We start from the raw sequence: 55,230 nt of genomic DNA, 5'->3' as shown, positions 1-55,230 counted from the left end.
CAAGCCGCCGATCTTCTGGCTGCAATCGCCCGGTTCGCGATCAGTCGCGACCGCTAGGGACGATCCCAGCCTCCACGGCGATCCGGATAGCGTCGGCGGAGGTCCTCACGCCGAGCGCTTCTATCATCCGTGCCCTATGCATTTTGACGGTCTTCTCTTCGATGCCCAGGAAGCCGCCGATCTGCTTGTTGCGATAGCCCATCGCCATCAGTTCCAGAGTTTGCCGCAGTCGCGGCGTCAACTTTCCGACTAGCATGCGCGCCTGTGTCTCGCGCAGTCCGGCCCCCGCTCCGTCGCCAGATTGAACTTCCATCTGTGAGCCGATGAACATGGCAACCGAGCCATCCTCGCCAAATACCGGTGCGAGCATGACGGCGTTGCGGAAAGGAGTGCCGTCCTTCCGATAATTGGTGATCTCGACAATCGTCGGTGCGCCATTCGCGACCGCCGCCCGAAGTGCGGCCTGAGCTTCCGGCTCCGATCCCCGACCGGCGAGAAAACGGCAGTTGAGCCCTACAACTTCCTCTCGTTCATAGCCGGTGAGCCTCAGGAACGCATCGTTGACCTCTACGATCGGATTGTCCGTTGCGCGATTGTCGGTGACGATGGTTGCGATTGGCGTGCGGTGGATAGAGGCGCGAAGTTCTCTCAGCTCTACGTGACCCGCCGAACCCTGCATTACGCCCGGTTACGTGGCGGTCTGCTTCGAATCAAGTTCACTGCGAATGTCCGCTTTAGGCCCAAAGCGGACATTAACGTGCCGCCTGCTTCAGACTTGGACCTGCCTCAGGTGTCAGCCAGTCGTGAGTCAGTAATTTGAGCTGCCCCAGCATTGATACGAGGAAAGCGGTTGACCAACCAATCATGAGGATTCCGGTCGCACCCTCGATGGCGCCGAATATCCGCCATTCGTGGCCTAACAGCACGTCGCCGTAGCCAACGGACGAATAGGTAACGGTTGAAAAATAGAGCGCCACCTCGAAAGTGCCGAGGGCGCCGAGCAGCAAATAGAGAAACGCGTAGAGCCATATCTCCGCGGTGTGAATTGCGAAGATAGTGGCTGTTGAGACCAGCAGGACTGCGACAGGGGCACTCTTCAACGGCCTGACCAATCTATGGTGAGACCGGAGTATTCGCACGAGGAAAGCGAGACCGGTCAGGTGAATTACCACCGTGACGAGCGACATGATTGTCGCCAGGAACAGCTGAATCAGCATCGAGCGCTCCAATCCATAGAGGAAGTCAAAGCGACGGGAGGGCCCGCGCCGCCACTCTTACTATTCCCGACATCTGCGGGCCACTCGAACGAGCCAAAACGAACCACGTTAGTCTGGAGCGTGACGTCCGCCATCGACCAAAGCTGACGTTAGCCGAGTGTCCGCTTTCGACCCATTGCGAACACTAGGAGGGTCTGTCGCTGGTCAGGAGTCGACGCCTGCCGGTTCCTTTGCAAGCGCCTCCAGCAGGGCTTCGGCGGCGGGCTCGCTCGACGGCGGGTTCTGACCTGTGATGAGCAGACCTTCGCGTACCACATGAGGCTTGAAGGGTTCGGCCTTGCTGAACTTGGCACCAAGCTGCTTGAGCACATCTTCGAGCAAGAACGGAACAACTTTGGTCAGGCCGACGGCCTCCTCCTCTTCATTCGTGAACCCAGTAACGGACTTGCCGGCAACAAGCGGCACGCCATCTTGCGCTGTAACATTCTTCAGCACTGCAGGGGCATGGCAAACGAGCGCGACCGGCTTCCCGTCGGCGAGCGTCTGCTCGATTAGCGCTTTCGACTTTGGATCTTCCGCAAGGTCCCAAAGCGGCCCGTGACCGCCAGGATAGAAGAGTGCATCGAAGTCTGACGGTCGCACAGACTCCAGTGGTTTGGTGGAAGCGAGCTGCGCCTGAGCATCTGCATCGCCTTTGAAACGGCGGGTGGCATCCGTCTGCGATGCCGCTTCATCGCTCTTGGGATCGAGAGGTGGTTGGCCGCCCCTGGGACTAGCAAGAGTAATCTGGTGTCCTGCGTCCTTCAGCACGTAATAAGGGGCAGCAAACTCCTCGAGCCAGAACCCGGTCTTCTTTCCCGTATCACCCAACTGATCGTGGCTTGTGAGAACCATCAGGATGTTCATCGGCGCGTCTCCGTCGTTGGCCCGCCCCCGCAATCAGATAGGAAGAAGGCGGCCGCTTTCAAAGTTGCCAGTCACCAGCCGCGCGTCCGCTTTCGACCCATTGCGGACATTGCCCGAGAGATCACAAGAGGATCTTTGTTCCTCCCCAAAGGATGAGCGCCGCTCCCGACACCTGCTGAAGCAAGCGACCATTTGGAAGCAGCTTTTCGCCGGCCACAAGAACCGTCAGACCCGTTATCCACAAGAGGTTCATCACCCCACCGACGAACAGCAGCGCCATCAATAGCCAACAGCAGCCCACGCAATAGGCGCCGTGGATCACCCCAAGCCTCAATGCGCCGGTCAACCCAGAACGCCAGTGATGGCTGATGAATTGCCCGGGGGAGCGACACTGGCTGACGCAGGCCGACTTCATCGGGGAGAGCTGATAAGCGCCCGTAGCGAGGAGCATTAGGCCCTTTGCTAAGCTTCCTTGGAGCGCCATCGAGGGGCCCGTCAGCGAGCGCTGCGCGAAGGCCGCTGCAATGGAGAACACCAGCCACATGGTAAGATAGCCGGCAAGGAAAACCCATGGCTGGGCGATTGCCGCATCGCTGCCGCGTACGTGGCGCACCCGCGCATAAAGCAGGATTGCGGGTGTTGCCGACGGCAGCATCATCGCGACCATCATCACCCACCACATCAACATGAGAGCCGTCAGCGGTGGCCGCATCGGCTCCATTCCCGCGTTGCCGATCAGGAACCTCCAGCTCAGAGCGGCGAGCAGCAAGATGCTACCAGCGAGTAGCCCTCGCTCGTGGCGCAGCAATCGGCTGGTCAGGTCAGTCGCGGACGACCCCATGGCTCGATAGATGAAGGTGGGCGAACTGACCGTATTTGCTCTCGATCTCAAGTTGCATCGGTCCGCCGGTCGTGCGGCTTGATGCGCTGCCGATATCCGCAACTGCATACTCGAAGCCTGCGGGAAGCACGATCTGGGCACGCGATTCCTGACCACTTACCTTGTTGCGGATCGGCTCGCCGGTCATCTCAACATAACCAGGGACGGACAGTCTCCCGACGCGCCCATCAACGTCCACTTCGAAGTCGATGGCGGCGAACACAGGCTCGTGCATTTTAGTTATGGTCGATGCGTAGACCGCGAACATGGTGGCGAACGGGTCGGTGTCCTGACCGGTCATGATTCTGAGCAGCGCGTCCCGTTGCGTTTCGTCGGCGCGCTCATCGACTATGGCTAATGCTTCGCCATTGCCTTCGTGGACCGCGCCCGGCCATTTGAAAATGGCGCCGATCTTCAGGCCATCGAGGCGCGTGTCGCCGTGCTTACCCTGATCAATCTGGATGGCGGCGACCGCATAGCAATGGCCTTTGTCTGGAAGTGCATTGAACTGGCATGGGCAGCCATATTCGCACGTGCAATTGACCAGCTCGCGGCCGGTGAACTCCCAATAGACCATGCTGACTCTCCATCACCGCTGGAACCTCAATAGCACACCGCCCCAAGCCCCGTGAATTGGGGGCTTCTGCGATTTCGGCAGGCTGAAGAATGTCGACTTTCGACCCATTCCGGACATTCGGCTGGCGTCGCCACTCGGAAGAAGATGACTTTGACAACTTGCATCGGGGTTGACTCAGACACTCAAGGCGGCGAATGCGTTTTAGCGTTTTAACACGATGGAACAAGCTCTCGATGACTCTTTCATCTCCGCCAGAGCCGACGCGCGATCTCGAGGTTCTGCAGAACGACCTTTGCGATGCGCTTCTGACGCCGAAAAGTCGCGCCGAGATGCGGTGCCTACTCCAGGATCTGTGCACGCCCGCCGAGATCCGCACGCTCTCGGAACGGTGGCATGTGGCGCGTCTGCTGGACGGCACTGACCTGCCGTATCGCGACATCCACGAAGCGACGGGAGTCAGCACGACGACTGTGGTCCGCGTCGGACGGTTTCTGCGCCACGAGCCGCACCAAGGCTATCGGCGGGCAATCGACGCAATGAGGCCGAACGGTGTTAGCTGATCGTTCTCGTCTGCACATCGCGCTTCAGAAATCCGGGCGTCTCGCCGACGCGAGCCGCGAACTGCTTCGCGACGCCGGCTTTCGCATCCAATCGGGCAAGAACAGCCTGACAGCCCGCGTCGAGAACTTTCCAGCGGAGCTGATGTTCGTCCGCGACGACGACATCCCGACTTTCGTCAGCGACGGAGTCTGCGAATTCGGGATCGTTGGTCAGAACGTGTTGGAGGAATTCGCCTTGGGCGAGCCCGATCAGCGCTATGAAGTGCTTGCCGAACTGGGCTTTGGCCGTTGCAGCCTCCGTCTCGCTGCTCCCGAGAACCTACGTTTCGACGGGCCGCAATCACTAGCCGGCACGCGGATCGCCACGTCCTATCCGCGGCTGCTCACCCGGTATCTGAAAGAGCAGGGTATCGAAGCGACGGTCGTGAAAATGAACGGCGCGGTCGAATTGGCGCCGCGGCTGCAGATCGCCAGTTTCATTTGCGACCTGGTTTCGACCGGTGCGACCCTGGAAGCAAATGGGCTGAAGCCGGTCGGGACAGTGCTGGAAAGCCAGTCGCTCCTGATCCGTACGAAGAGGCCGCTCGACGAGGCGCGCGAAGCGATCTCTGCAGGCTTGCTGAGCCGGATTGATGGCGTGCTGGCGACCAAGGAATCCAAGTACATAATGCTCAACGCGACCGAGGACGCGCTGAAGCAGATCACCCAGCTCCTGCCGGGCGCAGAAGCGCCGACCATCGTGCCGCTGCATGGTCGACCAGGGCACTTCGCGGTCCACGCGGTCTGCCAGGAATCGGTGTTCTGGGAAACGTTGCAGAAGCTCAAGGGCGCGGGCGCTTCGGCAATCCTCGTCGTCCCGATTGAAAAGATGATGATGTGAGAACGCTCAGGTGGAACACATTGAGCGAGGCGGAGCGAGCCGCGGCCCTGGCTCGCCCGCAGCAGCGCATGGACGCGACGCTGCGCTCCAGCGTGGCCGGCATCGTCGAGGAGGTGCGCGTCGGCGGCTGGGATGCGCTGCGCGCCGCCGCTCGTCGCATCGATGGCGCCGAGCCATTGCTTTTCAAAGTCGCTCCGGCAGCGGCCAAGGCCAGGCAGTGGGCGTCCCCGGATCAAGTCGCCGCGATCGAACTTGCCGCCCGCAACATCCGCACGTTTCACGAGGCGAGCCTGCCTCGCGACGTTGCTGTCGAGACCGCACCCGGCCTGACCGTACGCAAGGTCTGGCGACCAATCGACCGTGTCGGACTCTACGTGCCCGGCGGCAACACGCCACTTTTCTCGACCCTTCTGATGCTCGGCATCCCCGCGCAGGTCGCAGGGGTCGGCGAGATCGTTGCCGTCACACCGCCATGCTCCGGCGGCAGCCTCGACTCGTTCATCGCGCTCGCCGCCGAATTATGCGGCATCGAGAGTATCTGGACCGTCGGTGGCGCGCAGGGGATCGCAGCGCTGGCGTTCGGCGCTGGCGGCATCCCGAAGGTCGACAAGATCTGCGGACCGGGCAGCGCGTGGGTTGCGGAAGCGAAGCGGCTGGTCGCCAGCCTGCCGGGCGGACCGGCCATCGACATGCCTGCGGGGCCGAGCGAACTGCTGGTCATTGCCGACGAAAGTGCAGATCCGCGCATCGTGGCCGCCGACCTGCTTAGCCAGGCCGAGCATGACGCCGGCGCTCAAGTCATCTTGGTTACACCGTCCGAACAGCTCGCCGAGACCGTTGCGCAAGCCGTTGAAGTGCAGCTCGTCGACTTGCCACGGTCCGACATTGCCCGTGCGTCGCTGGCATCGGCGCGGCTGATCCTCGTCGCGGACCTCGAGGAAAGCGTCGCGATCGCCAACCTCTATGCTCCCGAGCATCTGTCGCTTGCCGTCGAAAATGCCGACTCCCTCGTTCCAGCCGTTCGAAATGCCGGCGCCGTTTTCGCAGGCCTACTCGCGGCAGAGACGTTCGGCGACTATATCGCGGGCTCCAGCCATGTCCTGCCGACTGACGGCGCAGCGCGCGCTTGGGGCGGCGTCTCAGCCTACACCTTCCTCAAGGCGATGAGCGTGCAGACAGTTAGTCCGGAGGCCGCCCGCCGCATCGCCGCCCCCGCTGCGGCACTGGCTCGGCTCGAGCAGCTCGAAGCCCACGCTCGCGCCGCCGACGCGCGGCTGGAGCTGGTGCGATGAGCATCCTCGCCCAACGCCTCGCCCGGCCTGAGATCGTGGCGCTCGAACCCTTCGACATCGCCGCGCAGGCAAACGGCTCGTTCACCCCGGACGCTATCAAGTTGGACGCCAACGAGAATCCTTTTCCGCCCTTGTCCGAGGGTCCGCTCGCGGCGGGCCTCAACCGCTATCCGGAGCCGCAGCCTGAGCGGCTGACGCGCGCCATGTCAGCACTCTACGGCGTCGAGCCGGCGAATGTCGTCGTCACTCGCGGCGCGGACGATGCGATCGACATGCTGGTGCGCGCCTTTTGCCGGCCGGGCCAGGACGCCGTGGCCATCCCCAAGCCGACTTTCTCGGCTTATTCGCACTTTGCCCGTGTGCAGGGTGCCCGTATCGTCCACGTGCCGCTTAGCGAAAACTTCGGCTTCGACGCCGATGCTTACCTGGAGGTGCTGAAGGGCGAGCCGAACCTGAAGCTGGCCTTCATCTGCTCGCCGAACAACCCGACCGGGAACGAGGTCGACCCGGCACTGGTGCTTCGCGTCGCCGACGCGCTGCCGAACACGATCATCGTGCTCGACGAGGCGTATCTCGAATTCTCCGAGACAGCGAGCCTCGCCGCCAACGCGAGCTCGCGAGACAATCTCGTCGTGCTGCGGACTCTATCAAAGGCGTTCGGCCTCGCCGGTGCGCGCATCGGCTGCGCGATCGGGAACCCCGACTTGATCGGTCTCGCCGCTCGGGCCTTGCCGCCATACCCACTGCCGAGCTTGTCGATCGAAGCGGCAATGGCAGCCCTCGCGCCATCGCGCCGGCCCATCCACGAGCAGCGAATTGCGCGCATCAAGGCCGACCGCGAACGGCTCGTGCCGCTGCTGGAGCAATCGGCCATCGTTAAGTCGGTGCGCAGCGGCGGGGGCAATTTTCTCTTCCTCGAAGTCCACGATCCGGCAGCGCTCGCAGCTAAACTGCGCGGTCTCGGTATCCGTGTTCGCTTTCGGCCATATGCAGCGCCTGGCGGGGTGCGCCTCACCATCGGAACCGAACAGGAAAATGCTGCGGCCTTGGCGGCCTTCGGCGTGCCCGGCAGTGACGAGAAGGTGCGCCGCGCCGAGATCGTCCGGGAGACCAGGGAAACAAAGATCGCGGTCGCCCTCGACCTGGAGCGGGCGGAGCCGCGGATCATCGCGACCGGAATTCCGTTCTACGACCACATGCTGGACCAGGTCGCCGCGCATGCCGGTTTCAGCCTCGTGCTCAGTTGCGATGGCGATCTCGACATCGACGGCCATCACAGCATCGAGGACTGCGCCATCGCCGTGGGCACGGCGCTCGGGCGCGCGCTCGGCGATAAGCGCGGCATTGGCCGCTTCGGCTTCGCTTTACCGATGGACGAGACTGAAGCACAGGTCCTGATCGACCTGTCCGGCCGTCCGTTCAGCCGTTTCGAAGGCGAGTTCGAGACCAGCCACATCGGCGAATATCCGACCGAGATGACGCCTCACGTCTTCCGCTCCCTTGCCGACGGCCTCGGTGCCGCGGTCCACGTCCGCGTCCAGGGCGAGAATGACCACCACAAGACAGAGGCCTGTTTCAAGGCATTCGGCCGCGCGCTCCGCCAAGCCGTCCGTCGAGAGGGTGATGCGCTGCCAAGCACCAAGGGCATGCTGTGAAGCTGGCCATCGTCGATCTCGGTTGCGGCAATATCGGATCCGTGCGGCTGGCGTTTAGACGCTTTGGACTTAGTCCATTTGTCACTGCCGATCCGGAGCAACTCGCTGCCGCTGACAAGGTCGTCCTGCCCGGTGTAGGGGCCGCCGGCTTCGCGATGGAACGGATTCAAGCGCTCGGCCTGCGCGAGCCGCTGCGATCGCTGAAGCAACCGGCGCTCGGCATCTGCCTTGGCATGCAACTGCTGTTCGACCGCAGTGAGGAAGAAGATGTCGACTGCCTCGGCATCATCCCCGGTGCCGTCCGCGCGCTGGAGCCAGAACCGGAGCGCCCGGTGCCGCACATGGGCTGGAGCCGTGTTCATGTTGGGAACCAGGACCTCGGCCTGCGCTCCGGCGACTATGTCTATTTCGCGCACAGCTATGCGTGTGACGACGGGCCGGCGACCGTGGCGCGCGCCGACTATGGTCGGCCAATCCCTGCAGTGGTTCGAACGGGCAACTGGTTGGGTGCGCAATTTCACCCCGAGCGGTCCGGCGAGGCGGGCGCGCGGTTTCTTCAAAGCTTCCTGCAGTGACTGCACCACCGCAATGATCATCTACCCGGCAATGGACCTAATGGGCGAACGCATCGTGCGTTTGCAGCAGGGCAAATTCGACGATGCCACCACCTATTCGGACGAGCCCCTCGAGGCGCTGCAGCGCTTCGCGGAGGCTGGCGCCGAATGGACGCACATTGTTGACCTCGACGGAGCCCGGATGCGCGAGCCGGTCCAGCATGAGCTGATCGCTGCACTTGCACGGATGTCATCGTTGCGACTGCAGGTCGGCGGTGGCTTCCGCACCCGCGATCAGGTTGCGCGCATGCTGGACGCCGGCATTGCTCGCGTAGTCATTGGCAGCCTTGCCGTCCGCGAGCCAGACACCGTCCGAAGGTGGATCGGCGAGTTTGGCGCCGACCGGATCACCTTGTCGCTGGACGTCAACGTGGTGGATGGTGTGCCGGTCGTCGCCATCTCCGGCTGGACCGAGGACACGGGCACCAGCCTGTGGAAAGTGGTGGCCGAATATCCTGAGGCGCGGCACCTTTTGCTCACCGACATCGGCCAGGACGGCATGCTAGCCGGTCCGAACTTCGAGCTGCTCGAAGACGCCGTCGAGCGTCTGGCGCCCCTGAATATCCAGGCTTCGGGCGGCGTCTCCTCGCTTGCTGATCTGGAACGTCTAACGACCGACGGCGCGATCGTCGGTAAGGCTCTTTGGGAGGGCCGCATCCGGCTCGAGGAGGCTCTCCGCCTTGTCCGCACGTAGGATCATCCCTTGCCTCGACGTAAAGTATGGGCGCGTGGTTAAAGGTGTCCAGTTCCGGGACCATCGCGACGCCGGCGACATTGTCGAGCAGGCGATGCGGTATCGCGACGAGGGCGCGGACGAGCTCGTATTCTACGACATCACGGCCAGCGCCGAGGGTCGTAGTGTCGACCTCGCATGGGTGCGCAAGGTCGCAGAGACCATCGACATCCCTTTCGCAGTCGCGGGCGGTCTGTGCAGCCGCGACAAAGCGGCTGCTTGCCTCGACTGCGGCGCCGACAAGGTGTCGATCAACTCGCCCGCGTTGGAACGGCCCGGTCTTATCGGGGAGCTGGCGCGCGAATTCGGCAGCCAGTGCGTTGTGCTCGGCGTCGACAGCTTTGAAGCGAACGGCGACTACTGGGTGAAGCAATATACCGGCAGCCCCGACGCGACCCGCGACACCGGACGGCGGACGCTCGATTGGGTGCGCGAAGCGTGCGACCGAGGCGCGGGCGAAGTCGTCTTGAACTGCATGCGACGCGACGGCGTCCGCACCGGTTACGACATCCCGCACACCGCCGCCGTCGTCAAAGCCATCACAGTCCCGGTGATCGCCTCTGGCGGGGCAGGAGCGCCAGAGCACTTCCGCCATGCCTTCGAGATCGGCGCTAGCGGAGCTCTCGCGGCCACCGTCTTTCACGAGCGGATCATCGGCATTCCCAAGCTGAAGGAGTTCCTCGTATCATGCGGGATCGAAATGCGCCTCTGACCGCGGCGGACATCGGCGGTCTCGCGTGGGACAAGATGGATGGACTGCTGCCCGCCGCCATCCAGCATCGCGCCTCAGGCCGCATGCTGATGCTCGGTTACATGGACGTTGACGCGCTCGGCGCCACACTCGAAAGCGGTTTCGTCACCTTCTTCAGCCGGTCGAAACAGAGGCTCTGGATGAAGGGCGAAACGGGCGGCAATCGGTTGCGCCTGGGATCAGTGTTCGCGGACTGCGACGATGATGCGTTGCTGGTCATTGCCGAGCCAGAAGGTCCAACTTGCCACCTCGGCACGCGCAGCTGCTTCGGGGAGCAAATCCTGACAGGACCCGGTTGGCTGGCGGACTTGTCGTCCATAGTCGCAGACCGCGCTGCTTCGGGCGGACAATCAAGCTATTCGCGGCAGTTGCTCGACAGCGGCGTTGAGCGGATTGCTCAAAAAGTGGGCGAGGAAGGCGTGGAGCTGGCGCTGGCGGCAGTCACGCGAGACTCATCCGGATGCGCTGAAGAAGGCGCCGACCTGCTCTACCATCTCGCCGTGCTTTTGCAGGCCCGGGATATGAGTTGGGAAGACCTAATCACCGTCCTTCGGCGGCGGCACGGATGAAGCTGCAGCGCGCATGATTTCGACTGCAGCTTCGTATAGCTCACGGGTCGCTGCCGCGATGACCTGGCCGGCACTGAAGTCAGTGCCTCCCGACCAATCTCCAAATACACCTGTAGCGCCGCGCACCACGGGAATCAGAGCGTGATAGTCGTGAGGCTTGAGCCCACACTCGACGACCAGGTCGATCGTGCCTGATGCCAGGCGCGCATAAGCATAAGCGTCATGACCGAAGCGCGTTATAGGTACGGAGCCGTAGAGGGTCTTGAAAGCCGCGGCCGCATCTCCATCAAACAGGAACGGGTCCGTCGTCGCGAGGCGCGCCTCGCCTAATTCCCTGACATTGCTCACGCGAAGCGACGTTCGCGCTCCGGCTACTTCTTTCCAACTCGAGTCAAGGCAACCTACATAAAGCTCATCGAGGTATGGGGCATCGATAACCCCCATAATTGGATGACCGTTCTCCATGAGGGCGATCAAGGTTGTCCAAGTTGGAAGACCGCTAATGAAGGAACGCGTCCCGTCGATGGGATCAAGGCTCCACTGATAGACGCTTGTTCCCGCCCGATCATCAAATTCCTCGCCCAAAATACCGTGGTCCGGAAAGGCTTCGACAATGAGCTCGCGCATTGCACGCTCGGCTCCCCGATCCGCATTCGAAACTGGATCGAAAGGCCCGCCGGGGTTCTTGTTCTCCAATCCGAGAGTGGTGGACAGGTCTCGCAGTGTCTCGCGCCTGGCGGCTACAGAAAGCTCACACGCGAAGGCGAAAAAATCCGGCATCCGCCCAACCTAGCGCTCTCATGTCCGCTTTTCACCAAAAGCTTGCCTTAACCTTAGTGTCCGCTTTCGACCCACTCCGGACACTAAAGGCCGGCCTCGACCGCGAGCCGGATTGCCTCCGCCGATGTGGCCACGCCTAGCCTCTTGAGCAGATGCGCACGGTGCATTTGAACTGTCTTCTCGCTGATTTTCAGATCCCAAGCGATCTGCTTGCTCAATAACCCCCGAGCCATTTTTGCAAGAATTTGTCGCTGACGGACTGACAGCGTTGAAACTCGACGAGCGGCATCGCTTTCCCGAGCGGTGAGCCCGCTCCTTTCCTTTGCGCCGAGATCGACCTGCGAACCCAGAAACCATCTCAGTTTTCCGTTCGCGTCGAACAGGGGCGTGATCATCACACCGTTGCGGAACGGAGTCCTGTCCCTTCGGTAGTTGATTACCTCTACAAGCGCCGGTCGCTCTTGCTCGATAGCCGACCTGATCTCGGCAGAGGCTGCCGGGTCTGTCGCGCGCCCAGTCAGAAAGCGACAGTTTCGGCCAAGGATTTCAGACTTCCGATAGCCCGTGAGTGCGCAGAATGCCGCATTAGCAAGCTGGATGGGATTATCGGGATGAGTGGGATCTGTGATCAGCATCGCGACCGGGCTAAGTTCGATCATTTCGAAGAACCGTCTTCGCTCAATGGGCTCTTCAGCGAGATCCATCATAGCGGTGTAGACAGCACCGGCTTCCTCGTGGCGCTGGTTCTCTCCGATCATCATCTCCCGCCCCCTGATCTCAGTCGCGCAATCCAGCTTCTGTTCGGAGGCCCCGGACCCCTTCTGTAAGTAAGAGACCCTAGGGTAACTCCCGTATTCCGGCTCGTCCAACACGGCGGCAGAATTCAAGCGAGAGCGTGCCCTCGGTCTAGCCATAAACGGCGAGTGCATCTCTCATCCCCAGGCTCGGCTCTCATCCCCCTCCAAACGAAGAGAGCCGAGCCAAGACGGTCGGGTGGAATTGCCCACTCAGTTGGGTTCGGAGTCGACGGATGGATGTCCCCGGTTTGCGCTACCGATTGTTGGCAACCCGATGCCGCAAGTCGGCCGAGCTTGCGTTAAAGCCAGAAGACCGGTCAGCACTGCTCCGAATGGCTGAAGGCTACGAGCAGCGAGCTTTGGCGACCGAACGCGAATGGGAGCGTCGAACGCTTTCTGAGAACCAGGTTGAGTCCCTAGCTGACGGCTAACGGCGCAAGTCGCCCCCTTTCGATAGCACTTTGCCAAAGTCCGCTTTCCACCCTTTCTGGACATTAGTAACGGCGCTCAAGTTCAAGCTCTAGCCTTTCACTCGGGGCACCCTAGACATATTATGTATACGTGAGCTCTGGCCGAACCCTCTACGACAAGATTTGGGATGGACATGCGGTCGCTCCGTTGAGCGGGGATGACTGGCTGCTCTACATCGACCGGCACCTCATTCACGAAGTAACCAGTCCACAGGCGTTTGCTGGCCTCAAGCAAGCAAGTCGGCAGGTGCGCCGGCCGGAACTCACCCTTGCCGTCGCAGATCATAATGTGCCGACGATAAGACGGAAGCTTGGGGTCGCCGGCATTGCCGATCGGGAAAGCCGTGCCCAGGTCGAGGCGCTGGAACGGAACGTCATCGAGTTCGGCATACCCTACGTCCCGCTGATCCACCGGCAGCAGGGGATTGTGCATGTGATCGGGCCTGAGCTCGGATTTACTTTGCCAGGCATGACCGTTGTGTGCGGCGATAGCCACACGTCAACTCATGGTGCGTTCGGAGCGCTGGCGTTCGGCATCGGTACCAGCGAAGTCGAGCACGTATTTGCGACCCAGACGCTGGTGCAGTCGCACGCGAAGAACATGCGCATTCAGGTGAACGGCGCGCTCGGCACCGGAGTGACAGCGAAGGATCTCATTCTCGCGATTATCGGCCAAATCGGCACGGCGGGAGCGACTGGCCACGTCGTTGAATATTGCGGCGAAGCAATTGCGCGACTGGACATGGCGGGGCGCATGACGGTCTGTAACATGTCGATAGAAGCGGGCGCGCGGGCAGGCCTGATAGCGCCAGACGAGAAGACCTTTGAATGGCTGAAGGGACGGCCGCTGGTGCCCCAAGGCGAGGCATTTGTAGAGGCTTGCAGTCGTTGGCGGCGGCTTCGAAGCGATCCCGATGCCCGGTTCGATCGCGAGGTCGTGATCGAGGGCCCGGAAATTGCTCCAATGGTCAGCTGGGGAACCAGCCCGGAGGCCGTCACGGCTATCGACGGCCGTGTACCAGACCCGAAGGAGGCATCCGATGCTGGGCGTCGCGCGCAAATTGCTCGAATGCTTGATTATATGGACCTTCGGCCCGGCCAGCCGCTGGCTGGAATTCCGATCGATCAGGTCTTTATCGGAAGCTGCACCAACGCCCGTATCGAGGACCTGCGCGCGGCGGCGGCGATTGCGCGTGAAGGGCACGTCTCGCCGGGAGTGCGAGCGCTCGTGGTGCCCGGTTCGGGAATGGTGAAGCAGGCTGCCGAGGCTGAAGGACTCGACCAGATATTCCTCGATGCGGGATTCGACTGGCGCGACGCCGGGTGCTCGATGTGTCTGGGGATGAACGAGGACCGGCTGAACCCGGGCCAGCGCTGCGCGTCGACTTCGAACCGCAATTTCGAGGGGCGGCAAGGTCCGGGTGGCCGCACACATCTGATGTCGCCGGCCATGGCCGCCGCGGCTGCGATCGCGGGCAAGATCGTCGACGTTAGGACATTCGGCGTATGACCCCGTTCACACTTGTGACCGGCGTCGCGGCACCGCTTCCGATCGCGAATGTCGACACGGACCAGATTGTGCCGGGGCGTTTCCTCAAGGGAACGACCCGAGACGGCCTCGGCAAGGTGCTGTTGGCGCCATTGCGATACGACCCTGACGGCCGCGAGCAACAGGACTTCATTCTCAACCGGGAGCCATGGAGGCAGGCGAAAATCCTGGTGACGCTCGACAATTTCGGATGCGGCTCGAGTCGCGAGCATGCAGCTTGGGCCTTGGCCGACTTTGGCATCCGAACTGTACTCGCTCCGAGCTTTGCCGATATCTTCTACAATAATGCGTTCAAGAACGGGCTGCTTCCAGCGAAGCTTGAGGCCGGTGCGGTTGAGAGGTTGCTGGCGCTCGCGGGCAACCCCGCCACCTGCCTGCTCAAGGTCGATCTCGAGGCTGGAGAGGTCACCGCCGCAACTGGTGAAACATTCCCGTTCGACGTCCCCGCCGAGAAGCGCGAGGCATTGCTCTCGGGCCTGGACGAGATCGGACGGTCGCTGAAGCTCGAGCCGGCGATCGCCGAGTTCGAGACACGTCATCTCCCTGGAGTTCCGCCCATCCCCGAATGGGAAGTTCTGAGCGCGCGCCTTCGTTAGAAGCTTGCGCCGACCTCCACGCCGAATTGACGGCGGCCGCCCGGTGAAATGAACGAGCCGCCGAACTCGATCGCTGGGATGACTTCGTTGAGATATTTCTTGTCCGTCACGTTGTCGACGAACGCGATCACTCTCCAGTTCTTGCCCTCGAGCCCGCCGCGGAGGTTGAGAACGCCGAACCGGTCGCGCCGGTTCACGTCGTAGCGGGCGTTTCCGACGAACCCGGGCAGTCCCAACGCGCTGATCGGAAGGAGTGCTGAGAAGAGGGTAGGGCGCTCGTCACCCTGAACCGTGTGGAACCAGGTTGGTCCGGTCAACCTGTAGTCCGCTCGTGCGACCAGGCTCGCAAAGCCGATGGGCTGCGTGACCTGGGTCCCGAGGTTCAGCGTGTAATCTGCCGTATAGGGAGACTTGTTGCCGACCGTGTACGGGCGCGAGCTGTTCTTCTTGATCTTGCTATCGGTCACGTTGAACGAGCCGAACAATGTCCAGCCGCGAAGCGGCCGCACGTTGACGTTAAGTTCAGCGCCCTTGATGTCGACCCGGTCGATGTTGCTGACCACTCGCAGCAGACCGAAACTGCCGACGAAGAATTCGAAAAACTGCATGTCGGTGACGCGCGTGTAATATCCCGCGAGATCGTAAGTAACCGCGCCGTCCAGGAACCCGCCCTTGATGCCGGCTTCGAAGGCGCTTGATCGTTCCTTGCGATAACGGTCTTCGATGGTGACGTCCGCGTCGATGGTTCCGGGCGTCACGCCGTCATTGAAGCTGGCATCGATGGTCGCTTTGGACCCGCTGTTGTTGAAGCCGCCGGCTTTGAAGCCGATGCCCCAGTTTGCATAGATGTTGGTCGACGGCACCGGCCGGTAGCTGACGCTGATCTTGGGCTGGAACTGTCGGAACGTCTTCTTTTGATCCTCAATCGGGCCGAATGCCTGGCCCGGATTCAGCGGACCGCCAGTGATTGGATCGGTCACGAATGGTACCCGGTTCGAGACCTTGCGCGCCTCCACGTCGTATCGCGCCGCCACTCCAATCTTCAATTTCTCGGTAGCTGCCCAGTCGACCGAGCCGAAGCCGGCGTAGACGTTGGTGTTGAATTTGTCGGCATAAAGCTGCGACGTCGGGTTGGTCGAGCTTGGATCGTTGTAGAGATTCTGAATCACGCCACTGCCTAGATCTGCGGCGAGGCTGACGCCGACTAGCCGACTGATCCGGAGATAGTAGGCGCCGACCTGCCAGTTCAGCGGGCCGCCCGTGTCCGACGCAAGACGGACCTCGGCGCTCCAGTCCTTTTGATTGCGAACTTGGTACTGCGTCCCGTCGCACGTGGTCGGCGAATACGCGCCGAACGTAGAGCCGTTGGCCGGCGCGAAAATGAAGGGAACCGGAATAGCGCCAATGAACGCCGGCTGGTTTAGCGGAAAGCCGGTGAGAGCCGCGGTGGACGCAAAACAGGCATTCTGAACCGCGGTGTTTGTGGGGTTTGCCGGAGCGCCTAGCGCCGGAGCAATGTAGCGGGCGAAGTCGGCCGACGTACCATCGGCGACGAGGTCCTGCTTGATGTCGGAATAGAGCGTCCAGGCAATGAGCTTGGCGGCACCAAAATCATGCTCGACCTTGACCGAGGCCTCGATCGTGCGCTGGTCATTGGACGGACGAATATTCCCGTAAAAACCGAAAGGATGGTCGTTCACGTCCTCATAGAAGGCGGGATTCACCCCAGCAAAATTGGGAAGGTGGAACGACGAATTGAAAGCAATCGAAGCGCCTTTGAGCTTGGCGTATCTAGCCTTGACGTCGATCTCCGTGTTTGGACCGAGCGCAGCGACAACGCGGCCATCCACCCCATAGTTCTTCTGATTGTCGACGCAGTCACAATCGAGGAAGAAGTTATGATAGAAACCGTCGGTCTTGCGGTAGTTGGCGGAGAGCACGACGCCAACGGACTCGCTCAATGGTCCAGCAACGTAACCGCGTGCTTCGTAGGTGCTGTTCTCGGCGACGATGCCCGTGACGGCTCCTCCAAACTCCTTTCCCGGTCGGACGGTCGTCAGGACGATCGCACCGGCAGCGGCGTTGCGGCCATAGAGCGCTCCCTGAGGCCCTTTCAGGATTTCCACCTGACGGAGAGTGCCCTGCAACTCGTTAAGCTGTGCGGTGTTCGTCTTGAGAATCCCGTCAACGACCAGCGCGACCGAACTCTCGGCGTCACGCGCTCCGTTAATCCCGCGGATATTGATCTGCGTATCGCCTGCCTCGGCGGTGCCGGTAACGATGGTGACACCGGGGGTGAGTTGGACGAAGCTCTCCGCTTTCGTAATTCCGGTGCGCGCCAAAGTTTCGGCGGACAGTACAGAAATGGATGCCGGCACGTCGATCAATCGCTCGTTCTGGCGGCGGGCGGTTACGATGATTTCTTCCGGCTGCGGTTCTGCGGCAGCTGACTGTTGCGAAGGCTCCGTAGGCTGGGGCACATCCTGGGCTTGAGCTGGAATTGCCAGTGCCGATGCCGCGCAACCGACAGCCAGGTGCGTCTTCCACCATTTCTTCATCGCCGCCCCTCCTCCGTTTGTGGCGCGCCTCGCGGCCGCCGCTGATGTGCACAGGGAATCGGTACTGCTTCGACTCGCCGGCCATGGACGGAGAGCCCCCTTCCGCATGAGAGATGTAATGTATACAAAATGGAAGCGTCAAGCGAGTTGCTCGTCAGACCGCAGGAGCTACAAGGCAGGCAATGTCGCGCGCATCCGACCATGCATATGCCGAGATTCGAAGCCTTATCCTTTCAGGTGACGCGCCGCCCGGCTCGCCGCTAAGGGAAGAACAGTTGGCGGATCTCTGCGGCGTGTCGCGTACACCCGTCCGTGACGCACTGCGCCGTCTGGAGGCGGAGCTCTATGTCGTTCGCAGCGAGAGCCAGCGAACATTCGTCGCGGACTGGAGCCGAGAAGACGTAGAGGAAATGTTCGCGCTTCGGGCGATGCTGGAAGCGCATGCGGCCAGGCGAGCGGCCGAACGGATGACTGATGACCGGCTCGCCGAACTGCAATCGTGCAATCGGGCGATCGAAACGGCGGTTTCAAAGGCCAAGCCTGACGTGGTCGCGTTTCTCAATCGAAACCGGGAGTTTCACGGATCGATCATTGAGGGCGCTTCGTCGCCGAGGCTCCTGGCGACCTTGGCAACCTTGGTCGAGCAGCCAATCGTTCGGCGCACTGCAATGCACTACGGCCGCGAAGAGCTCGAGCAATCCGCAAGCGAGCATCGAGAGCTACTTAAGGCCTTCGCGGCCCGCGACGGAGAATGGGCTCACGCGGTGATGACCGGGCATATCCGCCGGGCCTTTCATGCCTTCACTGCCCGCAGCGATCAGGAGAGCGAAGCGAGATAGTCGCGAGCCTGCGCGGCAGTGATCACGTCGGCATATTTTGCCTGAAGGTCGAATAAGTTTGCTTCGTGAACCTTCGGATCCCTATCGCCGCAAGCGTCGGATACCACCAGAGGCGCGAATCCGTGGCAGAGGGCATCCAAGGCCGTAGCTCGCACGCAACCACTTGTGGTGAGCCCGGCAACAAGGACCGTGTCGACACCGCGGCCGTGCAATTGCTGCGCCAGGTCGGTGCCGAAGAAAGCACTCGGGAACTGCTTCGTCACGATGAGGTCCCCGTCCTTCGGAGCCAGCTCTGGCGTGAAATCCCCCAATGGATTTCCGACTTCCCAGCACGTGAGGCCAGCAATCTTGCGGCGAAACAACCGGGCTGGTTCCGCATTCCTGTCGAGCGGGTACTCGACGCGCGTGAAGACAAGAGGCACATCACGTCGGCGAGCCTCGGCGGCGAGGTCGGCGGCAACCTCCCTGCAGCGCTCGACAGGCGCCCGCAACGGAGAGCCGTCCTCGAAATAGCCGCGCGCCCAGTCAACTAGCAGGAGCGCGGGCCGGCGTCCCCTGGGAAGGCTGCCGCCAAACCCAGACGCCGCATAATCCTTCTCGAGATCGCGCCCGTGAACGCTCATCGCACCTGCATCACCGGTTTGAGACCGCTATACAAGCGCGACACTGGTTTGTATACAAAATCGGATGGAACGAGACGTCGAAGTCGTCGAGGTATCCCCGCGCGACGGCCTGCAGAACGAGCGGGTCGGCCTGTCGCTTGCGGAAAAGCTGGAGCTCATCGAACGCGCCATCGGCATCGGCGCGCGGCGCATCGAAGTCACGAGTTTCGTCAGTCCTCGTCGCGTGCCGCAAATGGCCGATGCTGAGGCGGTCGTCGCGGGCCTACCGGTCCTCAGCGACGCACGTTTCATCGGCTTGTGCTTGAACGAGCGCGGCGTCGAACGTGCGCTGGCAGCCTCCGCCGCGGCTACGCGCGGTCTCGACGAGATAGGGTGCGTTCTCGTCGCAACCGACAGCTTCGGCATCGCGAACCAAGGGCAGACTGTCGATCAGGGAATTGCAGCGAATCGCGCAATGATCGCTGCGGCCAATGCGGGCGGCCTCTCGGCACAGGTCACGATCGCGGGCAGCTTCGGCTGTCCCTACGAGGGTGAAGTCGGCGAGGATCACGTACTAGGTCTGGCCGAGACCATGGCCGAAGCGGGTGCAACCGAGATCGCATTCGCGGACACGATCGGAGTTGCGGTTCCGGCGAACGTCGGGAGGATGGTTGCAAGCGCGCGCAAGAGGCTGGGCGACCTGCCCATTCGGGTCCATCTCCACGACACGCGCGGCATGGCGCCGGCGAATTCCTGGGCGGCCTGGCAAGAAGGTTGCCGCAAGTTCGACAGCGCTCTGGGTGGACTTGGCGGCTGTCCCTTCGCCCCCAAGTCGGCCGGGAATCTCGCAACTGAAGAACTGATCTACCTGTTCGAGCGCGCCGGAATTTCAACCGGCCTCGATCTCACGAAGGCGATCGCAGCCAATCGTTGGTTATCGGAAAGGATGGGCAGATCGCTTTCCAGCCGGGTCGGCCGGGCCGGAGATTTTTCGCCTCACCCCCAAAAGCAGCAGGAGTGTGCATGAGCTATCGGCTGGGCGTGGATGTCGGTGGCACTTTCACTGACCTGCTTGTCATCGACGATACGAACGGTCGGACCTGGCGCGACAAGGTTCCTTCAACCCCGCACGACCCTTCCGAGGCAGTCGTCGCCGGGATGAAGGCCGTCTGCAGCAAAGCTGACGTCAGTCCGGAAGCAGTGAGCCTATTCCTGCACGGCACGACCGTGGCGACGAACGCGGTGCTGGAAAAAAAGATTGCCCGCGTCGGGCTAATCGTCACCGAGGGCTATCGTCACATCCTTCAAATCGCGCGAAGCCTCGTGCCGGGTGGACTTGCGGCGTGGATTGTCTGGCCGAAGCCCGAACCAATGGCGCCGCTCGAAGCGACGATCGAGGCGAAAGAGCGGATCGGCGCCAACGGAGAGATTGTTCGGCCGCTCGACGAGGCCGCCCTTCGGGCCAGCTTGGCGCGCCTGGCCGAAGAGCGAGTGGAGGCAGTGACCGTTTGCTTGATCAACAGTTACGTGAACGATGCGCACGAGCGGCGCATCGCCGAGATCGTTGCCGAAGAGCTTCCCGGTGTTCCGGTCAACGTATCTGCCGACATCCTGCCGGAAATGCAGGAATATGAGCGAGCGCTGACGACCGTGGCAAACTCCGCCGTCCGGCCAACGGTTTCCCGCTATATTGGGAACCTCCAGCGCGAGCTTCACGAATTGGGAAGCGAAGCGAAACTGAGCCTGTTGCGCTCCGACGGCGGTCTGATGAGCGCCGACAAAAGCTGCACTGCACCCGTGAACCTGTTGATGAGCGGACCAGCGGGCGGCGTGGCGGGGGCGGTTTGGGTCGCGAAGAACAGCGGCCATCGAAACGTGCTGACGTTGGACATGGGCGGAACCTCGACCGACGTGGCGCTCATTGAAGACTACCAGCCGCGGCTCAGGCGCGAGACCAGCGTCGGGCACCTTACCGTTCGGGCATCATCGCTCGATGTAAAGACCGTGGGCGCCGGCGGAGGATCGATCGCAAGCGTGCCCGAGCTCACCAAAGCGTTGCGCGTCGGTCCGCAATCAGCTGGCGCCGTGCCGGGTCCTGCAGCCTATGGCCGCGGAGGCGAGGAGCCGACCGTTACAGATGCCAATGTGGTCCTAGGCAACCTCCCCGAGAACTTGCTTGGCGGAACTTTCCGCCTCGACCGCGAGGCAAGCAAGCGTGCTGTCCAGAAAATTGCTGACGCGCTCAATCTCTCGTTGATGGAGGCGGCCGCCGGTATCATTTCGATCGTCAACGAGACGATGTTTGGTGCCCTTCGCCTCGTCTCGGTGCAGCAGGGCTACGACCCGCGAGACTTCGCGCTGATGGCCTTTGGCGGCGCGGGGCCGCTGCATGGCAATGCCATGGCGATGCTGATGGGTAGCTGGCCGGTAATTATTCCCCCCTCGCCGGGCGTGCTGTGCGCCTATGGCGATGCGACCACACGACTGCGCGTCGACGCGCAGCGCAGCTTCAACAGGCTGGTCACGCAGACCAACGATTCAGAAGTGAAGGCGGTGGTCGAAGAGATCATCGCGCAAGTCACTTCGGAGCTGGAGGCGGAAGGTGTTACCGCCGCCGACCAGGAACACCGGGTTGAAATCGATCTCCGCTATTCTGGCCAGGCGTTCGAAGTTCCGCTTTCGGCGCCCGTGGGCAGTACGATTGCCGAACTGGTCGACCGTTTCGACGCAGAGCACCTTCGATTGTTCACCTTCAATCTTCCCGTGCCGCAAGAGATTGTGAACATCCGTGTCGTGGCGCTCGGGAAGGCGGCAAACGTCAGCGCGGAGCGGATTGAGAAGGGGTCCGGCAATCCGGCTTCCGCGAAGCTCTATGACCACAAGCTCTGGATGGACGGCCGCGAGCAGGACGCAATCATCTACGATCGTGCGCGTCTTCGCGCAGGCGATCGGATTGCCGGGCCAGCGATCATCACGGAGATGGACTCGACGACGCTCGTTCACTCGGGCCACCTCGCCACGGTGGACGATTTCGGGAACCTGCTGATCAATCCGGAGGGACGCTGATGCCCGCACGTATCCTGCAGAGCGACAGCGCGCCATTCGTTGCGCAAGACATCGATCCAGTCACACTCGACATCATCGAGAACGCGCTCCGCAATGCGCGGATAGAAATGGATGCGACGCTCGTCCGAACTGCCATGTCCCCTGGCATCCGTGAGCAGGGTGATGCCTTTCCTCTCATTGCCGATCCCGCGGGCAAGATGATCGTCGGTCAGTTCGGGAGCTTCATCGACGGCTTCCTTCAGGCCTTCGATGGGACGATCGAAGACGGAGACATGATATTCCTCTCTGACCCGTACAGCTGCGAGGGTGCAATCAGTCATTCGAACGACTGGCTGGTGCTTCTGCCGGTTTTCAGAAATGGGCGGTTGGTCGCCTGGACTGCAATGTTTGGGCACCAGTCCGATATCGGCGGCAAGGTCGCGGGGTCGATGCCGATCGATGCACGCGCCATCTTCGAGGAAGGTGTGCGCATCCCGCCGGTCAAAATCTATGCGAAGGGCGTCTACAACGAAGACTTGATCAAGCTCATAATGCACCAGACCCGAAAGCCGGACTGGTGCGCAGCCGATCTGAACGCGCTTATTGCCTCCTGCCGGGTGGCCGCCCGCCGCGTTGAGGAGATTTGCGCTCGGTTCGGCGACGACACGTACATTAGCGCAACTAAAGCGCTGCTCGACCGCAACTACCGAGCCATGAAGGCATTGATTGAAAGCAGCGTCGGCACCGACCCGGTGAGCTTCGAAGACTACGTGTGCGACGACGGCGTCGGATACGGTCCGTACAAGATAGCCTGCACCATGCACCGCGAGGGATCGAAGGTGATCCTAGACTTCGACGGCACCGATCCGCAGTCGGCCGCGTCGATCAACTTCTATCTCAACGAGAACATGTTCAAGATGTTCTTCGGTATCTACATGATCATGGTCTTCGACCCACAGATCATGTTTAACGACGGGTTCTACGACCTCATCGAAGTGCGGATACCGGAGGGATCGCTGCTGAAACCGAGGTTTCCAGCCGCGCTATCCGGGCGAACGCACGCATTGGGCCGGATCTTCGACATTCTGGGCGGCCTCCTCGGCCAACGAACGCCGGAATTCCTTTGCGCGGCGGGCTTCAGTTCCTCGCCGCACCTCATGTATTCGGGACGCGACAAAAAGGGTGACTGGTTCCAGCTTTTTCAGATTGGCTTCGGAGGCATTCCCGGCAAGCCATTCGGGGACGGTCCGGACGGCCACTCGCTGTGGCCCGGCTTCACGAACGTCCCCAACGAGTTTCTCGAGCGCTACTTCCCGCTCAGGATTGAGCGTTACGAGGCGCTGGCCGATAGCGGCGGGCCGGGAAAGTTCCGGGGGGGGAACGGCATTCTTATGAGCTATCGCTTCTTGGCGAGCGGTACGGTGTCGATCCACGACGATCGATGGTTCACATACCCGTGGGGCGTGAACGGTGGAAAACCGGGTCAACGCGCGCGCAAGATCCTTGAAAAAGCCGACGGCACCAGGGTTCCGGTCCCGAACAAGAAGGATAGCCTGACAGTCGAAGATGGCGATGTCCTTCACTTTATCACTTGGGGAGGCGGCGGTTGGGGTAACCCGCTGGAGCGCGATCCAGCGCTGGTCGCGAAGGAAGTGAGGCAAGGCCTCGTCAGTCCAGCGGGGGCGCGCCAGTATGGCGTCGTTTGCGATGCCGAAGGCTTTCTGGACGAAACTGCAACTCGAGCTCTGCGCAGCTCGATGCAAGGACAGGGCGCGAACGAGTTGTTCGACCGGGGCGGCACGATCGAAGAGCTTCGGGCACGATGCGAGAAGGAGACGGGGCTGCCGGCGCCGCTGCCACCACGCTGGGATGTAATTCCCATGGCGGCAGCATGACTCTGAGCGGCGAGAACAGGGGCCCACTCAAGGACATCCGCGTCGTTGAGATGGGGCAACTGATTGCCGGGCCTTTCTGCGGCCAACTGCTCGGCGACATGGGCGCGGATGTCATCAAGATCGAGCCGCCCTCCACGAGCAAGAGCAAGGGTGGCGACCCGATGCGCGACTGGGGTCGCGGCGACTATCCGCTTTGGTGGGAAGTCGTAGGACGAAACAAGAAGAGCGTCACAGCAAACCTTCGCGAGCCGGAGGGGCAGGATCTCGCGCGGAGGCTCATCGGCAAGGCGGACATCCTGATCGAGAACTTCCGCCCAGGCACACTCGAAAGGTGGGGCCTCGCGCCTGAGAAGCTCCATGCTGAGAATCCGCGCCTGATCATTGTCCGTGTCTCCGGCTACGGTCAGACTGGCCCCTATTCGAATCGTGCCGGCTTCGGGGGAATTGGCGAGGCAATGGGTGGCTGGCGCAACATCGTTGGGGACCCTGACCGGCCGCCAAGCCGAATGGGCGTTTCGATCGGCGATAGCCTTGCCGCGACCTACGGATGCATGGGCGCGCTAGCCGCACTCCATCACCGGGACCGAACAGGCGAAGGGCAGGTCGTCGACAGCGCATTGTACGAGGCGGTGCTGCAGGTGATGGAAAGCCTGGTCCCGGAATACGCGGCAAGCGGCTACATCCGGCGTCGCTCCGGAAGCAAACTTCCGGGCATCGCGCCATCGAACGTTTACCGCTGCAAGGACGGCGAGCTTCTGATTGGAGCAAACCAGGACAGCGTTTTCGCACGGCTGTGCAAGGCGATGGGCAAGCCCGAACTTGCGTCCGACCCGCGGTACGTCGATCATATCGCTCGCGGTCGCAACCAGGACGAACTTGATGCGCTGATCGAGGCCTGGACCTCAACGAAGTCATTGGCAGAGGTGGAAGATCTGATGATCCGGCACGCGATCCCTGCCGGGCGTGTCTATACCCCCAAGGACATGCTTGAAGATCCGCACTTTGCCGCGCGCGAAGCAATTATTGAAGTGCCGCATCCTCGCTGGGGCAAGCTCAAGATGCAGAATGCATTTCCTCGGCTGTCCCGAACGCCGACGGGCGTCCGGCGCGTCGCCCCGCAGAAGATCGGACAAGACAATGCCGAAGTCTATTCCGAACTGCTGGGAATTGAGGCCGAAGAGTTGGCTGGGCTAAGGCACCGCGGCATCGTCTAAGGCCCGCACCCGGTAATTCTCTCCCGCAAGATCAAAGCGCGTTCACGGACTTTCAGGCGCCGAAGCTCAAATTGATAGTGTTCAGCGCTGGCACGGACGTGTCCGCTTTCGATCCATTCCGGACATTAGCGCTCTTCTTGATAGATCAACCATCGTGCGCTGCACCAAGTTCGAGCGTTTGATAAAGGCTAATCGTCCACATGAATGTGCAGCTATATCCAAAGGCTTGAAACGAGCGCATAATCGCAGTTGTCTGGTTGATCAGGGGGTGGTGTTTTCCGGTGTCGCACTGGAGGCACGACATGCGAAAGATCCACATGCTGGTACCGGGGGCGGGAGCGACGGTCGCCCTAATTGCTTCCGGGTTCGCGATTTCGCCCGCGACGGCTACCCCAGGTTCGGGAATTGCGGTGTCACCGGTCGTGAATGGTCAATTCGGCACGATCGATCAGAGCGCCGGACCGGTGGGCAATTGGAATTTTCACGTCAAATCGACCGATGCCACGGACGTCGGTTCCGACAGGCTGACCTTGCAGCCGGGTGGTTACACGGGCTGGCACAACCATCCAGCGCCGGTTTTCGTAACCGTCACCAAGGGTACCATCCAATGGTTCGATGGAGGCGATCCGATCTGTGCTTGGAAATCTTACACCGCTGGACAGTCCTTTATCGAGCCGGCCCTTCGAACTCACAACGCGCGAAATCCAACGGACCATGCTTCTGAGTTCATTGCGATTAGGCTCAATCCTACGGGCGTCCCGTTCAGAACAGACCAGTCCGAGCCCAATAATTGCCACCACGGCAAGTCGCATTAAGCTCTGAAAGATGAAGGCGTCGAACGTCGAGTGGGGTTCGACGCCTTCTTGCAAATGATCGCAAGTTTGACTGACCAAAGCCGCTTGCCCGTTACACTCCGTGCCAACTTAACTTGTCGGAAAGTTGCTTTGCCTGCTCTCTGCTTTGGAAGGCGACCTGTCCCGTCGATCTCCGGACAGGACGCTTTCGTTGACGCTAATCGAGAGGCGGGTGCCTCTAGCCTAATGTCCGCCTTCCACCCAAGGCAGACATTAGCTGAGTCCCGCCGCTAGTGGGCGATCAGGCTCATGCAGGTGACGCCGGCTTCGGCCTTCTGAAGCTCGGAGACATCGACTTCGACGACGGAGAAGCCTCGTTCGCGCAGGCGCTGTGCGGTCCGCGGATTGCCCGACGGCAGGATCAGCCGCGCGCCTACGCGGAGACAGTTTGCCGCGGCGGGCTCCAGAGGATCGACCGCAATGGGCTCGACGCCGGCGAACTGCGCGGGGTCGACGCTGGCGGCATTATAGAGAAGCACCGGGCTCCCGGTTTGATCAGGGCCTGCGAGCGTTGCTCCGGTCTTCAGGTGCAGGCAGTCCTTCAGCCGGGCCTGGACGACTTCGAAACCGAGCGGGCGAACAATATCGGTTAGCGCGGCAATGCCCGCAGCGTCGGTGCGCTTTGAAAGCCCGACATAGAGAGTCTGGTCGATCCTGAGGACATCGCCGCCGTCCACATGCCCATCGGCCACGCGATGCAGCTCGAAATGAGCGCCAAGACCCTCGGCGGTTGAGATGGTTTCGGAAGCCCTCGATGCGGCGCCAGGCCGAAGAATGACCGCGTGGTCGTCGAGCAGGAGGGCCGTGTCCTCGACGAAGGCGCCATCGGGATGGTCCGGGAGTTCGGGGAGGCGGACGATCCCGTACCCAGCCTCCTCGAGTGCCCGCTCGTAGGCGGAATGCTGACGGTCGGCCCTCGTCGGGTCGATCGGCATTCGCTCCAAGTGAGTCAGCTCACAATCGGCAAGTCTCGGGCTCACGGCCCGGGTGTACGCGCGGGGCATCAAGTAGAGCGGATACGAGGCCCAATGTCAGCCCGCAACATAGCCTCCGTCCGCCAGGTAGAGGCCGCCGCTGCAATAGGTTGCGGCATCGCTCGCCAGGAACGCGATGAGATGCGCGATCTCCTCGTTGGTGCCGTATCGGCCCATGGGGATCTTCTCCTCGACGAAGGAGCGGAATCCTTTCTCGTCGCCGGGCGAAAGCTGATCCGCGAGCGAGTGGGTCATTCGATTGTCGATGGGGCCGGGAGCGACAGCATTCACCCTGACGTTAGAGGAGCCTAACTCCAGCGCCGCGGTCTTCACGAGCCCCGCGACGGCGTGCTTGCTCGCGATGTAGGGGGCCATCGCAGGAAAGCCGATGACGCCCGCGATCGAAGATAGGGCGATGATCGATCCTTTCCCGGCCGCCTTCATGGCTGGGGCGGCATATTTCATCGCTAGCCAGACCCCGATTACGTTGACCCTGAGGACCTCCTCGAAATCCTCGACACTGAGCGCCTCGATCGGCTTAAGGACGCCTTCCGTCCCGGCGTTCGCGACCAGAATGTCGAGTGAGCCGAACTGCTGCAGGGTCGCGTTCACAGCGGCCGCGATCGCGGCTTCGTCGGTAGAATCCGCGATTGCCGTGGAGCAATTCGCACCTTCGCCGAGCCTTGCGCACGTCTCGGCCAGCTTGTCGCCGTTGCGGCCGACGAGCATGACCTTCGCGCCAAGGTCGAGGAAGAGTTTGGCGGTCGCTTCACCAATCCCGCCCGTCGCGCCAGTGATGACCGCGCACTTACCGTCCAGGCGCTGCAAGTTCTTACGGTCGCTTGGCATGAGCGTAGCTCCTTGATGTGGACCCTACGCAACTGGGCGACGCGGATTAGCACAGTTAAACGCGCATAAGAAAAGGGCGGCCCGGAAAGTCCGGACCGCCCTTCGCTTGACTGCTGCCGTAGCGACTAGCGCTTCGAGAACTGGAAGCTGCGGCGTGCCTTGGCCCGGCCGTACTTCTTGCGCTCGACGACGCGCGGATCGCGGGTCAGGAAGCCTGCCTGCTTGACCGTCGTGCGGAGCGCCGGTTCGAAGCGGCTGAGCGCCTGGGCGATGCCGTGCTTCACAGCGCCGGCCTGGCCCGAGAGGCCACCACCCTTGACGGTGATGACGACGTCGTACTGGCCCTTGCGGTCCGTAATGTCGAACGGCTGGTTGATGACCAGGCGAAGCGTCGGGCGCGCGAAGTAGACTTCCTGGTCGCGGCCGTTGACCTCGATCTTGCCCGAGCCCGGCTTCAGCCAGACACGCGCAACGGCGTCCTTGCGGCGGCCGGTCGCATAGGCGCGGCCAAACTTGTCGAGTTGCTGCTCGCGAAGCGGCGTCTCGGCCTGCACCGGAGGTGGCGGCGGAGCAGCGGCTTCAGCCGGAGCTTCTGCAGACGGAGCCGGCGCGGGCTGGGCAGCCTGCTGGCCGGTCAACTCGGCGAGATCGGAAAGGGACTGGCGATTGTCGGACATTATGCGCCCACCTTGTTCTTGCGGTTCATCGACGCGACGTCGAGGACCTGCGGGTCCTGGCCGCCGTGCGGATGCTCGGTGCCGTTGTAGAGATGCAAAGCGCGCATCTGGTCGCGGCCAAGCGGGCCGCGCGGGATCATGCGCTCAACCGCCTTCTCGAGCACGCGCTCGGGGAAACGGCCCTCGAGGACCTTGCCCGCGGTGATGCCTTTGATGCCGCCGGCATAACCGGTGTGCTTGTAATAGATCTTCTGGCTGAGCTTGCGGCCGGTAAAACGAACCTTGTCCGCGTTGATGACGACGACATGGTCGCCGCAATCGACGTGCGGGGTGTAGCTCGGCTTGTGCTTGCCGCGCAGGATATTGGCGATAATCGTCGCGACGCGGCCGACAACCAGCCCGTCCGCATCGATCAGGTGCCACTTCTTCTCGACCTCGGCCGGCTTGGCCGACTTGGTCGTCTTCATCAGCGCCTTCATGGCGTTTGCCTCTTTTCAAAAACGGGAAAGCGGCACCCAAATGGCGCCGCCGTCGGAGCGGCCAATGGCAGCAGAGGCCAAATTCGTCAAGCAAATCCGCCTGTTTGGCGACGGGTAAAATAATACCGGATCGTTATAGTCAACCTGCTCCGGAACGGAGGAATGCTTAAGCATGCGAAGTTGGCTGCGGGCTTAATTCTCCGGCGCGTGTTGCCGCGCCAAGGGGGGAACGGCGCGCGGCGGAAGCAGTGTCGATGAAGCCTCGCGAAGAGCGGCAGAAGGTGATGGTCAAAGCCAGGATGCGTAGCGACGCCTCCTGGAACGACGTCTGCATCGTCAACCTGTCCCTGCACGGTCTAGGGATCCAGACTTCGGAGCCGCCGTCCCGCGGGACTTATGTCGAGATTTGCCGAGGAACCCAGTCGATCGTTGCGAGGGTCGTCTGGGCAAAGGGCCATCGCGCCGGACTCCGCTCACAGGATGCGATTTTCATAAGGGCATTGGTAAACGACAATTCCGCGCCGGCGCCGCGCGTTGGTGCGGGCCAGCCGGTCGAGCGCCGGCGTGCGCCGCGGGCTGCTCAGCAGAAACACGACCATAGCCGCATGGCAGGCCGGGCGATGGAGTTTGCCTGCCTGGCGCTTATCGCAGGCGCGCTGGCGATGACGGCTTTCGGCGCGGTCGAGCAGGCACTCGCCGCGCCGATGTTGCAGATCAGCTCCGCGCTCGGATAGGGGCTAGCGCTGGTCGCCGGCCCTGATGAGCGGGACGATTTGCGCGATCGCGGAGACGCCCACTAGTACGTAGACGATCCGGCTGAGCACCGACATCTCGCCAAAGATGGTCGCAACGAGGTCGAAGCCGAACAGGCCGACCAGGCCCCAGTTGAGGCCGCCGATAATCAGCAAGAGCAGGGTGATGGTGTTGATGGCGCGCATGGGGGAATCCTTTTCGAAGTCGGGCGCCCGGCGCTCAGGAGGGACCAAATGCGCCGGACGCCCTTTTACTGGTCGGAAGTAGGCTGGCGGCGGGGCTGAAGCGATACGGACTTTCAGCCGTACGAGCAGCTAGAGTCCGGCTTCCACGGCGATGCGGATAGCTTCCGCTGACGTTGCCACGCCGAGGCGTTCGAGCAGGAGAGCACGGTGCATCTTCACCGTCTTCTCGCTGATCTTCATTTCCCAGGCGATCTGCTTGTTGAGCAGGCCGCGAGCCATGGATTCGAGCACTTCCTTCTGGCGCGGCGGGAGATCGGCAACCAGCGCCGCGGCCCTTCCGCGGCGCCCTGACAACCGATCCGCCGAGGGTTCTCCCAGGTCAACTTGCGAGCCGAGAAACCAGGCAAGGCCGCCTTCCGCGTCGAACAAGGGCGTGATCATCACGCCATTGCGAAACGGCGTGCCGTCCTTCTTGTAATTCAGGATGTCGACAAGGAGCGGCCGTCGATCGCGAAGCGCAGCGCGGATTTCTCCGGTCACCCATGGCTCGGTGCTTTCGCCGGCGAGGAACCGGCAGTTGCGCCCAACGATGTCGGATTCTGCATAACCGGTGAGATTGCAGAAGGCCGCGTTGGCGACTTCGATGGGATTGTCCGGGAGGCGCGGGTTGCTGACGACCATCGCCAGCGGCGATGCGCCGACCGTCTCGATCAACTGTCGATGGCCCTCGGCCAAAATGGCTCCTCGTTGTTGCGCGCCTCAATAGGAGTGTAGCGTTGCTGTTCAAAGGTGGAAGTCGTCATGGAGAACGCATTGGCGGGATTACCGTTCGCCGGAGTCGAGCTTGGAGGGACGAAATGCGTCTGCACGCTCGCAAACTCACCTAACGACATCCTTCGACAGGAAACCGTGCCGACCACCACGCCGGGCGAGACGCTTGGAGCGATCGAGGTTTTGCTGCGCGAATGGTCCGGGGGTGGCATCGCGGCACTCGGCGTCAACAGTTTCGGCCCGGTCGACTTGCGCATGGAATCCGCGACCTTCGGCTACATTACCAAGACGACGAAGCCGGCATGGTCAAACACGGACGTCGCGAAGCGGCTCGCTCGCGCGGCTGGGACGAGCGTCGCTTTCGATACGGACGTGAACGGCGCGGCTCTTGCTGAGATGAAATGGGGCGCGGGCAGGGGCTTTCACGACTTCGCCTACATCACAGTGGGAACGGGTATCGGCGTCGGGCTGATCGTCAACGGGCTTCCACCGCGCGGGTTCGGCCATAGCGAGCTCGGGCATGTACGGCCGGTGAGGCTGCCGGGCGACGATTGGCCGGGCGCGTGCAGCTTCCATGGCGCGTGCGTCGAGGGCCTGGCCTCCGGAACGGCACTGAAGGCGAGGCTCCAGTCGCGGCATATCGGCGAGATCGCCGAGGACGATCCGGTATGGGAAAGTGTGGTGAGCGCCCTTGCTCAGCTCTGTCACACGCTCGTCTGCGCCGCTTGCCCGGAGCGGATTGCGATCGGCGGAGGCGTGTTGGAGCGCCAGCCGCATCTGCTTCCGCGAGTCCAGAAGGCGCTCGTCGATAGCCTCGGCGACTATGTCGACCTGCCTCGCGCCGATTACGTGGTCGCTCCCGGACTCGGCGCGCAAGCCGGACCGATGGGATCGATCGCGCTTGCAATGGACGCCGCAGCCGCTCGCTGAAATCCGAGACTTCCGGGCTTGTGACACCGGTCCTTAGCTGCCACCAAGGCGCCGCCATCAGTTAGGGAGAGCGACGAGTGGCGCAGACCGATAGCCGTTCGGCAACAGTGACTAGCGCCTATGCGATCGTCACATGCCTGTTTTTCGCATGGGGATTCATCACCTCGCTGGTCGACCCTTTGGTCGCTGCGGTGAAGGGCATCTTCCAGCTCAGTGACGTCGAGGCCCAACTCAGCGCGTCGGCATTCTTTATCGCCTACGGCGTGATGAGCCTCCCGGCCGCGGTCCTGCTCTCGAGAAGGAAGGCCGTCGGCACCGTCCTGATCGCTTTGGCGCTGATGGTCGCTGGATGCATGATCATGCTCGCCGCTGCGAACATCGCCGTCTACGAGCTTGTGCTGCTTGGGCTCTTCGTCCTCGCTAGCGGTATCACGATCCTGCAGGTCGCCGCGAACCCGCTGGCCGCCGCGCTTGGGCCGCCAGATCGCAGCCACTTCCGGCTGACGTTCAGCCAGACCTTCAACAGCCTCGGCACCTTCATCGGCCCGTACCTCGGTGCGGTACTGTTCCTGAAGGGCGTCGAGGTGAAGCATGGCGCGGTCCTCACCGACGAGGTGCGCGCACAGTCGCTGGCCGGAATCGACCGAGCCTTCTTCTGGATTGCAGGCCTGATCATCTTGGTCGGCGTAATAATCTGGATGGGCCGCAAGGTGATCAGCGCTTCCGCTCCCGCGGCACCCCAGGAGACCGCACGCCGAGGCGTCGCTGCCACCTTCCGCGACGCGACTTCGTCGAACTGGGCATTATTCGGTGGGCTCGCCATCTTCCTCTACGTCGGAGCTGAGGTGGCGATCGGGACCCAGATGTCCTTCTTCCTCAACAGCGATCGCGTCTGGGGTATCCCGCTCGAGAATGCCGCCAAATATGTCAGCCTCTATTGGGGCGGTGCGATGGTCGGCCGGCTTGTCGGGTCAGGACTGTTGACGAAGGTTCCGGCGCCGAGACTGCTCGCGGTCTTTACCGGGATGGCTTGCGCCATGTGCGTCTACGTCTTCGCGGTAGGCGGCGTTAGCGCCGGCTATGTCGCACTGGCGATCGGCCTGTTCAATTCGATCATGTTCCCGGTGATCTTCACGATCACGCTGGAACGGTCGACTGCGTCGGAAGAAGCGACGTCCGGGTTCCTTTGCTTCTCGATCATCGGCGGCGCGGCAATTCCGCCGCTCGTAGGTCTCGTCTCGCAGAACACGGACTATGTCACGGCGCTGATCGTTCCGGCGATCTGCTACGGCATCCTGCTGTTCTTCGCGCTTTCGGCGGGTCGGGCCCGCATTGCCCATCCGACCGGGGTCGAGACCCCGATCGAGCCGCTCTAGGCGTTGCCGACCAAGCCGATGCTCTGCTCGACCCATTCGGCATAGCTGAGCAGAAGCTTGTCGATTGGCCAGACGGCGATGCACGGCACCTCGTAACTGTGAAGGCCGGCGATGCGCGAAATCAGCGCGTCGGCGGCCTCTACGGTCGTCTTGAGGATCGCCGGCGTCTCTTCCGTAGTCTCAACAGCGCCTTGCCAACGGTAGATCGAACGGCAGGGTCCAAGGATATTGATGCAGGCCGCCAGACGCTCCTCGACGACGGTCCGGCCAATGCGCTCGGCCTCCTCTACACTGGCGAAGACACAGTAGACCGAGACGACGCTCATTTCTCGCGGCGTCCCAGCACATGCGCGCCCCAGACCGTCGAGGCGAGCACGAGCGCGCCGACGGCCTGGTGAAGGGCCGCGAGCCAGATCGCAACGCCGGTGAGCACCGTCAGGATACCCAGCAGGATCTGCGTCCCGAAGGCGGAATGGATGGCGATCGACGCGGACCGCCCGCCCTCACGTGGCTTGATCCGTCGCGCGAAGATCACGAGCGCCGCGACGACGACCCAGGCCCACCAGCGGTGGATGAAGTGAATGAAGAATGGGTCATGCGTGAGCGCGAAGAACGCGCCGTTCGACCAATCCACACCTTCCGGGAAGATGCGCCCCTGCATCAACGGCCAGTCGCTGGCGACCTGCCCCGCATTGAGGCCGGCGACCCAGGCCCCGAACAGGAGCTGGATGAAGAGGACAGCGATCGTTGCGAATGCAGCGCCGGTGAAGTGGGCAGGGCGGTCTTCTCCCGTGCGCGCAAGAAGTCGCAAATCGAGGGCTACCCAGATCAGGGCGCTCATGATCGCGAAGGCTAGGAGAAGGTGCGCCGAGAGCCGGAAGTGGCTGACGTCGGTGCGATCCACGAGCCCGGACATGACCATGTACCAGCCCAATACGCCTTGCATCCCGCCGAGCACGAAAAGGCCGCCCAGCTTCCACCCATAGCCTCGCGGGATGGCCCGCCTCGCCGCGAACCAGATCAGGGGAACAGCGAAGGCCACGCCAATGAGGCGGCCGATCAACCGGTGGAACCACTCCCAGAAGAAAATGAACTTGAATTGGGCAAGCGTCATTCCGGCTGGCCCGTTGATCTCCAAATATTCCGGCGTCTGCTTGTAAAGGTCGAAAGCGTGCTGCCAGTCGGAGTGGCTCAGCGGCGGAATCGCGCCGGAGACGGGCTTCCACTCGGTAATCGAGAGGCCGCTCTCGGTGAGGCGGGTAATCCCGCCCACGACGACCATCAGGAAGACCAGGGCGGCAACGGCCAGGAGCCAGTTGGAGATCGCTAGCGGCCGCTTCGTCGGCAGAGCCTGCTCGCGGGATGCGGTGAGGGTCGAGTCCATTTGCGGGGGCGTATCGGGCGGCCGGAGAGCTTTGCCAAGTGCTTCGGTTGCGCCGATCCACCCCGTCGAGATTCTCTCTATGTAATGTTGTAACCTGACGAATGGCGCGTTATATTCTCGCCCGATGGCAATGGCAGTTCAGACACGCGGATTGGACCGGATGGCCATTGGCCTATCCGGCCTTTGCCTCGTCCATTGCCTTGCCACCGCTATCCTGCTCGGGATGCTTTCGGCAGCCGGCGGGTTCCTCGGATCGCCGCTGATACACGAGACGGGCCTCGGCCTGGCGATGATTGTCGGTGCTTTTGCGCTTGGACGAGGAATCATCGAGCACGGCTTCATGATGCCGAGTGCGGTCGGAAGCCTGGGTCTTGGCGTGATGGGCGGTGCGCTGACCCTGCCGCACAATGGATCGGAAGCGCTGACCACGGTGATCGGCGTCGGCATTCTTGCGCTCGGGCATCAGCTCAACAGCATCGCTGCGGACTAGGCGATTAGGAGCGGGCCGCCTTGCGGCCTCACCAACCGAGGACTATTTCCCCTACCTATGGGCGCGCATCACCACCACTTGCACGAAGGCGAGTCGCTGACGGAAGCGGCGCGCGAGCAGCTGACCAGCCGCGGCGAGCAGTGGACCGACATGCGGGCCGCGGTGTTCGAGGCCCTGGCAGGGTTCGACCGTCCGGCAAGCGCTTATGACATTGCCGAGGCCGTCTCCGGCAAGCAGGGGCGGCGGGTCGCAGCGAACAGCGTCTATCGTATCCTCGACCTGTTCGTCGGCGCGAACTTGGCCCGCCGGGTTGAAAGCGCCAACGCCTATGTCGCCAACGCCCATCCGGACTGCCTGCACGACTGCATCTTCCTGATCTGCGACACTTGCGGACAGGCCGTGCACATCGACGACGATGCGCTCTCGGGTGGGGTCAGGAAGGCGGCTGCAAGCGCCGGCTTCTCATCCGCCAGGCCGGTGATCGAGGTCCGTGGAACCTGCGGCGACTGCGGGGATGACCGCAGCTGAGCATTTTCTGAGCAATTGCTGAGAATGGGACTCGTTCGTGACAAGGTTTCGGGTTCCGGATAAGGCCTGTTCCATGTCCGACCGGCCAGAAACACCGTTGCTCGATACGGTTCAGTATCCCGCAGACATCCGCAAGCTCGACAGGGAAAAGCTTTCGCAGCTTGCCGATGAGCTGCGACAGGAAGTCATTTCCGCCGTCTCCGTGACGGGCGGTCACCTTGGCGCGGGCCTGGGCGTCGTCGAGCTGACGGTCGCGCTGCACTATGTTTTCAACACGCCCGACGACAAATTGATCTGGGACGTTGGACACCAGGCCTATCCGCACAAGATCGTGACCGGTCGGCGAGACCGCATCCGTACGCTTCGCCAAGGCGGAGGGCTCAGCGGCTTCACTAGGCGGAGCGAGAGCGAATACGATCCCTTCGGTGCGGCTCACAGCTCGACGTCCATTTCGGCGGCTCTCGGCTTCGCCATCGCCAATAAGCTAGCCCACCAATCCGGTAAGGCGATCGCGGTCATCGGCGACGGGGCGATGAGCGCAGGCATGGCCTACGAGGCGATGAACAATGCCGCTGCGGCCGGCAACCGGCTGGTTGTCATTCTAAACGACAATGACATGTCGATCGCGCCGCCGGTCGGAAGTCTGCGCAACGCGCTCGCGCGGCTGGTCAGCTCGAGCAAGTATCTTGCTCCTCGCAAGTTGGCGCAGAAACTCGCCCGCGCCATGCCGGAGCCGCTCCATCGCACGGCACGTCGCGTCGAAGAATATGCGCGCGGCCTGTTCACGGGCGGCACGCTCTTCGACGAATTAGGCTTCTATTACGTCGGCCCCGTCGACGGGCATGACGTCGAGGCGCTGGTCGAAGTCCTCGAGAACGTCCGCGACGCCGATATCGGGCCGATGCTGGTCCATGTCGTCACTCACAAGGGCAAGGGCTACGGTCCGGCGGAGAATTCAGCGGACAAGTATCACGGTGTCGTCAAGTTCGACGTCGTGTCCGGCAAGCAGGATAAGGGACCCGGCGGCGGTCCTCCGTCCTATCAGAACGTTTTCGGCGAAACCCTCGCCAAGCTGGCCGAAACCGACAGCCGAATCTGCGCGATTACGGCTGCGATGCCTTCCGGAACCGGGGTAGACAAATTCGCGGCCGCTCATCCCGAGCGGGCGTTCGACGTCGGTATCGCCGAGCAGCATGGTGTTACTTTTGCCGCCGGGCTTGCGGCGCAGGGCATGCGCCCGTTCGTCGCGATATACTCGACCTTTCTTCAGCGCGCCTACGACCAGGTCGTCCACGATGTGGCGATCCAGAATTTGCCGGTTCGTTTCGCGATGGACCGCGCTGGCCTCGTCGGCGCTGATGGTGCGACCCACGCCGGTAGCTTCGATCTCGCCTATCTCTGCACTCTGCCGAATTTCGTGGTGATGGCCGCTGCGGACGAGGTGGAGCTCGTCAACATGGTTCACACCATGGCGCTCCACGACAGCGGGCCGATCGCGGTTCGCTATCCGCGCGGCGAGGGTCGCGGGATTGCGCTTCCGGAAACCCCGCAGGCGCTGGAGATCGGCAAGGGACGGATCGTCCGCCAGGGCAGCAAGGTCGCGATCCTGTCGCTCGGAACGCGTCTGGCCGAGGCGGAGAAGGCGGCCGATCAGCTTGAGGCCAAGGGTCTGTCGACGACCGTGGCGGACCTGCGCTTCGCCAAGCCGCTTGACGAGGCGCTGATCCGCAAGCTCCTGACGACGCACGAAGTCGCGGTGACGATCGAGGAAGCCTCGATCGGTGGACTTGGCGCCCATGTCCTGACGATGGCCAGCGACGAAGGCCTGACCGATGCGGGGCTCAAGATCCGCACGATGCGCCTGCCCGACGCCTTCCAGGAGCATGACAAGCCCGAGAAGCAATATGACGAGGCGCACCTAAACGCCCCGCATATCGTCGAGATGGTGCTCAAGGCGCTTCGCGTGAACAGCGCCGGCGTCGAAGAGGTGCGGGCGTAGCCAAGGTCCGCGCCGATCAGTTGTTGGTGAGCCGCGGGCTCGCCGACAGCCGTACCAAGGCTCAGGCGCTGATCATGGCTGGAGCGGTGTTTAGTGGGGAGAGGAAGCTCGCCAAGCCGGGCGATATGCTCGCCGAGGACGCGCCGCTGGAAGTGCGCGGTAAAGACCATCCTTGGGTCTCACGCGGAGGTATCAAGCTCGATCACGGGCTGGCGCACTTCTGCCTCGACGTGAGCGGCGCGGTGGCGCTCGATGTCGGGTCGTCGACTGGTGGCTTTACGGACGTCCTGCTGTCGCGCGGTGCGGCCAAGGTCTACGCGATCGACGTCGGCACTAATCAGCTGGCGTGGAAGCTTCGGCAGGACCCGCGGGTTGTCGTCCACGAGCAGACCAATGCGCGCTTCCTGACCGCCGACCAGGTTCCGGAGCCGATCGACATCGTCGTCTGCGACGCTAGCTTCATTGCGCTGGCGAAGGTCCTCGAAGCGCCGCTCAAGCTTGTCGGGCCGGGTGCCAAGTTGGTCGCTCTGGTGAAACCTCAGTTCGAAGCAGGTCGAGAAGATGTCGGAAAAGGTGGTGTAGTTCGTGACCCGGAAGTCCACGAGCGCGTTTGTGCACAGGCCAAAGGCTGGGTTGAGTCCCAAGGCTGGACCGTGCTTGGCGTGACACCAAGCCCGATCACCGGGCCCGAAGGCAATATTGAGTTCCTGCTGGGGGCGGAGAAGAATGGCTGAAGCTGTCGAGCGTCGAGAATGGTGGAAGATCGCACTTGTCACGGTTCCGGCGATCATAATTGCCGGGTCCGCCAGCGGCTGGCTATCCAATTCCGGTTTCGGGAATCCCTGGTTCGACAGCCTCGCAAAGCCGTTCTTCATGCCGCCCGGCTGGGCGTTCGGCGTGGTGTGGCCGATCCTCTACGCACTGCTCGGGATCGCGCTTGCCCTGATCCTGGTCGAACCGCCGTCGGACCGCCGCCGCAACGCACTGTTGGCCTTTTTCGCGCAGTTGGCGCTCAATTTCGCCTGGTCGCCGATTTTCTTCGCGGCACACGCGATCCAGATCGCACTTGGCGTAATTGTCGTGATGGCAGCGCTCGCCGCTTTCACCGCGGGCCAGTTCCGCCGGATCCGGCCGCTCGCTGGTTACCTGATGGTGCCGTACCTGCTTTGGCTCTGCTTCGCGGCGACGCTCAATTCCGCAATCGGCCGGCTCAATCCAGGCGCTAGCGTTTAGCCGCGCCAGGACGACGTTCGTCGAATATCCCGCACGGTCCGTCATTCATGGTATAAGCGCCCTTCCAAAGAAGGGTGCGGGATGATGAGACTCCTACCTGCTGCAGGACTACTTCTCCTCGGGACGGCGCTGCCAGTGGCGGCGCAGACGATGAAATTACCGGTTGCTGCGGTCGAGGCTCCCGTTTCTCCCGTCCGGACCCAGCAATACGAGACCATCGCCCAGTCGGATCAGGTCGACAGCACCACCCAAGCCACGAAGCTAAAGTTCAATCGTGACGATTACGACAGGATGACCGTGCCGGTTCGCGTCGCCGGGGCCGGGCCGTACCGTTTCTTGGTCGATACGGGCGCCGATCGGACTGCGATCTCGTCGGAGCTGGCCCAACGCCTAAGTCTTCACGATCGCGATCACGTGGTCCTTCATAGCGTGACCGGCGCTTCGGACATCGAGACTGCAAACGTTTCGGTTCTCGATGTCGCGGCGAAACAGGTGAAGAACGTCAACGCGGCACTCCTTGATTCCGCGCATATCGGCGCCGACGGCATCCTGGGCTTGGACTCGCTTCGTTCGCAGCGCGTCCTGTTCGATTTCAAGAAGCAGACTCTGACGATCGTTCCTTCCGAGACTTACGTTCGTGAAGACAAGGATACTATCGTTGTCACCGCGCGCGTGAAGAACGGCAGGTTGATCCTGACCCAGGCTCGCGCTGAGTCCACTCCCCTGACGCTGGTGGTCGATACCGGTGCGCAGATTTCGATCGGAAATGAGGCGCTCCGGCGAAAGCTTAGCCGCGGGAGTGTGAAGAGGACGGGACCGGTCGAGCTGCAATCCGTGACCGGCGAGAAATTGGCGGGCGAATATACGATCGTTCGGGAGCTCACCGTGGGCGGCATCACGCTCAAAAAGCTTCCGATCGTCTTTGCGGACTCGCACGCGTTCAAGCGGCTCGGCCTCAACGACAAGCCGGCGCTTCTCCTCGGCATGAATGCCCTTCGGAGTTTCGACCGCGTATCGATCGATTTCTATCGCAAGAAGCTGAAGGTCGTCCTACCCGAAGAGGGCGCGCTCCAGACCAGGATGGTAGCTGCACTTCGCTGACGCCGCCCTCTGGCGGGCGCATTCGGGCTTCCCTATTTGACGTCGATGTGCTTCGCGCCTCCTGCAGGCGGCGCGTTCCATTGTCTAAATGCGTAGCTGAGCCCATCTGACGGGGCGGAGGAGACTAGTATGCAGTCCGAGAACAAGCTGTTCGACGACTTCGTGAAAATGGTGAACGGCGTTGCCGGAACCATGGCCGGAGTAGGCCGCGAGGCCGAAGCGTCCGTGCGGGAGAAGGCGCGCGAATGGATGGCCGGTGCCGATTTCGTCGGCCGTGACGAGTTTGAGGCTGTAAAGGCGATGGCCGCGGCTGCCCGCGACGAGAATGAGGCCCTGAAGGCCCGGATCGCCGCTCTGGAAGCGAAGGCGACTCCTGCGGCTGCCAGCACCAAGAGAGCGCCGAGGCCGAAGGGCAGCCCGGAGGCGTGAACCTGAGCGACGAAGAGGCCCAGGAAGAGCGCGACGACGGCGCTCCGATTGAAGTTCTCGACCAATATTTCGAGGCTCGCGGCTGGGCGTGCGAACGCTCTGGCGAAGGCGAAATCGTAGCGTCTGCGACCGGTAGCTGGACCCAGTACGAGCTTCGCGGCGTCTGGCGGCCGGAAGATCAGGTTCTGCAGTTTCTGGCGTTCCCGGACATCAAGGTGCCACCGGAGAAGCGCTCGGCGATCTATGAGAGCCTGGGCCTCATCAATGAGCAGCTGTGGCTCGGCCATTTCGAGATGTGGTCGGGCTCCGGCCTGGTCGTGTTCCGTCACGCGACCATCCTGGACACGCGCGAAAGCGATGGATTTACCCTCGACCAGGCGGAAGCCATTATCGAAGCCGCTCTCGAGGAATGCGAGCGCTTCTACCCCGTCTTCCAGTTTGTACTCTGGGGCGGGAAATCGCCGGGCGAAGCCATCGCCGCGGCCCTGATCGACACCCACGGGGAGGCTTAAACTGGTACTGAAACCGATCTGGTTCATCGGCTGCGGAAACATGTCCGGAGCAATGATCGAAGGCTGGCGCACTGCCGGCGCCGACCTGAGCGATGCTGTCGTCATTCGCCCGAGCGGCAAGCCTGTCGAAGGTCTTCGAGTCATCACGAATTATGCCGAGGCCGGCCCGCCGCCGCGGCTGGTCATCCTCGGATGCAAGCCGCAGCAGTTGGACGATGTCGTCACCCGGCTTTCAGCGCACCTGACCGCGCAGACCGTGGTCGTGTCTATCCTTGTCGGTGTCGAAGTTGCGACACTGCGCGAGAAATTCTGGACCGCCGGAGCGGTCGTCCGGGCACTTCCGAACCTTCCCGTCTCGGTGCGTCGCGGCGTGGTCGCGCTGTACGGCGACGATCTGCCGGGCGAGGTGCATGACGAGCTGTCGCAGCTGTTCGCACTGCTAGGTTTTGCAATGTGGACCAATACCGAGGCCAATCTCGTGGCGATCGGCTCGGTCGCTGGCGCCGGACCGGCCTATGTTGCGAAGTTCATCGACGCTTTGACGAAGGCGGGCGTCGATCGCGGCCTGTCGAGCGAGACGGCCTCGACGATTGCGCTGGAAACGGTGCTCGGAACGGCATGGATGGCCGCCTCAACGCGGGAGACAATGGGCGAGATCGTCGAACGCGTCGCGAGCCCGGACGGCACGACGGCGGCCGGACTCGCAGTGCTTGGCCGGGATGATGTGCTCGACAAGCTCGTTTCGCTGACAACCGCCGCAGCTTCGCGTCGTGCCGGCGAACTCGCAGCGGAAGCGAAGGGCACTCAGCTTGCCGACGAGAACTCACCGTCCTAGTCGCCAAAGCCTAACAGGGGCCATGACATGATCGGCGAACTTTACGTGGAAGATAAAAGCCGTCTCGCCTTCGAACCCACGACGAAGCCCGTTCCGGCGGACGAGCGCGCCAAGCTCCTCGCCGATCCGGGTTTCGGCCGGGTTTTCACCGATCACATGGCGATCATTGAATATGATGAGAGCAAGGGCTGGCACGACGCGCGTGTCACCGCCCGCCATCCTTTCAAAATGGATCCGGCGTCGCCGGTACTTCATTACGCCCAGGAAATTTTCGAGGGCATGAAGGCGTATCGCAGGCCGGGCGGCGGCGTCGCGCTTTTTCGCCCGGACGCAAATGCGCGCCGGTTCGCCAAATCGGCCATTCGCTTGGCTATGCCGCCGTTGCCGGAAGAGATGTTCCTGGAATCCGTTCGTGGGCTCGTGCGTGCGGACCGGGAATGGATTCCGGAGACGGAAGACGGTTCCCTCTATCTTCGCCCGTTCATGATTGCGAACGGCTCGTTCCTTGGGATGAGGCCTTCGACTGAGTTCATTTACGCCGTTATCGCATCGTCGGTCGGAGCCTACTTCAAAGGCAATGCGCCGAGCGTGTCGCTCTGGGTCACGCGGGAATATGTGCGAGCTGCGCCCGGTGGGACCGGCGAAGCGAAGTGCGGGGGCAATTACGCCGGCAGCCTGATCGCGCAGGCCGAAGCGATCCGCAATGGATGCGACCAAGTCGTCTTTCTGGATGCGATCGAGCGGCGCTGGGTCGAAGAGCTTGGCGGAATGAATGTCTTCTTCGTCTTCGACGACGGATCGATCCGGACCCCGCCGCTGGACGGCACCATCCTGCACGGGGTTACCCGCGATTCCCTGCTGACGTTGGCTCGCGACATGGGTGCGCCGGTTCGCGAGGAGCCTTATTCGATCGAGCAGTGGAAGGCGGATGCCGAAAGCGGACGGCTGACGGAGGCCTTCGCCTGCGGAACCGCCGCGGTCGTCACGCCGATCGGACGGGTAAAAGGCGTGGACGGCGAGTTCACCATCGGCGGTCAGTCGGTCGGCCCGCTGACCATGCGCCTGCGCTCGGCACTGGTCGACATCCAGCGCGGCCATGCTCCCGACCCGTACGGCTGGACCGAGCGGGTACTCTGATCCGCTAGAGCGCTTCGGCGAAGATCGACAGGTCGAGTGTTTCGCTCGGGCCGAACCAGATCACATGCTCGGTATGGTCTGCGAAGTCCTCGCCGGTGCTGGTGTGCGCGAAGATCGTCAGCCCGTTGCGGTGGAGGGCCATCCATTGCGCGAAATCCCCAAATTGCTCCGGACGCACCGTGAGTTGGCAGCTTCCGCGAGGGTGGGGACCGACGGGATTCGTATGGAAGCGCCCCACTGGAACGCCGAACTTTGCGTGGGCAGCTTCGGCAAGCTTTTGAGCGCGGTCGAGCTGGTCCGCATCGAAATAGATGTGGGCGTGAAAGTCGCGGATGGCGTTCATGGCGCGCCATTTAGCAGAGGCGGAGCCAAAGGCTAAGCTTGGGGTTCCCTTGGGAGAAGCGGCGGGTATAAGCGCGCTTCCCCGCATCGACGGGCCGCCTGCTGGGGCGTCGCCAAGTGGTAAGGCACCGGTTTTTGGTACCGGCATTCGCAGGTTCGAATCCTGCCGCCCCAGCCAGTACGAATATCGCCGAACTCGGCGCTCTTGACCCTGACATTGTGTCAAGGTCCAAAAGCGCCCACATGACGAGTCGAGAAGGCGAGGAATGCGTCATGGCCGAGTGCCATCATGCGCACGAACATCACCACCACGCTGCGGCGGGCGACCACGGAAAGTTCGTGACCGACCCGGTGTGCGGGATGACGGTCGATACGACGACCGCTGAGCACAGATTCGAGCTCGGTGAGGGCACCTATTACTTCTGCAGCGCGCGTTGCCTGGAGAAGTTCAGAGCGAACCCGGACACCTATTTGAACCCGACCGGCCATAGTCCGGTGGTCTCGGCCCCTGCGGGTACGATCTGGACCTGTCCGATGCACCCGGAGATCCGTCGCGACGGTCCCGGAAGCTGCCCGATCTGCGGCATGGCGCTCGAGCCGCTCGAGCCAAGCCTCGAGGAGGGGCCGAACCCCGAGCTGATCGACATGACCCGGCGCTTCTGGGCCAGCACCGCGTTCACCGTGCCACTTGCCGTGCTGGTCATCGCGGCAGAGCTGTTCGGCTTGGAAATCATGCCGATGCGGACGCTCGTGTGGGTGCAGCTTGCGCTCGCGACGCCCGTCGTCCTGTGGGGCGGATGGCCGTTCTTCGAGCGGTTCTGGTCATCGCTGAAGTCGCGCAATCTCAACATGTTCACGCTGATCGGGCTCGGGGTCGGCGTTGCTTACGGCTACAGCGTCGTTGCAGCACTGGTGCCCGAGATATTCCCCGCGTCGCTGAAGACCATGGGCGGGTCGGTCCCGGTCTATTTTGAAGCTGCCGCGGTCATCACGACCCTGGTGCTGCTCGGACAGGTGCTCGAGTTGAGGGCTAGGTCGGCAACCGGCAAGGCTATCCGCGCCTTGCTCGGACTTGCTCCGAAGACAGCCCGCAAGGTCCACGACGACGGCAGCGAGGAGGATATTCCGCTAGAGCACGTCCATGTCGGCGACCTCTTGCGCGTCCGCCCCGGTGAGAAAGTGCCCGTCGATGGGATCGTGGTCGAGGGCCACAGCTCGGTCGACGAATCCATGATCAGCGGCGAACCCGTGCCGGTCGAGAAAGTCGCGAACGACAAGGTCGTTGGAGCGACGGTCAATGGGACGGGCAGCCTGCTCGTCCGGGCTGAGCGCGTCGGCCGCGACACTATGCTCTCCCAGATCGTGCGCATGGTGGCTGAAGCGCAGAGATCGCGCGCTCCGATCCAGGCGCTCGCGGACAAGGTCTCCGCCTGGTTCGTTCCAGGCGTTGCGCTGGTGGCTGTCATCGCGTTCGTCGTCTGGAGCTTCGTCGGCCCCGAGCCGCGTCTTGCCCACGCCTTGGTCAACGCGATCGCCGTGCTGATCATCGCCTGTCCCTGTGCTCTTGGCCTAGCAACTCCGATGTCGATCATGGTCGGTACCGGCCGCGGAGCGACGGCGGGCGTGCTGGTGAAGAATGCCGAGGCGCTCGAGCTGATGGAAAAGGTGGACACACTCGTCGTCGACAAGACCGGGACCCTGACGCTTGGCAAGCCCAGGCTCGTCACCGTCAAAGCGGAAAGCGGATTCGAGGATCGCGAGGTGCTTCGTCTTGCTGCCGCCCTCGAACGGGGCAGCGAACATCCGCTTGCGGCGGCGATTGTTGAAGGTGCTGAGGGGCGCGGCCTCGACCTGCCGGCGGCCCAGAATTTTCAGAGCCACACGGGCAAGGGCGTTTCCGGGACAGTAGACGGCCGAGAGGTCGCCCTCGGAAACAATGTCCTGCTCGCGGAACTCGGAGCGGACGTCACCGTGCTTGAGGTCTTAGCGAATGAACATCGGTCGGAGGGCGAGGGCGTCATGTTCGTCGCCATCGACGGCCGTGCGGCCGGCCTCATCGTTGTCGCGGACCCCATCAAGCCCAGCGCCGCCGAAGCCGTCGCCCATCTACAGCGCGAGGGAATTCACCTGGTCATGATGACGGGCGACAATCGCCGAACGGCGGAAGCCGTCGCCCGCCGGGTCGGCATCGACGAAGTCGCCGCCGAGGTGCTCCCCGATCAGAAGCAGGCAACCGTTGAAAAGCTTCGCAGCGAAGGGCGCCGTGTCGCAATGGCTGGCGACGGCATTAACGATGCCCCCGCGCTGGCCGCGGCCGATGTCGGCATCGCAATGGGGACCGGAACCGACGTCGCCATGGAAAGCGCAGCGGTGACCCTGGTGAAGGGCGACCTGAACGGAATCGTCCGCGCTCGCCGCCTCAGCCACGCAACGATGCGCAACATCCGGCAAAACCTGTTCTTTTCGTTCGTCTTTAACGGTGCGGGCGTGCCTATCGCCGCCGGAGTCCTTTATCCGTCTTTCGGCCTGCTTTTGTCGCCGATCATCGCTGGGGCCGCGATGGCCTTCAGCTCAGTCGCGGTCATCGGCAATTCCTTGCGATTGAGGAGCGCCCGGCTGTGAAGATCGGTGAGGCCTCGATCGCATCCGGCGTCAGTCAGCGGATGATCCGGCATTACGAGAAGATCGGTCTCGTCCCCGCGGCATCGCGGCGAGATTCCGGATACCGGGATTATGACGAACGCGATGTCCATACCTTGCGGTTCATCGGTCGAGCCCGCGATCTGGGCTTCCCGATCGAGGAAATCCGCACGCTCCTGGGGCTTTGGAACGACCGGCACCGGTCGAGCGCGGACGTCAAGCAGCTCGCTTTATCGCGGGCAGCCGAGCTGAAGAGGAAGGCAAAGGAGCTCGACGAGATGCGCCGTTCGCTCGAGCATCTGGCCGCTCGCTGCCATGGCGACGACCGACCGGACTGTCCGATCCTCGGCGGGCTCGAGGGAGACGGAAAATGACCCTGGTCATTGCCGCGCAAGCTGGCGGGGCCTATGTCGCCCGCATGCCCGCGGCGCTCCTCAGGCTTATCATGCTGATCGCATTGGCGTTCATGCCTCTTGGCATGACAGGCGCGCCTGCGGTGGCGGCAACTGCTTCCACCGCCGCTGCCGGCCATTGCGACGAACATCAGAAGCCGGCCGACGCGCCGGCCAAGATGAGCATGCACTGTGCAGCTTGCGCGGCGCTGCCTGCGATCGAACCGACGGCAGTCCCCGAACTCAAGCCGCAGGCGCCCGCGCGCATTTCTGCGATGAACGCCCTTTCCGACACCAAACCCGAGATCGCGACACCCCCTCCAAGGCTGGCCTGAAGACTGACTCTCAGTTTTCGATCCAACACAGCATTTGGAGAATTTCACATGAAGACTTTTATTGGCGCGATCGCGCTCATTATTGCCGCACCGGTCGCAGCCCAGACCGCTCCGTCGTCCCAGATGGACCATTCCAAGATGGGCCATTCCCAGATGGGACAGATGGACCATAGCCAGCACAGCCAGGGCAAGCATGACTGCAAGGAGTGCTGTGAGAAGATGAAGGGCAAGGACGGCAAGATGGAATGCATGGACAAGAAGGCGGATGCCAAGACGGCAGCGCCCGACGCGTCCGCGCAGGCCCACGAAGGCCACGCCCACTAATCGAAGAGGCGCCGCTCCACGCGGGCGGCGCCACCTTTCCAGGGAACAGGATCGACGCCCGCTCGTCGGGCGAGGACATTTTCATGAATGAACTGACATTACTCAACCGGCGGACGTTTCTCGCCGGCAGCGCGGCCGCCGCCAGCGTGGCCGGACTTTTTCCGGCCTGGGCCATGAGCATGAGCCCCGGCGTCACTGCTGCAAAAGGAAGCGGCACGCTTGCCGGAAACGACCTGGCGATCACGGTCGCGCCGCATTCGTTCAACGTTGACGGCCGCGTCGGACTCGCCGTCGCGATGAACGGCACGATCCCGGGCCCCCTCGTTCGCCTCAAGGAAGGTGAGAACGTCCGGATCGCGGTGCACAACCAGCTGGGCGAGGACACGTCGATCCACTGGCACGGGCTGCTCGTGCCGTTTCAGATGGACGGGGTCCCGGGCGTCAGCTTCCCCGGGATCAAGGCGCACTCGACCTTCGTCTACGAATTCCCGGTCAGGCAGTCCGGCACCTACTGGTATCACAGCCATTCCGGCCTGCAGGAGCAGGTGGGACATTACGGGCCGATTATTATCGATCCTGCCGGCCCGGATCCGGTTGCTTACGATCGCGAGCATGTGATCCTGCTGTCCGACTGGACCTTCCTCCACCCGCACGCGCTGTTTACCCAGCTGAAGAAGCAGCCTGGTGTCTTCAACCGGCAGAAGCTGACACTCGAAGACAGGATGAAGGGCCGTAATCCGTTGACGGCCGAGGAACGCGCCATGTTCGCGCGGATGCGGATGGACCCGACCGACGTTTCGGACGTGACCGCGGCCGCCTACAAATATCTCATCAACGGCCACACGCCCGGAGAAAACTGGACGGGTCTCTTCCATCCCGGCGAGCGGGTCCGACTGCGGATCATCAATGCGGCCGCGCAGACGATTTTCAACCTGCGCATCCCCGGCCTGCCGATAACGGTCGTTGCGACCGACGGGACCGACGTCCGGCCCGTCGAGGTCGACGAGCTTCAGATCGGCAATGCAGAGACCTACGACGTGATCGTCCAGCCCTCAGACCGTGCCTACACCTTTGTCGCCGAGACGATCGACCGGTCCGGCATGGGCGTCGCGACGCTCGCTCCGCGCGAAGGCATGCGCTCGACAGTCCCACCCCTTCGCGAACGTCCGATCCTTCGAATGAAGGACATGGGCATGGATCACGGCGCCTCGGCCCAGCCCATGGACCATTCGGCCATGGGGCATGGCAGCACCGGCGCAATAGATCATTCGGCGATGGGACATGGAAGCGTGCCTGTGCCCGGCGCGCCGATGGACCACGGCGACATGAAGATGCGCGACAAGTCCAAGGTGAGATTCCCCGTCGGCGTAGGGGTCGACATGATCGCCCCGATGCCGATGGACCGCACCGGCGATCCGGGCATCGGCCTCGACAATGTCGGCCACCGGGTTCTCACCTACAGGGATCTCGTGGCGCTGAAGCCGTTTCACGATCAGCGCCCGCCGACGCGCCGGATCGACATCCATCTGACCGGCAACATGGAACGTTTCATGTGGTCGATGGACGGCGAGAAGCTGAGCGAGAACCCGGAGCCGTACCGATTCGCGCGCAACGAGCGGGTGCGGATGCGGCTCATAAACGACACGATGATGACTCATCCGATGCACATCCATGGGCATTTCTGGCAGCTGGTGAATGGTCACGGCGCCAATCAGCCGCTGAAGCACACCGTGCGTGTATTACCCGGCGGCTACGTGGATCTCGACATGACCGCGGACGCACCGGGCGATTGGGCGTTTCACTGCCACCTGCTCTACCACATGCACGCGGGGATGATGCGCGTTGTGAAGATCCGGCCACTGGAAGGAGAGGCGGCATGAAGCGCCTGATCCTGCTCCTCGCCGCATCGGCGCTCGCGTCATCGCCGGCCCTGGCACAGCACACGGGGCACAACATGCCCGGCATGACGATGCCGATGCCGTCCAAGCCCGCAGCAAAGAAGAAGCCAGCCGCCAAGAAGGCCGCGGCCAAAAAGACAACCGCGAAGAAGAAAACGGCAAAGAAGGCGGTGCCGAAGAAGGCGGCCCCAAAGAAGACCGTGAAGAAGGCAGTCGAAAAGCCCGCGGCGAACTCGCATGCAGGGCACGACATGTCGAGCATGCCCGGCATGGAGATGCCCGCTGAAACGTCGAAGACCGATCCTCACGCCGGCCATGTCATGCCGACAGAGCAATCCGCGACGCCGGATGCCCATGCAGGTCACGACATGACGGCGATGGCGGCCGAACCGCCGGTCGCACCGCCTCCGCCCGAGGCTCTCAGCGGTCCCCAGTATGCGGCGGACACGGTCTGGGGGCATGGGGCGATGGATTCCTCGCGCGCGGTGCTCCTGCGCGAGCATGGAAGCATGCCGGCGTCAAAGCTGCTGATCGATCAGCTAGAGACGCGCGCCCGGAGAGGGCGCGACGGCTACTATCTAAACGCCGAAGCCTGGTACGGCGGCGACATCGACAAGCTGTGGCTGAAGACCGAGATAGAAGGCGAGTACGGACGGAAGGCAGAGCAGGCCGAGTTCCAGGCACTCTGGAGCCATGCGATCGACCCGTGGTTCAATCTCCAGGCCGGAGCGCGTTTTGATGCGCGGCCCGATACGCGCGGGCATCTCGTCCTCGGCGTCGAAGGTCTCGCGCCGTATTGGATCGAGGTCGACGCGGCCGCATTCCTCTCGGACAAGGGCGACGTCACCGCACGAGTCGAGGTCGAGCATGACATGCGACTGACCCAGAAGCTCATCCTCCAGCCTCGCGTCGAACTCGATTTTGCAGCGCAGGATATCCCGCGCCAGCAAATCGGATCGGGCCTTTCCTCGGCCGAGCTCGGTCTGCGGCTCCGCTACCAGATCGTGCCCCAGTTCGCCCCGTATGTCGGCGTCAACTACGAACGCGCGTTCGGCGACACCCGGCGATTTCGCACGCAGGATGGCGAAAGTCCTGGTGGCTGGCAGTTCGTGGCCGGCCTCAGGACCTGGTTCTAAGTACCGGCGCTTGAAGAGAATGCCCTCCGAGGGGTTGCCACAGCGGGTGGCATGATCAAGTGTGCCTGCCATCCAGCGGAGGGGCGGGCATGGGCGACGATGCGGGTGACTCGAACCGACTGAAGCAAGCCGATGCCGCGAGTTACGACGCAACCGCGACGGATTTCGATTATCTCACGGATCGATATTCGACGGGGATCGCCTCGCGGATCCTGGCCGTCGTGAAGGTCGAACAATCCGATCGACTGCTCGACCTGGGTACCGGAACCGGCCTTCTTGCACGGCTGGCCGCCGAACGGGGGGCGAATGTCGTCGGGATCGATCACTCGGAAGGGATGCTCGACCGAGCGCGGTTGAAGGCCAAGCTAGCGACCTTCCAGGTCATGGATGCCGAAGCGCTCCAGTTCGAAGACGGCTCATTCGATGTCGCGGCGACCCTGTATGTCCTGCGACACCTGCCCAATCCTCGAGCCGCCTGCCGTGAGCTGCATCGCATCCTGCGACCCGGTGGAAAGCTGGTCGCAGCGGTTGGCGCGAGACCGACCCCCTTCTCGGCGAGCGCCGTAGCATCGGGAATTGGCGCCCTGTCAGACCGCCTGTTCGCCGCGGTGGGGCGTCGTGCGCTGTCGCCCGAGTTCCTGCGCAGGTTTCTTGACCGACAAGGAGTGCCGTCGAGCAGGGGACATGCCGCGCACCACGGAAATGAAGATGTGAGCGGGATGCTCGCGGCAGTGGGATTCAAGAACATCCGCCGGGAATGGTGGGGAGAGCGCTTCCAGCTGACGCCGGAGGAATTCTGGGACGTGCAGGCGGTTTTCGACAGCGAAGCCAGGGAACGCCTGACCGCATTGCCGGACGCGGAGGCGGAGAAGCTGAAGCGAAAGTTCGTCAGCGAGTGTAAGGTCCTTGCAGACCGGGGCGCCTCTCTGGTGTATCGTACGGGCGCGATCATCTATTCGGCGGAGCGCTGAAAGCGTCCTGGCCTGGGGCTAATGAAGCCACACCTTCGCACCGGTAACCCGGAAATATGGCGAGATGATCAGGAAAAGTGGACGCAGCACAGCGGATTGCGACACGGCGTTGAAAAGCCGTGCGAGTTTACCCTTCGCCTTGTTGAAATAGGCGATATGTGCCTCGGGAACTGTCGGAACGATGATGCTGAATTGAAGGTGGGTACGCCGGCGCAAGCGCCTGGCTAGCCGGAAGCTGCTCATCAGGACCGTGTCCGAGTAGACCTTGCCGCTCCGCCACCGGACGTACGACGCCTGCAGTGATCGCGGCAGCCATCCCACGCCCCAAACGAAGACGTGAGGCTCTGCGGTCAGACTGAACCGGTTTGGAGTGGAAAATGCGGCGCGGCCGCCGGGCTGAAGGACCCGATCGATCTCGGCGAGATAGGCGTCGGGATCGTGGACGTGCTCGATGACATCGAGCGAAACGACTGCAGGCACGCTAGAGTCCGCCAACGGCAAGGCCTCTGCCATCGCGGCGGCCAGCATCGGCCTCCCGCCGCATTCGCTCACGAACTTCTTGGCAACGACCAGCCAGGTCATCGACACGTCGATCCCGATCAAACATCGACCGGGCTGCAATTTTGCTGCCGCGGCCATGAGCATGCCGCCGCCGCAACCGAGATCGAGGAATGGGCCGTCAGCGACGACCGGCCTGAGCCAGCTCTTGAGGTCCTCCCGAAGTTGGGCGCTTCCCTGAAGGACTTCCCGCGACCGACGAGCGATCCTGGCTTCGTCCCACCCGTGACGGCGAGAGTACACCTCGGTGACTAGCTCTTTGAGAGGGAGATGGGCAGCCGACAATTCGCGCGCAGTCTTGGTGTCGTCGATAGCGTCGATCCAACTTGGGATCGACAGTCTCAAATCCGGTATGCCGTCGATGACGTCGAATTCGCGATTGCAGCCTTCGCAGGTTAACCACATTGCGCGATTCTTGAGGACGCCCTTGCAAGCCGGGCATCGCCTAAGCGGAACAGGAAACGCGGCCGTTCGACGCATGCGTTCCTCGCTGCATCAGCCCACCGTCCAAACGCGTGATACTTGTTCGGCCCCTGCGATGCACGCGCAAACTCGGAACAACTGACTGAACTGGACGGGGAGTGCGCCCTGCCTCAAATTGGGACGAGCGGGACTCGGCCATTGTTAGGCTTGCCAACTTTCGTTAAATTAACAATGATTTAGAAATGCGGGGCCCGAGCATGAATCTCCACCCAGCCGGCTCGTTCGGCGCGGCCGATGATGTCGGTCGCAAGTCCGAAGCGTCGACGGTTGCCATTATCGGTGGGGGCCCAGCGGGGCTTACTGCTGCTTACGAGCTTCAGAAACACAGCGAAGCGTATCACCCCGTGGTCTTCGAAGAGAGCGACCAGGTTGGCGGCATTTCCCGCACGGAAATGTACAAGGGCTATCGCTACGACATCGGCGGGCATCGCTTCTTCACCAAGGTGAAGTCGGTTGAGGCCCTGTGGAAGGAAGTGCTGCCAAACGATTTCCTGCAGCGCCCTCGGATGAGCCGCATCTTCTATCGGAACAAGTATTACGACTACCCGCTGAAACCACTCAACGCGCTTCTGAATATGGGTCCGTATGAGTCCATGCGGATCATGCTCAGCTATGCGAAGTGGAAGGTTCGCCCGAGCCGCGAGGAAGTCACTTTCGAGCAGTGGGTGACCAACCGCTTCGGCGGACGCCTCTTCTGGCACTTCTTCAAGTCCTACACAGAGAAGGTGTGGGGAATCCCCTGCAATGAGATCCGTGCCGACTGGGCGGCCCAGCGCATCAAGAACCTGTCGCTTCGCAAGGCTATATGGAATGCCTTTTCGGGCTCGAACGACACGCACAGCCTGATCGAGAAGTTCGACTATCCGCGCCTCGGCCCGGGCATGATGTGGGAAGCGTTCCGCGACCGTGTCGAGGACCAGGGCGGCGAGGTCCGGATGGAGCAGAAGGTCCGCCGGATCTTCCGCGACGAGAACAGGGTTCGCGCCGTTGAGGTCGAGAATGCCGACGGCTCAACCTACGAGTTCGCCGCGGACCAATTCATCTCGTCCATGCCGATTTCAGCGTTGGTCGAAAATATGGTTCCGCCGGCTCCAGACCACGTCCGCGAAGCCGCCAAGAAGCTTCGTTATCGCGACTTCCTGATGGTCACCCTGATCATCGAGGGCGAGAACATGTTCCCGGACAACTGGATCTACATTCACTCGCCGGACGTGAAGGTCGGCCGGATCCAGAATTTCCGGTCCTGGTCCGAGGAAATGATTCCGGAGCCGAACCGTTCGAGCCTCGGCATGGAGTATTTCTGCAACGAGAACGACGAACTCTGGGACAAGGATGATAAGGAGCTTCTGGCCCAGGCGGAGCGAGAGCTGCGCACGCTGAACCTGGTCGGCGACGCTCCCGTGCTCGACGGTAAGGTGATCCGCCAGCGCAAGGCCTATCCGCTCTACGATGGCGATTATCGCGACGCGCTCGAGACCATCCGCGAGTGGCTGGCGACAATCCCGAACCTGCAGGCGGTCGGCCGTAACGGGATGCACCGCTACAACAACCAGGACCACTCGATGCTCACCGCCATGCTGGCCGTGAAGAACATCCTTGGCGAGAATCACGACCTGTGGGCCGTGAACGTCGAGGAGGAGTATCACGAGGAGGTCAGGGAGCCCGAGGAATCAGAGCAGCGCGCGATGGGGCATTCCGAGAGGCTTCAGCCGACCAGGATTCTCGCAGGGGCGAAATGAACTGTGCGTCAGCCGGTTTCCATCATCGTTCCGGCGTACAACGCTGAATCCACCCTTCCCGAATGCTTGAGCGCTCTGCGGGCGGCGATGCGGCCCGGGGACGAACTCATGCTGTTCGACGATGGATCGACCGATGCGACGCGCAGTATCGCCGAGGCAGCCGGAGCTAAGATTGTCCGTAATGCAGGCTCCCCGAAAGGCCCTGCGCACGGCCGCAATGTCGCGGCTGCCCACGCAAGCCAGCCCTACATTATGTTCGTCGATGCTGACGTGATCATCCACAAGGATGCGATCGAAAAGTTGGCTGAAGAGGTTGAGCGGACAGGCGCTGTCGCGGCGTTCGGATCATACGACGATCATCCGCGCTCGAGGCGGCTGCCGGCGCTCTACGCAAACTTGCGGCATCACTTCGTGCATCAGTCGGGCAATCGCGATGCGACGACCTTCTGGACGGGCATCGGGCTGATCGAGACCGAGGCGTTTCGGGAGTTTGGCGGCTACGACGACGTCCTGTTCGCGCATCCCAGCATCGAGGATGTCGAGCTGGGGATGAGGCTGATCAATTCGGGTAAGACGATCCGACTGGTGCCCGAAGCGCAGGGCACGCACTGGAAGGACTGGACGCTCTGGAGGGTGTGGCACACCGACGTTGTGCGCCGGGCGCTTCCGTGGTCTCGGCTTATTGCCGATGGGCAGCTGGCGGTGCCGGACCTCAACCTTGCCAGGAAGGAGCGAATCCTGGCGCTTACGGCATTCTCCATTCCCGTGTTTGTGATTGGCGGATTATTCGAGAGCTACTTCTGGATTGGAGCTGGAGCGCTTATCGCATTCTATCTGTTCGGTATTCGCAAGTTCCTTGGCGTCCTGACCCGCCGAATGAATCCGCTTCAGCTAGCCGGCGCGGCCGCGATGCACTGGTTCTATCACTTATACGCGAGCGTAACGTACGCGCTGGTGATGCTGGGGACCCGGATTGGGCTCCGGCGTCACGCGGACCGCAACACGCCGGTGCCGCTGAAGCGCGCCGAACTAGCCCAGTAACGCCGGCCAGTTTACGATCTCCAACATGCCGAAAACTCGGGTCGCCATCGCGGGCCTCGGCAGGGCCGCCAAAGCCATTCATATTCCGGCGCTTCGGAAGCTGCCGGACGTTAGCGTCATAGGCGGTTACGACCCCGTGCCGCAGAATATGGATTTTCCGGTCTTTGCGTCGCTGGATGAGCTGCTTGCGCTCAAGCCCGAAATCGTTGTCATCGCAACGCCTCCAGCCGCGCATCTTGTGATCGCGGTTGCAGCGCTGCAGGCCGGGGCGCACGTCTTTTGCGAGAAGCCGCTCGCCAATAGCGTCGAGGAAGCTGACGAGATCGCCGCTGCCGCCAAAGCGGCCGGACGACTTGTCTGCGTGAACAGCGAATTCCCGTTCATGCCGACGCATCTCGCAGCCGCCCGCGAGATCGGGAGCGACCGGTTCGGGCGGCTGTTGTTCGTGGAAGCGCGCCAGACCTTCGTCGTGACTGACGAGACGGAGGCCGGCTGGAGGGGCGAGGACCTTCAGCGGACCTTCAAGGAATTCGGGACCCACGTCATCGACTTGTGCAAGGCTTTCTTCGGAGAGCAGCCGAAGGCGATGCAGGTGCGAATGCCTCGCCCCTTTGCGGCAGGCGGCCCAGATTACCTCAACTTGGTCCAGCTGGAATTCAGCGGCGATCGCGTCGCACAGATCACGCTCGACCGACTGACCAAGGGACGGCACCATTACCTCGATCTTCGGCTCGTCGGCGAGAAGGGAACGATCGAGACCAGTATCGGGGGAAGCGCGGAGGTGACCCTCGGCCTGAGGCCTCAGGGGCGCAAACCCTTCGTCGATCTGGGTGTCCACATGGGCGGTGTGGCACGGCTTTATCATGGAGATCGCTACACGACCCTGGCGAAGGCTC

The 55,230-nt window shown here is 62.5% G+C and carries 59 protein-coding genes and 1 tRNA gene (2 of these 60 cut by a window edge); 41 read left to right on the top strand and 19 right to left on the bottom strand.

Annotated features, from left to right (window positions below):
• Positions 1-57: the final stretch of a polyprenyl synthetase family protein gene (locus ACMC5O_RS06900; RefSeq protein ID WP_426693491.1), read on the top strand. Its footprint begins 858 nt before the window's first position; 57 of the gene's 915 nt are visible here — the last part of the coding sequence; the start codon falls outside the window, past its left edge; it ends in the stop codon at positions 55-57.
• Here the strand turns inward: ACMC5O_RS06900 and ACMC5O_RS06895 are convergent.
• The 5 genes from ACMC5O_RS06895 to ACMC5O_RS06875 form a co-directional block, all read right to left on the bottom strand.
• Positions 41-679: a PAS domain-containing protein gene (locus ACMC5O_RS06895; RefSeq protein WP_426693490.1), complete on the bottom strand. Its 639-nt coding sequence runs from the start codon at positions 677-679 to the stop codon at positions 41-43. The two genes, ACMC5O_RS06900 and ACMC5O_RS06895, sit on opposite strands and share 17 nt — an antisense overlap.
• Positions 680-752: 73 nt before the next feature.
• Positions 753-1,217 carry a potassium channel family protein gene (locus ACMC5O_RS06890; RefSeq protein WP_187709390.1) on the bottom strand — a complete coding sequence of 155 codons (465 nt, stop codon included), beginning with the start codon at positions 1,215-1,217 and terminating at the stop codon, positions 753-755.
• A gap of 204 nt (positions 1,218-1,421) precedes the next feature.
• On the bottom strand, positions 1,422-2,123 hold the full coding sequence (locus ACMC5O_RS06885; protein ID WP_426693489.1) for a type 1 glutamine amidotransferase domain-containing protein: 702 nt from the start codon (positions 2,121-2,123) through the stop codon (positions 1,422-1,424).
• A 121-nt stretch (positions 2,124-2,244) separates the two neighbouring features.
• The gene (locus ACMC5O_RS06880) at positions 2,245-2,811 is read right to left on the bottom strand and encodes a DUF2182 domain-containing protein (protein WP_426693488.1); all 567 of its coding nucleotides are present in this window, start codon (positions 2,809-2,811) and stop codon (positions 2,245-2,247) included.
• Between the two features lie 133 nt (positions 2,812-2,944).
• Positions 2,945-3,580 carry a DUF1326 domain-containing protein gene (locus tag ACMC5O_RS06875; RefSeq protein WP_187709391.1) on the bottom strand — a complete coding sequence of 212 codons (636 nt, stop codon included), beginning with the start codon at positions 3,578-3,580 and terminating at the stop codon, positions 2,945-2,947.
• A 233-nt stretch (positions 3,581-3,813) separates the two neighbouring features.
• Here ACMC5O_RS06875 and ACMC5O_RS06870 point away from each other — a divergent pair, with 233 nt between their 5' ends.
• The 8 genes from ACMC5O_RS06870 to hisIE are packed head-to-tail and all read left to right on the top strand — an operon-like array spanning position 3,814 to position 10,634.
• On the top strand, positions 3,814-4,140 hold the full coding sequence (locus tag ACMC5O_RS06870) for a YerC/YecD family TrpR-related protein (RefSeq protein ID WP_187709392.1): 327 nt from the start codon (positions 3,814-3,816) through the stop codon (positions 4,138-4,140).
• Positions 4,130-5,020: an ATP phosphoribosyltransferase gene (hisG, locus tag ACMC5O_RS06865; RefSeq protein WP_187709393.1), complete on the top strand. Its 891-nt coding sequence runs from the start codon at positions 4,130-4,132 to the stop codon at positions 5,018-5,020. The genes ACMC5O_RS06870 and hisG overlap by 11 nt, the downstream gene beginning before the upstream one ends.
• The gene (gene hisD, locus ACMC5O_RS06860; protein WP_426693487.1) at positions 5,017-6,312 is read left to right on the top strand and encodes a histidinol dehydrogenase; all 1,296 of its coding nucleotides are present in this window, start codon (positions 5,017-5,019) and stop codon (positions 6,310-6,312) included. The genes hisG and hisD overlap by 4 nt, the downstream gene beginning before the upstream one ends.
• Entirely contained in the window at positions 6,309-7,967 is a 1,659-nt protein-coding gene (gene hisC / locus ACMC5O_RS06855) for a histidinol-phosphate transaminase (protein ID WP_222949922.1), read from the top strand. The genes hisD and hisC overlap by 4 nt, the downstream gene beginning before the upstream one ends.
• Positions 7,964-8,542 carry an imidazole glycerol phosphate synthase subunit HisH gene (hisH, locus tag ACMC5O_RS06850; protein ID WP_187709394.1) on the top strand — a complete coding sequence of 193 codons (579 nt, stop codon included), beginning with the start codon at positions 7,964-7,966 and terminating at the stop codon, positions 8,540-8,542. Before hisC ends, hisH begins: the two co-directional genes overlap by 4 nt.
• A 13-nt stretch (positions 8,543-8,555) precedes the next feature.
• A complete protein-coding gene (locus tag ACMC5O_RS06845; protein ID WP_426693486.1) occupies positions 8,556-9,275 on the top strand; it encodes a HisA/HisF-related TIM barrel protein in 720 nt (239 codons plus the stop codon).
• The gene (hisF, locus tag ACMC5O_RS06840; RefSeq protein WP_187709395.1) at positions 9,262-10,026 is read left to right on the top strand and encodes an imidazole glycerol phosphate synthase subunit HisF; all 765 of its coding nucleotides are present in this window, start codon (positions 9,262-9,264) and stop codon (positions 10,024-10,026) included. The genes ACMC5O_RS06845 and hisF overlap by 14 nt, the downstream gene beginning before the upstream one ends.
• Positions 10,002-10,634, top strand: a complete 633-nt coding sequence (gene hisIE, locus ACMC5O_RS06835; protein ID WP_187709396.1) for a bifunctional phosphoribosyl-AMP cyclohydrolase/phosphoribosyl-ATP diphosphatase HisIE — start codon at positions 10,002-10,004, stop codon at positions 10,632-10,634. The genes hisF and hisIE overlap by 25 nt, the downstream gene beginning before the upstream one ends.
• Here the strand turns inward: hisIE and ACMC5O_RS06830 are convergent.
• Together ACMC5O_RS06830 and ACMC5O_RS06825 are read right to left on the bottom strand one after the other, a co-directional pair.
• Positions 10,602-11,414, bottom strand: a complete 813-nt coding sequence (locus ACMC5O_RS06830) for an inositol monophosphatase family protein (RefSeq protein ID WP_426693485.1) — start codon at positions 11,412-11,414, stop codon at positions 10,602-10,604. The genes hisIE and ACMC5O_RS06830 overlap by 33 nt on opposite strands.
• Before the next feature lie 83 nt (positions 11,415-11,497).
• Complete coding sequence (locus ACMC5O_RS06825; RefSeq protein ID WP_426693484.1) at positions 11,498-12,301, bottom strand: LuxR C-terminal-related transcriptional regulator; 804 nt, start codon at positions 12,299-12,301, stop codon at positions 11,498-11,500.
• 471 nt (positions 12,302-12,772) lie between these two features.
• Here ACMC5O_RS06825 and leuC point away from each other — a divergent pair, with 471 nt between their 5' ends.
• Both leuC and leuD read left to right on the top strand, forming a co-directional pair.
• The gene (gene leuC, locus ACMC5O_RS06820; RefSeq protein WP_187709398.1) at positions 12,773-14,191 is read left to right on the top strand and encodes a 3-isopropylmalate dehydratase large subunit; all 1,419 of its coding nucleotides are present in this window, start codon (positions 12,773-12,775) and stop codon (positions 14,189-14,191) included.
• Positions 14,188-14,826, top strand: a complete 639-nt coding sequence (leuD, locus tag ACMC5O_RS06815) for a 3-isopropylmalate dehydratase small subunit (RefSeq protein WP_426693483.1) — start codon at positions 14,188-14,190, stop codon at positions 14,824-14,826. The genes leuC and leuD overlap by 4 nt, the downstream gene beginning before the upstream one ends.
• Here leuD and ACMC5O_RS06810 read toward each other — a convergent pair.
• Positions 14,823-17,384 (bottom strand): TonB-dependent receptor, encoded by a 2,562-nt coding sequence (locus ACMC5O_RS06810; protein ID WP_426693482.1) that lies wholly within the window; start codon positions 17,382-17,384, stop codon positions 14,823-14,825. The two genes, leuD and ACMC5O_RS06810, sit on opposite strands and share 4 nt — an antisense overlap.
• Positions 17,385-17,566: 182 nt before the next feature.
• Between ACMC5O_RS06810 and ACMC5O_RS06805 the strand changes: the two genes are divergently transcribed.
• Entirely contained in the window at positions 17,567-18,223 is a 657-nt protein-coding gene (locus tag ACMC5O_RS06805; protein ID WP_187709399.1) for a GntR family transcriptional regulator, read from the top strand.
• Here the strand turns inward: ACMC5O_RS06805 and ACMC5O_RS06800 are convergent.
• Positions 18,202-18,846, bottom strand: coding sequence for an isochorismatase family protein (locus ACMC5O_RS06800; protein ID WP_187709400.1), 645 nt, complete (start codon positions 18,844-18,846; stop codon positions 18,202-18,204). The two genes, ACMC5O_RS06805 and ACMC5O_RS06800, sit on opposite strands and share 22 nt — an antisense overlap.
• A 64-nt stretch (positions 18,847-18,910) precedes the next feature.
• On the opposite strand from ACMC5O_RS06800, the gene ACMC5O_RS06795 reads away from it, so the two are divergent.
• The 5 genes from ACMC5O_RS06795 (at position 18,911) to ACMC5O_RS06775 (ending at position 25,794) form a co-directional block, all read left to right on the top strand.
• Positions 18,911-19,852 (top strand): hydroxymethylglutaryl-CoA lyase, encoded by a 942-nt coding sequence (locus tag ACMC5O_RS06795; RefSeq protein WP_187709401.1) that lies wholly within the window; start codon positions 18,911-18,913, stop codon positions 19,850-19,852.
• Positions 19,849-21,891: a hydantoinase/oxoprolinase family protein gene (locus ACMC5O_RS06790; RefSeq protein ID WP_426693481.1), complete on the top strand. Its 2,043-nt coding sequence runs from the start codon at positions 19,849-19,851 to the stop codon at positions 21,889-21,891. Before ACMC5O_RS06795 ends, ACMC5O_RS06790 begins: the two co-directional genes overlap by 4 nt.
• A complete protein-coding gene (locus ACMC5O_RS06785; protein ID WP_426693480.1) occupies positions 21,891-23,765 on the top strand; it encodes a hydantoinase B/oxoprolinase family protein in 1,875 nt (624 codons plus the stop codon). Before ACMC5O_RS06790 ends, ACMC5O_RS06785 begins: the two co-directional genes overlap by 1 nt.
• Positions 23,762-24,979 (top strand): CaiB/BaiF CoA transferase family protein, encoded by a 1,218-nt coding sequence (locus ACMC5O_RS06780; RefSeq protein ID WP_426693479.1) that lies wholly within the window; start codon positions 23,762-23,764, stop codon positions 24,977-24,979. The genes ACMC5O_RS06785 and ACMC5O_RS06780 overlap by 4 nt, the downstream gene beginning before the upstream one ends.
• A gap of 302 nt (positions 24,980-25,281) precedes the next feature.
• Complete coding sequence (locus ACMC5O_RS06775) at positions 25,282-25,794, top strand: cupin domain-containing protein (RefSeq protein WP_426693478.1); 513 nt, start codon at positions 25,282-25,284, stop codon at positions 25,792-25,794.
• Between the two features lie 269 nt (positions 25,795-26,063).
• On the opposite strand, the gene ACMC5O_RS06770 is transcribed toward ACMC5O_RS06775, so the two are convergent.
• The 4 genes from ACMC5O_RS06770 to rplM form a co-directional block, all read right to left on the bottom strand.
• Positions 26,064-26,768, bottom strand: coding sequence for a dimethylarginine dimethylaminohydrolase family protein (locus ACMC5O_RS06770; protein ID WP_222949923.1), 705 nt, complete (start codon positions 26,766-26,768; stop codon positions 26,064-26,066).
• A gap of 96 nt (positions 26,769-26,864) precedes the next feature.
• Positions 26,865-27,656, bottom strand: a complete 792-nt coding sequence (locus ACMC5O_RS06765) for an SDR family NAD(P)-dependent oxidoreductase (RefSeq protein WP_426693477.1) — start codon at positions 27,654-27,656, stop codon at positions 26,865-26,867.
• A gap of 125 nt (positions 27,657-27,781) precedes the next feature.
• A complete protein-coding gene (gene rpsI, locus ACMC5O_RS06760; RefSeq protein WP_187709405.1) occupies positions 27,782-28,333 on the bottom strand; it encodes a 30S ribosomal protein S9 in 552 nt (183 codons plus the stop codon).
• Entirely contained in the window at positions 28,333-28,812 is a 480-nt protein-coding gene (gene rplM / locus ACMC5O_RS06755; RefSeq protein WP_187709406.1) for a 50S ribosomal protein L13, read from the bottom strand. The genes rpsI and rplM overlap by 1 nt, the downstream gene beginning before the upstream one ends.
• A 254-nt stretch (positions 28,813-29,066) precedes the next feature.
• Between rplM and ACMC5O_RS06750 the strand changes: the two genes are divergently transcribed.
• Positions 29,067-29,546, top strand: a complete 480-nt coding sequence (locus ACMC5O_RS06750; RefSeq protein ID WP_187709407.1) for a PilZ domain-containing protein — start codon at positions 29,067-29,069, stop codon at positions 29,544-29,546.
• 3 nt (positions 29,547-29,549) lie between these two features.
• Here the strand turns inward: ACMC5O_RS06750 and ACMC5O_RS06745 are convergent, their stop codons facing one another.
• Together ACMC5O_RS06745 and ACMC5O_RS06740 are read right to left on the bottom strand one after the other, a co-directional pair.
• Positions 29,550-29,750, bottom strand: coding sequence for a DUF378 domain-containing protein (locus ACMC5O_RS06745; protein WP_426693476.1), 201 nt, complete (start codon positions 29,748-29,750; stop codon positions 29,550-29,552).
• 129 nt (positions 29,751-29,879) lie between these two features.
• Entirely contained in the window at positions 29,880-30,485 is a 606-nt protein-coding gene (locus ACMC5O_RS06740; protein WP_343070233.1) for a LuxR C-terminal-related transcriptional regulator, read from the bottom strand.
• A gap of 66 nt (positions 30,486-30,551) precedes the next feature.
• Between ACMC5O_RS06740 and ACMC5O_RS06735 the strand changes: the two genes are divergently transcribed.
• Both ACMC5O_RS06735 and ACMC5O_RS06730 read left to right on the top strand, forming a co-directional pair.
• Complete coding sequence (locus ACMC5O_RS06735; protein ID WP_187709408.1) at positions 30,552-31,451, top strand: ROK family protein; 900 nt, start codon at positions 30,552-30,554, stop codon at positions 31,449-31,451.
• Positions 31,452-31,528: 77 nt separating this feature from the next.
• Positions 31,529-32,827, top strand: coding sequence for a sugar MFS transporter (locus ACMC5O_RS06730; RefSeq protein WP_187709409.1), 1,299 nt, complete (start codon positions 31,529-31,531; stop codon positions 32,825-32,827).
• Here the strand turns inward: ACMC5O_RS06730 and cutA are convergent.
• Positions 32,824-33,153, bottom strand: coding sequence for a divalent-cation tolerance protein CutA (gene cutA, locus ACMC5O_RS06725; RefSeq protein ID WP_187709410.1), 330 nt, complete (start codon positions 33,151-33,153; stop codon positions 32,824-32,826). The two genes, ACMC5O_RS06730 and cutA, sit on opposite strands and share 4 nt — an antisense overlap.
• Entirely contained in the window at positions 33,150-34,211 is a 1,062-nt protein-coding gene (locus tag ACMC5O_RS06720) for a COX15/CtaA family protein (protein ID WP_187709411.1), read from the bottom strand. The genes cutA and ACMC5O_RS06720 overlap by 4 nt, the downstream gene beginning before the upstream one ends.
• A gap of 130 nt (positions 34,212-34,341) precedes the next feature.
• On the opposite strand from ACMC5O_RS06720, the gene ACMC5O_RS06715 reads away from it, so the two are divergent.
• The 10 genes from ACMC5O_RS06715 to ACMC5O_RS06670 all read left to right on the top strand — a co-directional run bounded on the left by ACMC5O_RS06715 (position 34,342) and on the right by ACMC5O_RS06670 (position 42,475).
• On the top strand, positions 34,342-34,701 hold the full coding sequence (locus tag ACMC5O_RS06715) for a MerC domain-containing protein (RefSeq protein WP_426693475.1): 360 nt from the start codon (positions 34,342-34,344) through the stop codon (positions 34,699-34,701).
• A gap of 57 nt (positions 34,702-34,758) precedes the next feature.
• Positions 34,759-35,229: a Fur family transcriptional regulator gene (locus ACMC5O_RS06710; protein ID WP_187709413.1), complete on the top strand. Its 471-nt coding sequence runs from the start codon at positions 34,759-34,761 to the stop codon at positions 35,227-35,229.
• A gap of 73 nt (positions 35,230-35,302) precedes the next feature.
• On the top strand, positions 35,303-37,228 hold the full coding sequence (gene dxs / locus ACMC5O_RS06705; protein WP_187709414.1) for a 1-deoxy-D-xylulose-5-phosphate synthase: 1,926 nt from the start codon (positions 35,303-35,305) through the stop codon (positions 37,226-37,228).
• A 20-nt stretch (positions 37,229-37,248) separates the two neighbouring features.
• Positions 37,249-37,962 carry a TlyA family RNA methyltransferase gene (locus ACMC5O_RS06700; protein ID WP_426693474.1) on the top strand — a complete coding sequence of 238 codons (714 nt, stop codon included), beginning with the start codon at positions 37,249-37,251 and terminating at the stop codon, positions 37,960-37,962.
• Entirely contained in the window at positions 37,955-38,461 is a 507-nt protein-coding gene (locus ACMC5O_RS06695; RefSeq protein ID WP_222949969.1) for a TspO/MBR family protein, read from the top strand. Before ACMC5O_RS06700 ends, ACMC5O_RS06695 begins: the two co-directional genes overlap by 8 nt.
• An 81-nt stretch (positions 38,462-38,542) precedes the next feature.
• Positions 38,543-39,562, top strand: a complete 1,020-nt coding sequence (locus ACMC5O_RS06690) for an aspartyl protease family protein (RefSeq protein WP_426693473.1) — start codon at positions 38,543-38,545, stop codon at positions 39,560-39,562.
• Positions 39,563-39,691: 129 nt separating this feature from the next.
• The gene (locus ACMC5O_RS06685; protein ID WP_187709417.1) at positions 39,692-39,991 is read left to right on the top strand and encodes an accessory factor UbiK family protein; all 300 of its coding nucleotides are present in this window, start codon (positions 39,692-39,694) and stop codon (positions 39,989-39,991) included.
• A gap of 2 nt (positions 39,992-39,993) precedes the next feature.
• The gene (locus tag ACMC5O_RS06680; protein ID WP_187709865.1) at positions 39,994-40,503 is read left to right on the top strand and encodes a YbjN domain-containing protein; all 510 of its coding nucleotides are present in this window, start codon (positions 39,994-39,996) and stop codon (positions 40,501-40,503) included.
• A 1-nt stretch (position 40,504) separates the two neighbouring features.
• On the top strand, positions 40,505-41,338 hold the full coding sequence (locus ACMC5O_RS06675; protein ID WP_426693517.1) for a pyrroline-5-carboxylate reductase family protein: 834 nt from the start codon (positions 40,505-40,507) through the stop codon (positions 41,336-41,338).
• 27 nt (positions 41,339-41,365) lie between these two features.
• Positions 41,366-42,475 (top strand): branched-chain amino acid aminotransferase, encoded by a 1,110-nt coding sequence (locus ACMC5O_RS06670; RefSeq protein WP_187709419.1) that lies wholly within the window; start codon positions 41,366-41,368, stop codon positions 42,473-42,475.
• 4 nt (positions 42,476-42,479) lie between these two features.
• Here ACMC5O_RS06670 and ACMC5O_RS06665 read toward each other — a convergent pair whose 3' ends face one another.
• Entirely contained in the window at positions 42,480-42,818 is a 339-nt protein-coding gene (locus tag ACMC5O_RS06665) for a DOPA 4,5-dioxygenase family protein (RefSeq protein ID WP_187709420.1), read from the bottom strand.
• Between the two features lie 102 nt (positions 42,819-42,920).
• Between ACMC5O_RS06665 and ACMC5O_RS06660 the strand changes: the two genes are divergently transcribed.
• From ACMC5O_RS06660 to ACMC5O_RS06625, 8 genes are all read left to right on the top strand, one after another.
• Positions 42,921-42,995: transfer RNA gene (locus ACMC5O_RS06660), tRNA-Gln, on the top strand.
• A 65-nt stretch (positions 42,996-43,060) separates the two neighbouring features.
• A complete protein-coding gene (locus ACMC5O_RS06655) occupies positions 43,061-45,439 on the top strand; it encodes a heavy metal translocating P-type ATPase (protein WP_426693472.1) in 2,379 nt (792 codons plus the stop codon).
• Entirely contained in the window at positions 45,436-45,831 is a 396-nt protein-coding gene (gene cueR, locus ACMC5O_RS06650) for a Cu(I)-responsive transcriptional regulator (RefSeq protein WP_187709422.1), read from the top strand. Before ACMC5O_RS06655 ends, cueR begins: the two co-directional genes overlap by 4 nt.
• Entirely contained in the window at positions 45,828-46,184 is a 357-nt protein-coding gene (locus ACMC5O_RS06645) for a hypothetical protein (RefSeq protein WP_187709423.1), read from the top strand. Before cueR ends, ACMC5O_RS06645 begins: the two co-directional genes overlap by 4 nt.
• Positions 46,185-46,232: 48 nt before the next feature.
• Positions 46,233-46,508: a hypothetical protein gene (locus ACMC5O_RS06640; RefSeq protein ID WP_187709424.1), complete on the top strand. Its 276-nt coding sequence runs from the start codon at positions 46,233-46,235 to the stop codon at positions 46,506-46,508.
• An 83-nt stretch (positions 46,509-46,591) separates the two neighbouring features.
• Positions 46,592-48,388 carry a copper resistance system multicopper oxidase gene (locus tag ACMC5O_RS06635; protein ID WP_187709425.1) on the top strand — a complete coding sequence of 599 codons (1,797 nt, stop codon included), beginning with the start codon at positions 46,592-46,594 and terminating at the stop codon, positions 48,386-48,388.
• On the top strand, positions 48,385-49,542 hold the full coding sequence (locus ACMC5O_RS06630; protein ID WP_426693471.1) for a copper resistance protein B: 1,158 nt from the start codon (positions 48,385-48,387) through the stop codon (positions 49,540-49,542). Before ACMC5O_RS06635 ends, ACMC5O_RS06630 begins: the two co-directional genes overlap by 4 nt.
• 89 nt (positions 49,543-49,631) lie before the next feature.
• Positions 49,632-50,513: a class I SAM-dependent methyltransferase gene (locus tag ACMC5O_RS06625; protein WP_187709426.1), complete on the top strand. Its 882-nt coding sequence runs from the start codon at positions 49,632-49,634 to the stop codon at positions 50,511-50,513.
• A gap of 18 nt (positions 50,514-50,531) precedes the next feature.
• On the opposite strand, the gene ACMC5O_RS06620 is transcribed toward ACMC5O_RS06625, so the two are convergent.
• Positions 50,532-51,476: a methyltransferase domain-containing protein gene (locus ACMC5O_RS06620; RefSeq protein ID WP_187709427.1), complete on the bottom strand. Its 945-nt coding sequence runs from the start codon at positions 51,474-51,476 to the stop codon at positions 50,532-50,534.
• A 260-nt stretch (positions 51,477-51,736) separates the two neighbouring features.
• Here ACMC5O_RS06620 and ACMC5O_RS06615 point away from each other — a divergent pair, with 260 nt between their 5' ends.
• The 3 genes in view from ACMC5O_RS06615 to ACMC5O_RS06605 are tightly spaced (at most 25 nt apart) and all read left to right on the top strand, a layout consistent with a single transcriptional unit that may run on beyond the window.
• A complete protein-coding gene (locus ACMC5O_RS06615; RefSeq protein ID WP_426693470.1) occupies positions 51,737-53,293 on the top strand; it encodes an NAD(P)/FAD-dependent oxidoreductase in 1,557 nt (518 codons plus the stop codon).
• A 3-nt stretch (positions 53,294-53,296) separates the two neighbouring features.
• Positions 53,297-54,334, top strand: a complete 1,038-nt coding sequence (locus ACMC5O_RS06610; protein WP_187709428.1) for a glycosyltransferase family 2 protein — start codon at positions 53,297-53,299, stop codon at positions 54,332-54,334.
• A 25-nt stretch (positions 54,335-54,359) separates the two neighbouring features.
• Positions 54,360-55,230, top strand: partial view of a Gfo/Idh/MocA family protein gene (locus ACMC5O_RS06605; RefSeq protein WP_187709429.1) — the 5' portion only. The gene runs 158 nt beyond the window's last position; only the first 871 of its 1,029 coding nucleotides appear in the window; the start codon lies at positions 54,360-54,362; its stop codon lies off the right edge, out of view.

Origin of the sequence: Sphingomonas sediminicola, from assembly GCF_049991885.1 — a bacterium.
Classification (GTDB): Bacteria; Pseudomonadota; Alphaproteobacteria; order Sphingomonadales; family Sphingomonadaceae; genus Sphingomicrobium; species Sphingomicrobium sediminicola.
This window is presented reverse-complemented; position numbering and strand designations above follow the sequence as displayed.

Excerpts from the sequence above, each read along its gene's own strand:
- ACMC5O_RS06895 (WP_426693490.1), bottom strand. The coding sequence starts at position 679 with ATGCAGGGTTCGGCGGGTCACGTAGAGCTGAGAGAACTTCGCGCCTCT.
- ACMC5O_RS06890 (WP_187709390.1), bottom strand. The coding sequence starts at position 1,217 with ATGCTGATTCAGCTGTTCCTGGCGACAATCATGTCGCTCGTCACGGTG.
- ACMC5O_RS06885 (WP_426693489.1), bottom strand. The coding sequence starts at position 2,123 with ATGAACATCCTGATGGTTCTCACAAGCCACGATCAGTTGGGTGATACG.
- ACMC5O_RS06880 (WP_426693488.1), bottom strand. The coding sequence starts at position 2,811 with ATGTTGATGTGGTGGGTGATGATGGTCGCGATGATGCTGCCGTCGGCA.
- ACMC5O_RS06875 (WP_187709391.1), bottom strand. The coding sequence starts at position 3,580 with ATGGTCTATTGGGAGTTCACCGGCCGCGAGCTGGTCAATTGCACGTGC.
- ACMC5O_RS06870 (WP_187709392.1), top strand. The coding sequence starts at position 3,814 with ATGACTCTTTCATCTCCGCCAGAGCCGACGCGCGATCTCGAGGTTCTG.
- hisC (WP_222949922.1), top strand. The coding sequence starts at position 6,309 with ATGAGCATCCTCGCCCAACGCCTCGCCCGGCCTGAGATCGTGGCGCTC.
- ACMC5O_RS06845 (WP_426693486.1), top strand. The coding sequence starts at position 8,556 with ATGATCATCTACCCGGCAATGGACCTAATGGGCGAACGCATCGTGCGT.
- hisIE (WP_187709396.1), top strand. The coding sequence starts at position 10,002 with ATGCGGGATCGAAATGCGCCTCTGACCGCGGCGGACATCGGCGGTCTC.
- ACMC5O_RS06830 (WP_426693485.1), bottom strand. The coding sequence starts at position 11,414 with ATGCCGGATTTTTTCGCCTTCGCGTGTGAGCTTTCTGTAGCCGCCAGG.
- leuD (WP_426693483.1), top strand. The coding sequence starts at position 14,188 with ATGACCCCGTTCACACTTGTGACCGGCGTCGCGGCACCGCTTCCGATC.
- ACMC5O_RS06810 (WP_426693482.1), bottom strand. The coding sequence starts at position 17,384 with ATGAAGAAATGGTGGAAGACGCACCTGGCTGTCGGTTGCGCGGCATCG.
- ACMC5O_RS06805 (WP_187709399.1), top strand. The coding sequence starts at position 17,567 with ATGTCGCGCGCATCCGACCATGCATATGCCGAGATTCGAAGCCTTATC.
- ACMC5O_RS06800 (WP_187709400.1), bottom strand. The coding sequence starts at position 18,846 with ATGAGCGTTCACGGGCGCGATCTCGAGAAGGATTATGCGGCGTCTGGG.
- ACMC5O_RS06795 (WP_187709401.1), top strand. The coding sequence starts at position 18,911 with ATGGAACGAGACGTCGAAGTCGTCGAGGTATCCCCGCGCGACGGCCTG.
- ACMC5O_RS06790 (WP_426693481.1), top strand. The coding sequence starts at position 19,849 with ATGAGCTATCGGCTGGGCGTGGATGTCGGTGGCACTTTCACTGACCTG.
- ACMC5O_RS06785 (WP_426693480.1), top strand. The coding sequence starts at position 21,891 with ATGCCCGCACGTATCCTGCAGAGCGACAGCGCGCCATTCGTTGCGCAA.
- ACMC5O_RS06780 (WP_426693479.1), top strand. The coding sequence starts at position 23,762 with ATGACTCTGAGCGGCGAGAACAGGGGCCCACTCAAGGACATCCGCGTC.
- ACMC5O_RS06775 (WP_426693478.1), top strand. The coding sequence starts at position 25,282 with ATGCGAAAGATCCACATGCTGGTACCGGGGGCGGGAGCGACGGTCGCC.
- ACMC5O_RS06770 (WP_222949923.1), bottom strand. The coding sequence starts at position 26,768 with ATGCCGATCGACCCGACGAGGGCCGACCGTCAGCATTCCGCCTACGAG.
- ACMC5O_RS06765 (WP_426693477.1), bottom strand. The coding sequence starts at position 27,656 with ATGCCAAGCGACCGTAAGAACTTGCAGCGCCTGGACGGTAAGTGCGCG.
- rpsI (WP_187709405.1), bottom strand. The coding sequence starts at position 28,333 with ATGTCCGACAATCGCCAGTCCCTTTCCGATCTCGCCGAGTTGACCGGC.
- rplM (WP_187709406.1), bottom strand. The coding sequence starts at position 28,812 with ATGAAGGCGCTGATGAAGACGACCAAGTCGGCCAAGCCGGCCGAGGTC.
- ACMC5O_RS06750 (WP_187709407.1), top strand. The coding sequence starts at position 29,067 with ATGAAGCCTCGCGAAGAGCGGCAGAAGGTGATGGTCAAAGCCAGGATG.
- ACMC5O_RS06745 (WP_426693476.1), bottom strand. The coding sequence starts at position 29,750 with ATGCGCGCCATCAACACCATCACCCTGCTCTTGCTGATTATCGGCGGC.
- ACMC5O_RS06735 (WP_187709408.1), top strand. The coding sequence starts at position 30,552 with ATGGAGAACGCATTGGCGGGATTACCGTTCGCCGGAGTCGAGCTTGGA.
- cutA (WP_187709410.1), bottom strand. The coding sequence starts at position 33,153 with ATGAGCGTCGTCTCGGTCTACTGTGTCTTCGCCAGTGTAGAGGAGGCC.
- ACMC5O_RS06720 (WP_187709411.1), bottom strand. The coding sequence starts at position 34,211 with ATGGACTCGACCCTCACCGCATCCCGCGAGCAGGCTCTGCCGACGAAG.
- ACMC5O_RS06715 (WP_426693475.1), top strand. The coding sequence starts at position 34,342 with ATGGCAGTTCAGACACGCGGATTGGACCGGATGGCCATTGGCCTATCC.
- ACMC5O_RS06710 (WP_187709413.1), top strand. The coding sequence starts at position 34,759 with ATGGGCGCGCATCACCACCACTTGCACGAAGGCGAGTCGCTGACGGAA.
- dxs (WP_187709414.1), top strand. The coding sequence starts at position 35,303 with ATGTCCGACCGGCCAGAAACACCGTTGCTCGATACGGTTCAGTATCCC.
- ACMC5O_RS06695 (WP_222949969.1), top strand. The coding sequence starts at position 37,955 with ATGGCTGAAGCTGTCGAGCGTCGAGAATGGTGGAAGATCGCACTTGTC.
- ACMC5O_RS06690 (WP_426693473.1), top strand. The coding sequence starts at position 38,543 with ATGATGAGACTCCTACCTGCTGCAGGACTACTTCTCCTCGGGACGGCG.
- ACMC5O_RS06685 (WP_187709417.1), top strand. The coding sequence starts at position 39,692 with ATGCAGTCCGAGAACAAGCTGTTCGACGACTTCGTGAAAATGGTGAAC.
- ACMC5O_RS06670 (WP_187709419.1), top strand. The coding sequence starts at position 41,366 with ATGATCGGCGAACTTTACGTGGAAGATAAAAGCCGTCTCGCCTTCGAA.
- ACMC5O_RS06665 (WP_187709420.1), bottom strand. The coding sequence starts at position 42,818 with ATGAACGCCATCCGCGACTTTCACGCCCACATCTATTTCGATGCGGAC.
- ACMC5O_RS06655 (WP_426693472.1), top strand. The coding sequence starts at position 43,061 with ATGACGAGTCGAGAAGGCGAGGAATGCGTCATGGCCGAGTGCCATCAT.
- ACMC5O_RS06645 (WP_187709423.1), top strand. The coding sequence starts at position 45,828 with ATGACCCTGGTCATTGCCGCGCAAGCTGGCGGGGCCTATGTCGCCCGC.
- ACMC5O_RS06640 (WP_187709424.1), top strand. The coding sequence starts at position 46,233 with ATGAAGACTTTTATTGGCGCGATCGCGCTCATTATTGCCGCACCGGTC.
- ACMC5O_RS06635 (WP_187709425.1), top strand. The coding sequence starts at position 46,592 with ATGAATGAACTGACATTACTCAACCGGCGGACGTTTCTCGCCGGCAGC.
- ACMC5O_RS06630 (WP_426693471.1), top strand. The coding sequence starts at position 48,385 with ATGAAGCGCCTGATCCTGCTCCTCGCCGCATCGGCGCTCGCGTCATCG.
- ACMC5O_RS06625 (WP_187709426.1), top strand. The coding sequence starts at position 49,632 with ATGGGCGACGATGCGGGTGACTCGAACCGACTGAAGCAAGCCGATGCC.
- ACMC5O_RS06620 (WP_187709427.1), bottom strand. The coding sequence starts at position 51,476 with ATGTGGTTAACCTGCGAAGGCTGCAATCGCGAATTCGACGTCATCGAC.
- ACMC5O_RS06615 (WP_426693470.1), top strand. The coding sequence starts at position 51,737 with ATGCGGGGCCCGAGCATGAATCTCCACCCAGCCGGCTCGTTCGGCGCG.